Origin of the sequence: Citrobacter sp. XT1-2-2 (assembly GCF_023516235.1) — a bacterium.
In the GTDB taxonomy this organism is placed as follows: Bacteria; Pseudomonadota; Gammaproteobacteria; order Enterobacterales; family Enterobacteriaceae; genus Citrobacter; species Citrobacter werkmanii.
Genome location: NZ_CP097324.1, coordinates 288,034 through 345,704, shown reverse-complemented (window position 1 = coordinate 345,704; position 57,671 = coordinate 288,034). Strand labels below are relative to the sequence as shown.

50 protein-coding genes (2 of these 50 only partly in view) are annotated in these 57,671 nt (G+C 52.8%); 13 read left to right on the top strand and 37 right to left on the bottom strand.

What is annotated here, in order from left to right:
* Nucleotides 1-904, bottom strand: partial view of a 4-alpha-glucanotransferase gene (gene malQ, locus M4I31_RS01595; protein ID WP_085049014.1) — the start only. Its footprint begins 1,184 nt before the window's first position; 904 of the gene's 2,088 nt are visible here — the first part of the coding sequence; it begins with the start codon at nucleotides 902-904; its stop codon lies off the left edge, out of view.
* A gap of 9 nt (nucleotides 905-913) precedes the next feature.
* Entirely contained in the window at nucleotides 914-3,307 is a 2,394-nt protein-coding gene (gene malP / locus M4I31_RS01590; protein ID WP_085049015.1) for a maltodextrin phosphorylase, read from the bottom strand.
* A 630-nt stretch (nucleotides 3,308-3,937) separates the two neighbouring features.
* Here malP and malT point away from each other — a divergent pair.
* Complete coding sequence (gene malT, locus M4I31_RS01585; RefSeq protein ID WP_085049016.1) at nucleotides 3,938-6,643, top strand: HTH-type transcriptional regulator MalT; 2,706 nt, start codon at nucleotides 3,938-3,940, stop codon at nucleotides 6,641-6,643.
* Between the two features lie 41 nt (nucleotides 6,644-6,684).
* On the opposite strand, the gene M4I31_RS01580 is transcribed toward malT, so the two are convergent.
* The 3 genes from M4I31_RS01580 to glpE form a co-directional block, all read right to left on the bottom strand.
* On the bottom strand, nucleotides 6,685-7,443 hold the full coding sequence (locus tag M4I31_RS01580) for a DeoR/GlpR family transcriptional regulator (RefSeq protein ID WP_003023499.1): 759 nt from the start codon (nucleotides 7,441-7,443) through the stop codon (nucleotides 6,685-6,687).
* Nucleotides 7,444-7,538: 95 nt separating this feature from the next.
* Entirely contained in the window at nucleotides 7,539-8,369 is an 831-nt protein-coding gene (gene glpG / locus M4I31_RS01575; RefSeq protein ID WP_085049017.1) for a rhomboid family intramembrane serine protease GlpG, read from the bottom strand.
* Nucleotides 8,370-8,444: 75 nt separating this feature from the next.
* Nucleotides 8,445-8,771 carry a thiosulfate sulfurtransferase GlpE gene (gene glpE / locus M4I31_RS01570; protein ID WP_042311890.1) on the bottom strand — a complete coding sequence of 109 codons (327 nt, stop codon included), beginning with the start codon at nucleotides 8,769-8,771 and terminating at the stop codon, nucleotides 8,445-8,447.
* Nucleotides 8,772-8,973: 202 nt separating this feature from the next.
* Here glpE and glpD point away from each other — a divergent pair, with 202 nt between their 5' ends.
* Nucleotides 8,974-10,482 (top strand): glycerol-3-phosphate dehydrogenase, encoded by a 1,509-nt coding sequence (gene glpD, locus M4I31_RS01565; RefSeq protein ID WP_085049018.1) that lies wholly within the window; start codon nucleotides 8,974-8,976, stop codon nucleotides 10,480-10,482.
* 91 nt (nucleotides 10,483-10,573) lie between these two features.
* Here the strand turns inward: glpD and glgP are convergent, their stop codons facing one another.
* From glgP to asd, 6 genes are all read right to left on the bottom strand, one after another.
* Nucleotides 10,574-13,021, bottom strand: coding sequence for a glycogen phosphorylase (gene glgP, locus M4I31_RS01560; RefSeq protein WP_038634923.1), 2,448 nt, complete (start codon nucleotides 13,019-13,021; stop codon nucleotides 10,574-10,576).
* A 19-nt stretch (nucleotides 13,022-13,040) separates the two neighbouring features.
* A complete protein-coding gene (gene glgA / locus M4I31_RS01555) occupies nucleotides 13,041-14,474 on the bottom strand; it encodes a glycogen synthase GlgA (protein WP_038634926.1) in 1,434 nt (477 codons plus the stop codon).
* Nucleotides 14,474-15,769, bottom strand: coding sequence for a glucose-1-phosphate adenylyltransferase (gene glgC, locus M4I31_RS01550; protein ID WP_006687433.1), 1,296 nt, complete (start codon nucleotides 15,767-15,769; stop codon nucleotides 14,474-14,476). Before glgC ends, glgA begins: the two co-directional genes overlap by 1 nt.
* A 14-nt stretch (nucleotides 15,770-15,783) precedes the next feature.
* Nucleotides 15,784-17,760 carry a glycogen debranching protein GlgX gene (gene glgX / locus M4I31_RS01545; protein WP_085049019.1) on the bottom strand — a complete coding sequence of 659 codons (1,977 nt, stop codon included), beginning with the start codon at nucleotides 17,758-17,760 and terminating at the stop codon, nucleotides 15,784-15,786.
* Entirely contained in the window at nucleotides 17,757-19,943 is a 2,187-nt protein-coding gene (glgB, locus tag M4I31_RS01540; protein ID WP_085049020.1) for a 1,4-alpha-glucan branching enzyme, read from the bottom strand. Before glgB ends, glgX begins: the two co-directional genes overlap by 4 nt.
* 273 nt (nucleotides 19,944-20,216) lie before the next feature.
* Nucleotides 20,217-21,323, bottom strand: coding sequence for an aspartate-semialdehyde dehydrogenase (gene asd, locus M4I31_RS01535; protein WP_069323790.1), 1,107 nt, complete (start codon nucleotides 21,321-21,323; stop codon nucleotides 20,217-20,219).
* A gap of 191 nt (nucleotides 21,324-21,514) precedes the next feature.
* On the opposite strand from asd, the gene yhgN reads away from it, so the two are divergent.
* A complete protein-coding gene (yhgN, locus tag M4I31_RS01530; RefSeq protein ID WP_003023480.1) occupies nucleotides 21,515-22,108 on the top strand; it encodes an NAAT family transporter YhgN in 594 nt (197 codons plus the stop codon).
* Nucleotides 22,109-22,146: 38 nt separating this feature from the next.
* Here the strand turns inward: yhgN and M4I31_RS01525 are convergent, their stop codons facing one another.
* The 7 genes from M4I31_RS01525 to M4I31_RS01495 form a co-directional block, all read right to left on the bottom strand.
* Complete coding sequence (locus M4I31_RS01525; RefSeq protein ID WP_085049021.1) at nucleotides 22,147-23,352, bottom strand: DNA-processing protein DprA; 1,206 nt, start codon at nucleotides 23,350-23,352, stop codon at nucleotides 22,147-22,149.
* Nucleotides 23,349-25,448: a RecQ family ATP-dependent DNA helicase gene (locus tag M4I31_RS01520; RefSeq protein WP_085049022.1), complete on the bottom strand. Its 2,100-nt coding sequence runs from the start codon at nucleotides 25,446-25,448 to the stop codon at nucleotides 23,349-23,351. The genes M4I31_RS01525 and M4I31_RS01520 overlap by 4 nt, the downstream gene beginning before the upstream one ends.
* Nucleotides 25,449-25,589: 141 nt before the next feature.
* Nucleotides 25,590-26,930, bottom strand: coding sequence for a gluconate transporter (gntU, locus tag M4I31_RS01515; RefSeq protein WP_032940610.1), 1,341 nt, complete (start codon nucleotides 26,928-26,930; stop codon nucleotides 25,590-25,592).
* Entirely contained in the window at nucleotides 26,930-27,460 is a 531-nt protein-coding gene (gene gntK / locus M4I31_RS01510) for a gluconokinase (protein ID WP_038634945.1), read from the bottom strand. Before gntK ends, gntU begins: the two co-directional genes overlap by 1 nt.
* Before the next feature lie 141 nt (nucleotides 27,461-27,601).
* The gene (gene gntR, locus M4I31_RS01505; protein WP_038634949.1) at nucleotides 27,602-28,597 is read right to left on the bottom strand and encodes a gluconate operon transcriptional repressor GntR; all 996 of its coding nucleotides are present in this window, start codon (nucleotides 28,595-28,597) and stop codon (nucleotides 27,602-27,604) included.
* Between the two features lie 222 nt (nucleotides 28,598-28,819).
* Nucleotides 28,820-29,515 (bottom strand): quercetin 2,3-dioxygenase, encoded by a 696-nt coding sequence (gene yhhW / locus M4I31_RS01500; RefSeq protein ID WP_085049023.1) that lies wholly within the window; start codon nucleotides 29,513-29,515, stop codon nucleotides 28,820-28,822.
* A 123-nt stretch (nucleotides 29,516-29,638) separates the two neighbouring features.
* A complete protein-coding gene (locus tag M4I31_RS01495) occupies nucleotides 29,639-30,676 on the bottom strand; it encodes an oxidoreductase (protein WP_085049024.1) in 1,038 nt (345 codons plus the stop codon).
* A 330-nt stretch (nucleotides 30,677-31,006) separates the two neighbouring features.
* Between M4I31_RS01495 and yhhY the strand changes: the two genes are divergently transcribed.
* The 5 genes from yhhY (at nucleotide 31,007) to M4I31_RS01470 (ending at nucleotide 35,807) form a co-directional block, all read left to right on the top strand.
* Nucleotides 31,007-31,495 (top strand): N-acetyltransferase, encoded by a 489-nt coding sequence (gene yhhY, locus M4I31_RS01490; protein WP_085049025.1) that lies wholly within the window; start codon nucleotides 31,007-31,009, stop codon nucleotides 31,493-31,495.
* A gap of 264 nt (nucleotides 31,496-31,759) precedes the next feature.
* On the top strand, nucleotides 31,760-32,974 hold the full coding sequence (locus tag M4I31_RS01485) for a PfkB family carbohydrate kinase (RefSeq protein WP_069323785.1): 1,215 nt from the start codon (nucleotides 31,760-31,762) through the stop codon (nucleotides 32,972-32,974).
* Between the two features lie 15 nt (nucleotides 32,975-32,989).
* Nucleotides 32,990-33,751, top strand: coding sequence for a glutamine amidotransferase (locus M4I31_RS01480; protein ID WP_085049026.1), 762 nt, complete (start codon nucleotides 32,990-32,992; stop codon nucleotides 33,749-33,751).
* Nucleotides 33,752-33,804: 53 nt separating this feature from the next.
* Nucleotides 33,805-34,776: a DMT family transporter gene (locus M4I31_RS01475; protein WP_069323783.1), complete on the top strand. Its 972-nt coding sequence runs from the start codon at nucleotides 33,805-33,807 to the stop codon at nucleotides 34,774-34,776.
* Complete coding sequence (locus tag M4I31_RS01470) at nucleotides 34,773-35,807, top strand: phosphotriesterase (protein ID WP_069323782.1); 1,035 nt, start codon at nucleotides 34,773-34,775, stop codon at nucleotides 35,805-35,807. The genes M4I31_RS01475 and M4I31_RS01470 overlap by 4 nt, the downstream gene beginning before the upstream one ends.
* A gap of 44 nt (nucleotides 35,808-35,851) precedes the next feature.
* On the opposite strand, the gene ggt is transcribed toward M4I31_RS01470, so the two are convergent.
* On the bottom strand, nucleotides 35,852-37,597 hold the full coding sequence (gene ggt, locus M4I31_RS01465; protein WP_085049027.1) for a gamma-glutamyltransferase: 1,746 nt from the start codon (nucleotides 37,595-37,597) through the stop codon (nucleotides 35,852-35,854).
* Between the two features lie 117 nt (nucleotides 37,598-37,714).
* Here ggt and M4I31_RS01460 point away from each other — a divergent pair, with 117 nt between their 5' ends.
* Nucleotides 37,715-38,158, top strand: a complete 444-nt coding sequence (locus M4I31_RS01460; protein WP_038634965.1) for a DUF2756 family protein — start codon at nucleotides 37,715-37,717, stop codon at nucleotides 38,156-38,158.
* On the opposite strand, the gene ugpQ is transcribed toward M4I31_RS01460, so the two are convergent.
* From ugpQ to livK, 12 genes are all read right to left on the bottom strand, one after another.
* Nucleotides 38,155-38,898 (bottom strand): glycerophosphodiester phosphodiesterase, encoded by a 744-nt coding sequence (ugpQ, locus tag M4I31_RS01455; RefSeq protein WP_069323780.1) that lies wholly within the window; start codon nucleotides 38,896-38,898, stop codon nucleotides 38,155-38,157. The two genes, M4I31_RS01460 and ugpQ, sit on opposite strands and share 4 nt — an antisense overlap.
* Nucleotides 38,895-39,965 (bottom strand): sn-glycerol-3-phosphate import ATP-binding protein UgpC, encoded by a 1,071-nt coding sequence (locus tag M4I31_RS01450; protein WP_085049028.1) that lies wholly within the window; start codon nucleotides 39,963-39,965, stop codon nucleotides 38,895-38,897. Before M4I31_RS01450 ends, ugpQ begins: the two co-directional genes overlap by 4 nt.
* 1 nt (nucleotide 39,966) lies before the next feature.
* Nucleotides 39,967-40,812 (bottom strand): sn-glycerol-3-phosphate ABC transporter permease UgpE, encoded by an 846-nt coding sequence (ugpE, locus tag M4I31_RS01445; RefSeq protein ID WP_006687455.1) that lies wholly within the window; start codon nucleotides 40,810-40,812, stop codon nucleotides 39,967-39,969.
* The gene (gene ugpA, locus M4I31_RS01440) at nucleotides 40,809-41,696 is read right to left on the bottom strand and encodes a sn-glycerol-3-phosphate ABC transporter permease UgpA (RefSeq protein ID WP_085049029.1); all 888 of its coding nucleotides are present in this window, start codon (nucleotides 41,694-41,696) and stop codon (nucleotides 40,809-40,811) included. Before ugpA ends, ugpE begins: the two co-directional genes overlap by 4 nt.
* A gap of 100 nt (nucleotides 41,697-41,796) precedes the next feature.
* The gene (ugpB, locus tag M4I31_RS01435; RefSeq protein WP_016154831.1) at nucleotides 41,797-43,113 is read right to left on the bottom strand and encodes a sn-glycerol-3-phosphate ABC transporter substrate-binding protein UgpB; all 1,317 of its coding nucleotides are present in this window, start codon (nucleotides 43,111-43,113) and stop codon (nucleotides 41,797-41,799) included.
* A gap of 237 nt (nucleotides 43,114-43,350) precedes the next feature.
* A complete protein-coding gene (locus tag M4I31_RS01430; RefSeq protein ID WP_085049030.1) occupies nucleotides 43,351-43,758 on the bottom strand; it encodes a dTDP-glucose pyrophosphorylase in 408 nt (135 codons plus the stop codon).
* A gap of 140 nt (nucleotides 43,759-43,898) precedes the next feature.
* The gene (locus tag M4I31_RS01425) at nucleotides 43,899-44,180 is read right to left on the bottom strand and encodes a hypothetical protein (protein WP_085049031.1); all 282 of its coding nucleotides are present in this window, start codon (nucleotides 44,178-44,180) and stop codon (nucleotides 43,899-43,901) included.
* A gap of 98 nt (nucleotides 44,181-44,278) precedes the next feature.
* Nucleotides 44,279-44,992: a high-affinity branched-chain amino acid ABC transporter ATP-binding protein LivF gene (gene livF / locus M4I31_RS01420; protein WP_087856271.1), complete on the bottom strand. Its 714-nt coding sequence runs from the start codon at nucleotides 44,990-44,992 to the stop codon at nucleotides 44,279-44,281.
* 17 nt (nucleotides 44,993-45,009) lie between these two features.
* Complete coding sequence (livG, locus tag M4I31_RS01415; protein ID WP_003827578.1) at nucleotides 45,010-45,777, bottom strand: high-affinity branched-chain amino acid ABC transporter ATP-binding protein LivG; 768 nt, start codon at nucleotides 45,775-45,777, stop codon at nucleotides 45,010-45,012.
* A complete protein-coding gene (livM, locus tag M4I31_RS01410) occupies nucleotides 45,774-47,051 on the bottom strand; it encodes a branched chain amino acid ABC transporter permease LivM (protein ID WP_038634986.1) in 1,278 nt (425 codons plus the stop codon). The genes livG and livM overlap by 4 nt, the downstream gene beginning before the upstream one ends.
* The gene (gene livH / locus M4I31_RS01405) at nucleotides 47,048-47,974 is read right to left on the bottom strand and encodes a high-affinity branched-chain amino acid ABC transporter permease LivH (protein WP_003827575.1); all 927 of its coding nucleotides are present in this window, start codon (nucleotides 47,972-47,974) and stop codon (nucleotides 47,048-47,050) included. The genes livM and livH overlap by 4 nt, the downstream gene beginning before the upstream one ends.
* 61 nt (nucleotides 47,975-48,035) lie before the next feature.
* Nucleotides 48,036-49,145 carry a high-affinity branched-chain amino acid ABC transporter substrate-binding protein LivK gene (gene livK / locus M4I31_RS01400; RefSeq protein ID WP_085049032.1) on the bottom strand — a complete coding sequence of 370 codons (1,110 nt, stop codon included), beginning with the start codon at nucleotides 49,143-49,145 and terminating at the stop codon, nucleotides 48,036-48,038.
* Between the two features lie 423 nt (nucleotides 49,146-49,568).
* Here livK and panM point away from each other — a divergent pair, with 423 nt between their 5' ends.
* Nucleotides 49,569-49,952 (top strand): aspartate 1-decarboxylase autocleavage activator PanM, encoded by a 384-nt coding sequence (gene panM / locus M4I31_RS01395; protein WP_038634992.1) that lies wholly within the window; start codon nucleotides 49,569-49,571, stop codon nucleotides 49,950-49,952.
* Nucleotides 49,953-50,018: 66 nt separating this feature from the next.
* Here panM and livJ read toward each other — a convergent pair whose 3' ends face one another.
* From livJ to ftsY, 5 genes are all read right to left on the bottom strand, one after another.
* The gene (gene livJ / locus M4I31_RS01390; RefSeq protein ID WP_139815584.1) at nucleotides 50,019-51,122 is read right to left on the bottom strand and encodes a branched chain amino acid ABC transporter substrate-binding protein LivJ; all 1,104 of its coding nucleotides are present in this window, start codon (nucleotides 51,120-51,122) and stop codon (nucleotides 50,019-50,021) included.
* Nucleotides 51,123-51,447: 325 nt separating this feature from the next.
* Nucleotides 51,448-52,302, bottom strand: coding sequence for an RNA polymerase sigma factor RpoH (gene rpoH, locus M4I31_RS01385; RefSeq protein WP_038634997.1), 855 nt, complete (start codon nucleotides 52,300-52,302; stop codon nucleotides 51,448-51,450).
* Between the two features lie 269 nt (nucleotides 52,303-52,571).
* Nucleotides 52,572-53,630 (bottom strand): permease-like cell division protein FtsX, encoded by a 1,059-nt coding sequence (gene ftsX / locus M4I31_RS01380; RefSeq protein ID WP_038635001.1) that lies wholly within the window; start codon nucleotides 53,628-53,630, stop codon nucleotides 52,572-52,574.
* Nucleotides 53,623-54,291: a cell division ATP-binding protein FtsE gene (gene ftsE, locus M4I31_RS01375; protein ID WP_006687468.1), complete on the bottom strand. Its 669-nt coding sequence runs from the start codon at nucleotides 54,289-54,291 to the stop codon at nucleotides 53,623-53,625. Before ftsE ends, ftsX begins: the two co-directional genes overlap by 8 nt.
* Nucleotides 54,292-54,293: 2 nt before the next feature.
* Complete coding sequence (gene ftsY / locus M4I31_RS01370; protein ID WP_085049033.1) at nucleotides 54,294-55,820, bottom strand: signal recognition particle-docking protein FtsY; 1,527 nt, start codon at nucleotides 55,818-55,820, stop codon at nucleotides 54,294-54,296.
* 276 nt (nucleotides 55,821-56,096) lie between these two features.
* Here ftsY and rsmD point away from each other — a divergent pair, with 276 nt between their 5' ends.
* Both rsmD and M4I31_RS01360 read left to right on the top strand, forming a co-directional pair.
* Entirely contained in the window at nucleotides 56,097-56,693 is a 597-nt protein-coding gene (gene rsmD, locus M4I31_RS01365; RefSeq protein ID WP_038635007.1) for a 16S rRNA (guanine(966)-N(2))-methyltransferase, read from the top strand.
* The gene (locus tag M4I31_RS01360; RefSeq protein WP_042311836.1) at nucleotides 56,683-56,958 is read left to right on the top strand and encodes a DUF1145 family protein; all 276 of its coding nucleotides are present in this window, start codon (nucleotides 56,683-56,685) and stop codon (nucleotides 56,956-56,958) included. Before rsmD ends, M4I31_RS01360 begins: the two co-directional genes overlap by 11 nt.
* Before the next feature lie 99 nt (nucleotides 56,959-57,057).
* On the opposite strand, the gene M4I31_RS01355 is transcribed toward M4I31_RS01360, so the two are convergent.
* Nucleotides 57,058-57,417, bottom strand: a complete 360-nt coding sequence (locus tag M4I31_RS01355; protein ID WP_038635012.1) for a DUF2500 domain-containing protein — start codon at nucleotides 57,415-57,417, stop codon at nucleotides 57,058-57,060.
* A 141-nt stretch (nucleotides 57,418-57,558) separates the two neighbouring features.
* Between M4I31_RS01355 and M4I31_RS01350 the strand changes: the two genes are divergently transcribed.
* Nucleotides 57,559-57,671 carry the beginning of a lysoplasmalogenase gene (locus tag M4I31_RS01350; RefSeq protein ID WP_038635015.1) on the top strand. The gene runs 514 nt beyond the window's last position, so the window shows 113 of its 627 coding nt (coding positions 1-113); the start codon lies at nucleotides 57,559-57,561; its stop codon lies off the right edge, out of view.

The following is a 57,671-nucleotide window of genomic DNA, read 5'->3' as shown; positions in this document are numbered from 1 at the left end:
GGGCGTCAAAGGCTGCCTGCCAGTACAGGCTATCCCCTTCCTGAGCCACAAACTGGCGAAATGCCGCCATCTGCTCATCATCACGCGCAGAGAAGCTTTTCCACGCCATACGTAGAGCCGTCATCTTCAGTGCGGTAACGGTAGAGTAATCCACCCATACGGCATCTCGCGCCTTTTGCAGGGCTTGCTGAGTCGTGGGTTTCTGCCACCAGGCCTGTGCCTCTTTACTGTGGTGGAAATCGTCTACTGCGTTGACATCAATATAAATAATATTCAGCCAGCGACGTGACGACGGGCTGTATGGACTTGCACTTTCCGGGTTCGCCGGATACAGCGCATGAATAGGATTCAGGCCGATAAACGCGCCGCCGCGTTGTGCCACATCCACCAACATGGCGCGGAGATCGCCAAAGTCGCCAATCCCCCAGTTTTTTTCTGAACGTAGGGTGTAAAGCTGAACGCATGCCCCCCACAGCTTCTGCCCGGCCAACAACGCCTGCGGTTCGTAACAGCGCTTCGGCGCCACGATGATACGGCAATGTGTACGCAACTCCCCCTGAGTCAGGGTAAGCGTGTGATACCCCTCCGGCAGCTTCGCCGGAAGGTTGAAAGATTTACCGCCGACGGCATGCCCTTTGTGCTGCACACCCTCTTCGGTGGTTAGCAGCCAGGTAAACTCTCCACTTCCCTCAACCGCCAACGGCATTTTTTTGCCCGCGGTATAAACCATGACGTTCGGCACCGGGGTCACCGCCACCTTCGTGGCGGCGGTGGTGCGATGCATGGCGTCAAGCAAACGCCGCTTGGTTTCGGCGCCAATAGACTGCGGTTTACCGTGGGCATTAATGTAATGTGGGCTGATCCCCGCCGCCAGCGCGGCATTATCCAGACGTTTGCTTTCCATCGCGCTTCCTTAACGTTCCGCCTGCCAGATACGAGCCTGATAATCGCGAATAGAGCGATCTGAACTGAACATGCCGCAACGTGCGGTATTCAGAATTGCCGCCCGGGTCCAGGCGTCCTGGTCACGGTACAACACGTCAACCTGCTTCTGGGTTGCAACGTAGGCCGCGAAGTCCGCCATGACCAGATACGGATCACCGCCCTGCTTACCAATACTGTGCAGCATCTGGTCAAAGGCATGTTTATCGCCGTCGCTGAATTTTCCGCTTTCCAACTCCTTCAGAACAGCATCCAGCACCTTATCTTTCTTACGCCATTTCACCGGGTCATAGCCTTTCGCTTTCAGGGCTTTCACCTCTTCCACGGTATGACCAAAGATAAAGATATTTTCGTCGCCCACCTTCTCGGCAATTTCGACGTTGGCGCCATCCAGCGTACCGACGGTTAACGCGCCGTTCAGCGCCAGTTTCATGTTACCGGTGCCGGAAGCCTCTTTGCCCGCGGTTGAGATCTGCTCAGAGATATCCGCCGCCGGAATCAGCATTTCCGCTGCCGAGACACAATAATCCGGCAGGAAGACGACTTTCAGCTTGTCGCCGATTTTCGGGTCGTTATTGATGGTTTCCGCCACCTTGTTGATAGCGAAGATAATATTTTTCGCCAGGTAGTAACCCGGAGCGGCTTTCGCGCCAAACAGGAAGACGCGCGGCACGCGATCCGCCTGCGGGTTTTCACGAATTTCTTTGTACAGCGCCAGAATATGCAGCAAGTTCAGATGCTGACGCTTGTACTCATGCAGACGTTTGATCTGAATATCAAAGATTGCCTGCGGATTGATTTCAATACCTGTCCGTACTTTCACAAACTCTGCCAGGCGCTTTTTATTCGCCAGCTTAATGTCACGATAAGTCTGACGGAACTTCGCGTCGTCGGCGTATTTTTCCAGGTTAATCAACTGGTCGAGGTCGTTGGCCCACTCTTTTTTCAGCGATTTATCCAGCAGCGCGGCAAGCGCCGGATTGCACTGTTTGATCCAGCGACGCGGGGTAATCCCGTTGGTGACGTTATGGAATTTGTTAGGCCAGAGCTGGTGATATTCCGGGAACAGATCTTTCACCACCAGATCGGAGTGCAGCGCCGCCACGCCGTTAACTGCAAAACCGCTGACCACGCACATATTGGCCATACGTACCTGTTTATTATGCACCACCGCCAGTTTCGCCCACACTTCAGCATTACCCGGCCAGGTTTTATCGACCAGTTTCTTAAAGCGGTCGTTAATCTCTTTGATGATTTGCATATGGCGCGGCAGTAGCGCTTTCACCAACTTCTCATCCCAACACTCCAACGCCTCCGGCATCAGGGTATGGTTGGTGTACGCAAAGGTTTTGCTGGTAATGGCCCACGCATCGTCCCAGCTCATCTGATGCTCATCAATCAGCACACGCAGCAGCTCAGGGATCGCGATGGTCGGGTGAGTATCGTTCAGCTGAATCACTTCGAAATCGGCCAGCTCATGCAGTTTACGCCCTGCCAGATGATGGCGGCTCAGAATGTCGGCTACGGAGCAGGCGCACTGGAAGTACTGCTGCATCAGGCGCAGCTTTTTACCCGCGGTGTGGTTGTCGTTCGGGTACAGCACTTTGGTCAGTTTTTCGGCGTCGATGCCCTGCTGCTCTGCGCGCAGGAAATCACCGTCATTAAATTTAGTCAGGTTAAACGGATGCGCGTGGCTGGCCTGCCACAGACGCAGCGGTTGCGCCACGCCGTTACGGTAGCCGAGAACCGGCAGATCCCAGGCCTGACCGGTGATGATAAATCCCGGCTCCCAGTGTCCCTCTTTGGTGACTTTACCGCCAATGCCTACCTGCACATCTAACGCCTCGTTGTGACGGAACCACGGATAGCTACCGCGATGCCAGTCATCCGGGGCTTCCATCTGCTGACCGTCGGCAAAAGACTGGCGGAACAGGCCGTACTGGTAGTTGAGACCATAGCCCGTCGCCGACTGGCCGACCGTCGCCATCGAATCCAGGAAGCAGGCCGCCAGACGCCCCAATCCACCGTTACCTAACGCCGGATCGATCTCTTCTTCCAGCAGATCGGTCAGGTTGACGTCGTGCGCTTTCAGTTCATCGCTCACCGCCTGATACCAGCCCAGATTGAGTAAGTTGTTGCCGGTCAGACGACCAATCAAAAACTCCATCGAGATGTAGTTAACATGGCGCTGATTTTTTGCCGGTTTCACCGCTGGCTGGGCGCTGAGTAACTCAGCCAACGCCCCACTCACTGCCTGCCACCACTGGCGCGACGTCATTTCGTGAGCCGACAGTAAACCGAAACGCTGCCACTGACGCGTCAGGGCTGCCTGAAATTGATCTTTGTTGAAGGTTGGCTGTGACATAGGGATTCCAGGTCCTTAGGTAATAAAACAACGTTATCGCTAGTTTGCCAGGCTCGTTGTTGACCTTCCTCATCCTGGCACGGATTAGGGAGGGAGGAGGAGCGGGGATGAGCATAAAAGTGTGATCGCCGCCACTTAAAGCAGAGAGGCATTGCCGGTCAATACGTAGGTTTCCCCCGCATCCCCCTGAAATGCATCACGGTTTTCGCATTAACCTAAAGAGATTAGCCAGACAATATCAAACAGTAAGATGATATTTAGAAAAAATATGTAAACAGAGAAATAGTTTCTCACCTGAAATACGCATTCTGCTTGAGTTATTTCACATGAAAGTTTTAAGTCGAGCACAAAACTCATCGTCTTTTTATTAAACGTTACAGTAACAACATAAAAAAGTGGAATCTTTCCGCTGGGTGAAAGTCACGCTGGATCCAGTCGCCACGCCTGTTGCGACTCTTTAAAGAAATTATTGCAATAGATGTATAGATTTGTGACATAGTGCAAAATCAGACACACAAAAAGCCCGCTTAGCTTGCATAAAATACCAATCTGGCCGACCTTATATCTATTAATTACGAAGCGCAAAAAAAATCATTCTTCCCCATTTTCACACAGTGAAGTGACTAACTTATGTTGATTCCGTCTAAATTAAGTCGTCCGGTTCGTCTCGACCATACGGTGGTTCGTGAGCGCCTGTTGGCTAAACTTTCCGGCGCGAACAATTTCAGGCTCGCCCTGATCACAAGTCCTGCTGGTTATGGAAAAACAACGCTTGTTTCACAATGGGCGGCGGGGAAGACCGAGTTAGGTTGGTACTCTCTGGATGAAGGCGATAACCAGCAGGAGCGTTTTGCCAGCTATCTGATTGCCGCGATCCAGCAGGCGACCGGTGGTCATTGCACCACCAGCGAAGCGATGGTGCAAAAACGCCAGTATGCCAGCCTGACATCACTGTTTGCGCAGCTATTTATTGAACTGGCCGAGTGGCATCGTCCACTCTACCTGGTGGTGGATGATTATCACCTGATCTCCAATCCAGCCATTCACGAAGCAATGCGCTTTTTCCTGCGCCACCAGCCTGAAAATCTCACACTGGTCGTGCTGTCGCGTAATCTGCCGCAGTTGGGCATTGCCAACCTGCGGGTGCGCGATCAGTTGCTGGAAATCGGCAGCCAACAACTGGCCTTTAATCATCAGGAAGCGAAACAATTTTTCGATCGGCGTTTATCCTCCCCGATTGAAGCGGCTGAAAGCAGCCGGATGTGCGATGACGTTGCTGGCTGGGCCACAGCGTTACAACTGATTGCCCTTTCCGCCCGCCAGAACAATAACTCTGCGCACCAGTCTGCACGACGCCTCGCTGGGATCAACGCCAGCCATTTATCCGACTACCTGGTAGATGAAGTGCTGGATAGCGTTGACCTCGGCACCCGTCACTTTCTGCTAAAAAGCGCCATCCTGCGTTCGATGAACGATGCGCTGATCGTTCGGGTCACCGGCGAAGAAAACGGGCAAATGCGACTTGAGGAAATTGAGCGTCAGGGGTTATTTCTGCAGCGGATGGATGACGTCGGCGAGTGGTTCAGCTATCACCCGCTGTTTGGCAGCTTTTTACGCCAGCGTTGTCAGTGGGAACTGGCGAGCGAGCTGCCTGAAATACACCGCGCGGCCGCAGAAAGCTGGATGGCGCAGGGTTTCCCTAGCGAAGCTATCCACCACGCTCTGGCGGCAGGCGACGCCCATATGCTGCGCGATATCCTACTTAATCATGCGTGGGGCCTGTTTAACCACAGCGAACTGGCGCTATTGGAAGAGTCGCTGAAAGCCCTGCCGTGGGAAAGCCTACTGGAAAATCCGCGTCTGGTTCTGCTGCAAGCCTGGCTGATGCAAAGCCAGCACCGCTACAGCGAGGTTAATACCCTGCTGGCCCGTGCGGAACAAGAGATGAAAGGCGACATGGAGCCGACGCTGCACGCTGAATTTAACGCGCTGCGTGCGCAGGTAGCGATTAACGACGGTAACCCTGACGAAGCAGAACGTCTGGCAAAACTGGCGCTGGATGAATTACCCATCGCCTGGTTCTATAGCCGTATCGTTGCCACCTCGGTGCATGGTGAAGTCCTGCATTGTAAGGGTGATCTCACGCGTTCACTGGCGTTGATGCAGCAAACCGAGCAAATGGCGCGCCATCATGATGTCTGGCATTACGCGCTGTGGAGTCTGATCCAGCAAAGCGAAATTTTATTTGCCCAGGGCTTTTTGCAGGCCGCCTGGGAGACGCAGGAAAAAGCGTTCCAGCTGATCAAAGAGCAGCACCTGGAACAGCTGCCGATGCATGAGTTCCTGGTACGTATCCGCGCGCAGTTACTGTGGGCATGGGCACGTCTGGACGAAGCTGAAGCGTCTGCCCGCATGGGCATTGAGTTGCTTTCCACATTCCAGCCACAGCAACAGCTACAGTGCCTGGCGCTGCTAATTCAGTGTTCGCTGGCCCGGGGCGATTTAGACAACGCGCGTAGCCTGCTCAACCGTCTGGAAAACTTATTGGGCAACGGTCGCTATCACAGCGACTGGATCTCAAACGCCGATAAAGTCCGGGTGATTTACTGGCAAATGGTGGGTGACAAAAACTCGGCCGCCAACTGGCTACGCCACACGCCGAAGCCGGAGTTCGCTAATAACCACTTCCTGCAAAGTCAGTGGCGCAACATCGCCCGCGCGCAGATCCTGCTGGGTGAGTTTGAACCGGCGGAAATCGTACTGGAAGAGTTAAATGAAAATGCGCGTAACCTGCGCCTGATGAGCGATCTGAACCGTAACCTGTTGCTGCTTAATCAGTTGTACTGGCAGGCAGGACGCAAAAATGACGCGCAGCGCGTCTTACTCGAAGCGCTGCAACTGGCGAACCGTACCGGATTTATCAGCCACTTTGTTATCGAAGGTGAGGCGATGGCGCAGCAGTTGCGCCAACTGATTCAGCTCAATACGCTGCCAGAACTCGACCAGCACCGCGCCCAGCGCGTTTTGCGGGAGATTAACCAGCACCACCGCCACAAATTCGCCCACTTTGATGAAGGATTCGTTGAGCGACTGCTTACCCATCCGGAAGTGCCGGAGCTTATCCGCACCAGCCCGCTGACCCAGCGCGAATGGCAGGTTCTGGGACTGATTTATTCAGGTTACAGCAACGAGCAGATCGCCGGTGAGCTGGCCGTTGCAGCCACGACCATTAAGACGCACATCCGCAATTTGTACCAAAAGCTCGGCGTCGCCCACCGCCAGGATGCGGTGCAGCATGCGCAGAAACTGCTGAAGATGATGGGCTATGGGGTATAGTTAATGCCTGATGCGCTACGCTTATCAGGCCTGGAGTTAACTTAACACAGCTCTAACTGAATATGGTGGTCGGCAATAACCTGCATCACGCCAGCTGGCGGCAGCGTGTCGGTATAAACCGCATCCACCATGCTAATGCTGCCCATATTCACCATCGCGTTACGTCCGAACTTCGAGTGATCCACTACCAGCATGACGTGACGTGAATTCTCAATGATCGCGCGTTTGGTGCGCACTTCGTGATAATCAAACTCCAGCAGGGAGCCATCGCTGTCGATACCGCTGATCCCCAGGATGCCGAAGTCCAGACGGAACTGGGAAATAAAGTCGAGGGTCGCTTCGCCCATAATGCCGCCGTCACGGCTACGCAGTTCGCCCCCGGCCAGAATAATGCGGAAATCCTCTTTCGCCATCAGCGTGTTTGCCACATTGAGATTATTGGTCACAATGCGTAAGTTGCTGTGATTAAGCAGCGCATGCGCCACCGCTTCCGGTGTGGTGCCGATATCAATAAACAGCGTTGAACCGTTAGGGATCTGCGTGGCAACTTTGCGCGCAATGCGCTCTTTCTCCGCCGTCTGCGTCGCTTTACGGTCATGCCATGGGGTATTGACCGAGCTGGATGGCAACGCCGCGCCGCCGTGGTGACGCAAAATCATATTTTGATCGGCCAGGTCATTCAGATCCCGGCGAATCGTCTGCGGGCTGACGGAGAAATGCTCCACCAGCTCCTCGGTACTGACGTATCCCTGTTTTTTTACCAGCTCAATGATCGCGTCATGTCGTTGTGTTTGCTTCATTATTGTTCCCTGGAATTTTGCCGGATGCGCTGACGCTTACCCGGCCTACAAATTGGTCCAAACGCACACCGCCTTCCGGCACCACAAAACTTGAGTCAAGTTCGTTTTCGCACATGAATAGTATCGGCAAACGCCATTGCCAGACCCACGGCCAGCCCGGCGATATGTGCGCCGTTCGCCATCGACATGCCGAACAGATCAAACCAGCCGGCAACAATCCAGATCAAGGCAAAGATAATCAAACCACGCTGCAGGAAAATACCGCTTTGCGGATCGCGCTCACCGCGCAACCACACGTAGCCCATCAGCGCATATACCACGCCAGACAGCCCGCCAAACCACGGGCCGCTAAATTTCTGCTGAACATAACCGCTCAGCAAGGCGCTGATCACAGTAATGACAATCAGCTTTCCGCTGCCCAGGCGCTTTTCAACCGCGCCGCCGAGATACCACCACCACAGCAGGTTGAACAAAATGTGCATGAGCGAGAAATGCATAAACGCGTGGGTGAAATAACGCCAAAACTCAAATTTCAGCGAAGGATCGAACGGCCAGGCCAGCCAGAGCATTACCGCCTGGTCGCCCAGCACATTCATCGCGATAAACACCAACACACACGCCGCCATTACCGACCAGGTCACCGGGCCGGCACGTTCGCGCAATGTGGCCAGAAACGGATAACGTTGATAGCGCAGACCGCTGTCGGTATGACCTGACTGCCAACTGGCCGCGAGGTAACGCGGATCGCCCGGGTTATCGAGAAATCGCGCCAGTTCAGCACGCACGCGTTCAGCCTGGGACTCATCCGCCAGCCAGACATCCGTTTGCTGATGTTGTTGAATCGTCAGGATAACGCCCTGCGTCGCCATATAATCAACAAATGCCTGCGCCACGCGGGGGTTAGCAAAAGAGGTAATCATCAACATTATTGCTGTCGCTTATTCCACACAAAAGAGGACAGTATATATATCCTGTCCGTTTCAGGCTGCATCTTTGTTAGCTTACGAACCGTATGTCACTTCTGCAGGAAAATGTCGATGCCAGGCATCGAAGCCGCCATCAACGCTGTAAACCGCATCATAGCCCTGCTGAAGAAGATACTGCGCCGCGCCTTTACTGCTGTTGCCGTGGTAACACATCACCATCACGGCAGTATCAAAATCATGGTCACGCATAAACGTCCCCAACGTGTCGTTCGTCAGATGAAAGGCCTGCGGCGCGTGGCCCATCGCATAGCTTTGCGGATCGCGGATGTCCACCAGCACCGCCATTCCGTGCAGGAGTTTCTGATGGGCTTCTTCGACATTAATACACTCAAACTGATCCATGGCGTTCTCTTGTTAAGTTCTACTTATATTCTGGCAGGTAACCAATATTACCCTCCAGTGTACGTTGCCTGCGCAGGTAAACGCCATAATGTTATATGTATCACTGTAAATTGTTTATCCAATGTTACCAATGGCGCAATTCTTTGCTATTATGCTCGATAACGAACATTAATGAGCTATAACGAAAGTGCGAGAGGCCAGCATGGAAACCAAAGATCTGATTGTGATAGGTGGAGGCATCAACGGTGCCGGTATCGCGGCAGATGCCGCTGGACGCGGTTTATCCGTGCTGATGCTGGAGGCACAGGATTTAGCCTGCGCCACCTCCTCCGCCAGCTCCAAACTCATCCACGGTGGCCTGCGCTACCTGGAACACTACGAATTCCGCCTGGTGAGCGAGGCGCTGGCAGAACGTGAAGTGCTGTTGAAAATGGCACCGCATATCGCCTTCCCGATGCGCTTTCGTCTGCCCCATCGCCCGCACCTGCGTCCGGCATGGATGATCCGTATTGGTTTGTTTATGTACGATCATCTGGGCAAACGCACCAGTTTGCCGGGTTCTACTGGTTTGCGTTTTGGCGCGGATTCCGTAATGAAACCTGAGATTGTGCGCGGTTTCGAATATTCTGACTGCTGGGTAGACGATGCGCGTCTGGTTTTGGCAAACGCCCAAATGGTCGTGCGCAAAGGCGGTGAAGTATTAACCCGCACCCGTGCCACCTCCGCTCGCCGTGAAAACGGCCTGTGGATCGTTGAAGCCGAAGATATCGATACCGGTAAAAAACACACCTGGCAGGCGCGCGGTCTGGTCAATGCCACCGGTCCGTGGGTGAAAGAGTTCTTTGATGACGGCATGCATCTGCCTTCGCCGTACGGTATTCGTCTGATTAAAGGTAGCCACATCGTGGTGCCGCGCGTACATACCCAGAAGCAAGCGTATATTCTGCAAAATGAAGATAAACGTATTGTGTTTGTTATCCCATGGATGGACGAATTCTCGATCATCGGGACGACTGACGTCGAATACAAAGGCGACCCGAAAGCAGTGAAAATTGATGAAAGCGAAATCAATTACCTGCTGAAGGTCTACAACGCGCACTTTAAGAAACAGCTTGGCCGTGACGATATCGTCTGGACTTACTCGGGCGTGCGTCCACTATGTGATGACGAGTCCGACTCGCCGCAGGCTATTACCCGTGATTACACGCTGGATATCCACGACGAAAACGGCAAAGCGCCGCTGCTGTCGGTCTTTGGCGGTAAGCTGACAACCTACCGTAAGCTGGCCGAGCACGCGATGGAAAAACTGTCGTCGTACTATCAGGGCATTGGCCCGGCATGGACCAAAGAGTGCATCCTGCCTGGCGGTGATATTGGCGGCGATCGCGAAGATTACGCGGCAAAACTGCGCCGTCGCTATCCGTTCCTGACCGAATCGCTGGCACGCCACTATTCGCGTACCTATGGCAGCAATACTGAATGGATTATCGGCGACGCCACGTCAATCGCCGAGTTAGGCGAAGACTTCGGCCATGAGTTCTATGAGGCCGAGCTGAAGTATCTGGTTGAGCATGAGTGGGTGCGTCGCGCAGAAGATGCGCTGTGGCGTCGTACGAAAGAAGGCATGTGGCTGAATGCCGAACAGCAGTCCCGCATGACCCAATGGCTGGCGGAGTATGTCGAGAAGCACCAGCTGTCGCTGGCCTCCTGATAAAAATGCCGGATGGCGGCTAACGCCTTATCCGGCCTACAAGAGTGCATAAACATAGGCCGGGCAAGCGAAACGCCCCCGGCCTCGGATGTTACAACCGCACCGAATCAATATGCCAGATGTTCTCGGCATACTCTTTGATCGTCCTGTCCGAAGAGAAGTACCCCATATTGGCGATGTTTATCATCGACTTCGTGGTCCACTCTTCCGGATGGCGATACAGCTCATCAACCTTATCCTGGCAATCGACATAGCTGCGATAATCCGCCAGCACCTGATAGTGGTCGCCAAAGTTAATCAGCGAATCGACCAGATCACGATAACGTCCAGGCTCCTCAGGGCTGAACACGCCGCTGCCAATCTGCGTCAGCACCTGATGCAACTCTTCATCTTTCTCGTAATACTCACGCGGCTTGTAGCCCTGAATGCGTAAAGCCTCAACCTCTTCCGCCGTATTACCAAAGATAAAGATATTCTCCGCACCCACATGTTCCAGCATCTCAACGTTGGCGCCATCCAGCGTCCCGATGGTCAGCGCGCCGTTGAGCGCAAATTTCATATTACTGGTTCCGGAGGCTTCGGTCCCGGCCAGAGAAATCTGCTCAGATAAGTCGGCAGCAGGAATAATCACCTGCGCCAGACTGACGCTGTAGTTGGGGATAAACACGACCTTCAATTTATCGCCAATCTGCGGATCGTTGTTGATCACCTTCGCGACATCGTTGATCAAATGAATGATGTGCTTCGCCATGTAATAGGCTGAAGCCGCTTTACCCGCGAAGATATTCACGCGCGGCACCCACTCGGCGTCTGGATCGGCCTTGATACGGTTGTAGCGGGTGATCACATGCAGCACATTCATTAGCTGACGTTTGTACTCGTGAATACGCTTGATCTGCACATCAAACAGCGATTTCGGGTTCACTACCACGTTCAGCTGCTGGGCGATGAGCGTTGCCAGTCGCTTTTTGTTCTCCAGCTTCGCACGACGCACAGCCTGATTCACTAACGGGAAATCACAGTGCTGCTCAAGCTCGCTGAGCTGGCTGAGATCGGTACGCCAGGTGCGGCCAATGTTCTCATCCAGTACGTCAGAAAGCGATGGGTTCGCCAGCGCCAGCCAGCGACGCGGCGTCACACCGTTGGTCACGTTGCAGAAGCGGGTCGGGAAAATCTTCGCAAAGTCAGCAAACAGCGACTGCACCATCAGGTTGGAGTGCAGTTCAGACACACCGTTAACCTTGTGGCTCACCACCACCGCCAGCCATGCCATACGCACACGACGACCGTTAGATTCATCGATAATCGACGTCCGTCCCAGCAGAGCGGTATCGTTCGGATACTGCTCCTGCAGCGTCTTCAGGAAGTAGTCGTTAATCTCAAAAATGATTTGCAAATGGCGCGGCAGGATTTTGCCCAGCATATCCACCGGCCAGGTTTCCAGCGCTTCACTCATCAAGGTGTGGTTGGTATACGAGAAAACCTGACAGCACACCTCAAACGCGTCGTCCCAACTGAACTTGTGTTCATCGATCAGCAGGCGCATCAGCTCAGGGATCGACAGCACCGGGTGGGTGTCGTTAAGGTGAATGGCGATTTTATCGGCCAGGTTGTCGTAGGTTTTATGCAGTTGATAATGGCGGTTCAGGATGTCCTGCACCGTTGAGGAGACGAGGAAATACTCCTGGCGCAACCGCAGCTCGCGTCCCGAATAGGTAGAGTCATCCGGATACAGTACGCGGGAGACGTTCTCGGAGTGGTTTTTATCTTCCACCGCCGCAAAGTAGTCGCCCTGGTTAAATTTACCGAGGTTGATTTCGCTACTGGCCTGGGCATTCCACAGGCGCAGCGTGTTGGTGGCGTCAGTGTCATAACCGGGGATAATCTGGTCGTAGGCCACTGCGAGGATCTCTTCGGTCTCAATCCAACGCGTTTTCTTGCCTTCCATCTGCACGCGGCCGCCAAAGCGCACTTTGTAGCGCGTGTTGTGGCGTTTGAATTCCCACGGGTTACCGTATTCCAGCCAATAGTCCGGGGACTCTTTTTGTCGACCATCGACAATGTTCTGTTTAAACATGCCATAGTCATAACGGATACCGTAGCCACGTCCGGGCAGACCCAGCGTTGCCAGTGAGTCGAGGAAGCAGGCTGCCAGGCGTCCGAGGCCACCGTTACCGAGACCGGGATCATTCTCTTCGTCGATCAGATCTTCCAGATCTAATCCCATACCTTCCAGCGCACTTTTAACATCGTCGTAAATCCCCAACGATAACAGCGCATTGGAAAGCGTGCGCCCAATCAGAAACTCCATTGACAGATAATAAACCTGACGGGTTTCCTGGGATAATTGCGCACGGTTAGAACGCAGCCAGCGCTCCACGAGACGATCGCGCACCGCAAATAACGTGGCGTTCAGCCACTCATGTTTGTTGGCAATGACCGGGTCCTTACCAATCGTGAACATCAGTTTGTAGGCAATAGAATGCTTAAGTGCCTCGACGCTGAGTGTGGGCGATGCATAAGTAAATGGAGCGTTCATATAGGTGATTCCTGGATATCTATTTCAAGCGGTAGTAAAGCTCGCGGTAAGACTTCGCCGCGACTTGCCAGCTAAAATCCATGGTCATGGCCTGGCGTTGTACAAACCGCCAAAGCGAAGGCCGGGACCACAATACGAAAGCACGCCGGATCGCGCGTAGCAGCGACCAGGCATTACTGTCTTCAAAGACAAACCCACTGGCGATACCATCCGCCAGGTTTTCCAGCGAACTGTCAGAGACTGTATCCGCCAGCCCACCGGTACGCCGCACCAGCGGCAGCGTGCCATACTTCAGCCCATACAACTGCGTTAAGCCGCACGGTTCAAAACGGCTGGGTACCAGAATGACGTCGGCCCCACCCATGATGCGGTGCGAGAAGGCTTCGTGATAACCAATTTGCACCCCTACCTGTCCGGGATGTTCCGCCGCAGCGGCCAGGAAGCCTTCCTGTAATACTGGATCGCCCGCGCCAAGCAGCGCCAGTTGCCCCCCCTGCTCTAACAGACCCGGCAGAGCCTCCAACACCAGATCCAGCCCTTTCTGACTGGTCAGACGGCTCACGACAGCAAACAGCGGCACTTTATCGTTAACCTTAAGTCCCATCGCAATTTGTAGCTGACGTTTGTTCTCCGCCTTCTCATCCAGCGTGTCGCGCGTATAGCGCGAGGCCAGTAGCAGATCGGTTTCCGGGCTCCATATTTTTTCATCAACGCCGTTCAGCACGCCGGAAAGTCGCCCTTCCCGATGACGCTGTTGCAACAGACCTTCCATGCCGTAGGCAAACTGCGGCTCGGTAATCTCCCGCGCGTAGGTCGGACTCACCGCCGTGATGTGGTCGGCGTAGTACAACCCGGCCTTCAGGAACGAAATCTGCCCGTTAAACTCCAGCCCGTGCACATTAAAGAACGACCATGGCAATTGGATGTCATCCATATGCTTTGCATAAAACATGCCTTGATACGCCAGGTTGTGTACGGTGAACACCGATTTCGCCGGATGGCCGCGGGCCGCCAGATACGCCGGGGCCAGACCGGCATGCCAGTCGTGCGCATGCACCACATCCGGGCGCCAGAATGGGTCAAGGCCGCAGGCCATTTCACATCCGGCCCAGCCGAGCAACGCAAAACGCAGGACGTTATCGGTATAAGCGAACAGGTTGGTGTCATGATACGGACTACCCGGACGGTCATAGAGATGCGGCGCGTCCACGAGGTAAATGCCGACGCCGTTGTAATGTCCGAACAGCAGCGTAATTCTGCCTGCAAAGGTATCGCGACGCGTCACCACCTGAGCATCAGGAATGCCGCGACGGATATCCGGAAACGCCGGGAGCAGCACGCGGGCATCTACACCGTCCGCAATTTGCGCGGCCGGTAACGCCCCAAGAACATCCGCCAGTCCCCCGGTTTTTAGCAGGGGGAACATCTCTGAACATACGTGTAAAACCTGCATTATCGCTCCTGTTTGATTTGCAGTTTGCGCAGCATTTCACGCGTGACCAGCACAATGCCTTCTTCTGAGCGGTAGAAGCGACGAGCATCCTCTTCCGCATTTTCACCAATCACCATGCCTTCAGGGATAACGCAGGCGCGGTCAATGATACAACGACGTAACCGGCATGAACGTCCTACCCATACTTCAGGCAACAACACTGCCGAATCAATGTTACAGAATGAATTCACCCGCACTCGCGGGAACAGAACGGACTGCACCACCACCGAACCAGAAATAATACAGCCGCCGGAGACCAGCGAGTTCAGCGTCATTCCGTGGCTACCGGAACGGTCCTGCACAAATTTCGCCGGCGGCAGAGATTCCATATGCGTACGGATTGGCCAGTCCTGGTCGTACATATCCAGTTCAGGCGTTACCGAGGCCAGATCGAGGTTGGCCTTCCAGTAAGCTTCCAGCGTTCCCACATCGCGCCAGTACGGCTCGGATTCCGGGTCAGACTGTACGCAGGACAACGGGAAGGGATGTGCATACGCCATGCCAGCTTCGGTGATTTTTGGGATGATGTCTTTACCGAAATCGTGACTGGAGTTTTCATCGAGGTCATCTTCCGCCAGTAATTCATACAGGTAATCGGCGTTAAAAACGTAGATCCCCATGCTGGCAAGAGATTTGGTCGGGTCGCCCGGCATGGCTGGCGGGTTAGCAGGTTTTTCAACGAACTCGATAATTTTGTCGCTGTCGTCCACGTCCATCACACCAAACGCGCTGGCCTCTTCGATAGGCACCGGCATACAGGCCACGGTGCAACGTGCGCCTTTCTCGACGTGGTCGATCAGCATACGCGAGTAGTCCTGCTTATAAATATGATCGCCTGCGAGGATCACTACATATTCCGCTTTGTAGCGGCGAATGATGTCCAGGTTTTGGGTTACCGCATCCGCCGTGCCGCGATACCAGTTTTCACCCTGCATTCTCTGCTGCGCAGGCAGCAGATCGACAAACTCGTTCATCTCTTCGCTAAAGAACGACCAGCCGCGCTGAATATGCTGTACCAGCGTGTGCGACTGGTATTGCGTGATCACGCCGATACGGCGGATGCCGGAGTTAATACAGTTGGATAAAGCAAAATCGATAATGCGGAATTTACCGCCAAAGTGCACGGCCGGCTTGGCACGTTTATTGGTCAAATCTTTCAGGCGGGTACCGCGGCCACCGGCCAGGATCAGGGCAACAGATTTTAATGGCAGCTGGCGCGCCAACATAACACGATCGTTCTTCTCTAAACTCACCATGACTAACTCCTTTTTTATCCTCTATGGAACACACACAGTCCGTGCGCAGGTCCCTGCCAGACAGCCGTAAGCACCGGATTGTCCTCTCCGGCAAATGGGGGAATAGCTCGCCATTCCCCTTCAGGTAAAACGATATCTGTCACCTCAAGCGTGGCGTTTATTGCAATCAGGAAACGGTCGGAAAGCAGGATTTGCATCTGCCTCGGGCCGTTTTGCCACTCATCCGCACTTAAGGGTTGTGCGTACTTATTCAGCCAATGAACATTGCCATCGCCCTCTTCCCACCAGCAATCGCCCGTTAATGCGGGAATTTGCTGGCGAAGATGAATCAACGCGGCGGTAAAGGTGGTTAGCCCACCGTTTGCCTGCTGCCAGTCCAGCCAGGTTAAGGCGTTATCCTGACAGTAAGCGTTATTGTTGCCGTGCTGGCTATGGCCATGCTCGTCACCGGCCAGCAGCATCGGCGTCCCTTGAGAGAGCAACAGCGTACTCAACAGCGCATGAATGCTGTCGCGCCGCCGTTCAATCAGGTCCAGCGAGCCGCCTAACCCTTCTTTACCATGATTATCACTGTAGTTATTGCTAGTGCCGTCGCGATTTTCCTCACCATTCGCTTCATTGTGCTTATTTGTGAAGCACACACAGTCACGTAGGGTAAAACCGTCGTGCGCGGTCACCAGATTGACCGTGGCGCTGGGTTTGCGGCCATTGCGTTTAAACACGTCGCTGGATGCGGCAAAACGCCCGGCGAATTCTCCTAAAGAGAGATTACGCTGGAGCCAGAAACGTCGCGTCGCATCGCGAAAATGGTCATTCCACTCGGCAAACAGCGGTGGAAAGTTCCCCACCTGATACCCGCCTTCACCGATATCCCACGGTTCCGCAATCAGTTTGATGCGTGAGAGCAGCGGACAGTTTTGGATTGCAGTGAACAACGGCGCATCCTGACGAAACGTAGGCGTACGTCCCATAACCGACGCTAAATCAAAACGAAAACCATCCACGTGGCAAGTTTCAACCCAGTAACGCAGGCATTCACACGCATACTCGACAACGCCGGGATGGCTCAGATTGAGGGTGTTCCCACAACCGGTCCAGTTGTAGTAATCGCCATCATCCCTGATCCAATAATAGCTACGGTTATCAATTCCGCGCAGCGAGAAGACGGGGCCTTCAAGATCCAGCTCGGCGCTGTGGTTCAAAACGATGTCGAGAATGACCTCAATCCCCGCTTTGTGCAGCGCTTTCACCGCATCACGGAACTCATCCAACGCGCTCTCCGGCGAGCAGGCGTAAGCCGGATGCAACGCGAACATAGCGACCGGGTTGTAGCCCCAGTAGTTCGACAAGCCCAGCCGCTGCAGACGCGGTTCGCTGGCGAAATGCGCCACCGGTAGCAGCTCAAGCGCAGTAATGCCCAGGCGTTTGAAATAGTCGATCATCACCGGATGACCCAGCGCTTTATAGGTTCCGCGAAGCTCTTCCGGCAGCTCAGGGTGCAGATACGTCAGTCCTTTGACATGCGCTTCGTAAATCACGGTATTGCCCCACGGCGTGCGCGGCGGGGCATCGTCTTCCCAGTCATAATGGTCGGACACCACCACGCCCTTCAGCGCGATGGCGGCATTATCATGATGATCAGGTTCATTTAGCCCGCCGTGCAGCAGCGGGTTATCTTTTAACTCGCCATCCACCCGGCGCGCATAAGGATCGAGCAACAGTTTCGCCGGGTTAAACCGGTGGCCTTGCTCTGGTTGCCACGGACCATGTACGCGATAGCCATAGCGCAGGCCCGGACGGGCGTTGGCCAGATAACCGTGCCAAATATCGCCGCTACGCCCCGGCAGGTCATAGCGGAGTTCACAGCCTTGCTCATCGAAAACGCATAATTCAACGCGTTCGGCGTGGGCCGAGAAAAGCGTGAAATTGACGCCATGGCCGTCATACGTTGCACCATGGGGGGTGGCGTTGCCGGTTGCCAGATGCGTCATTCCCCCTCCCGAACCAGCCAGATCGTCGCCAACGGCGGCAACGTCAGGCTCAGTGAGTGCTGGCGGCCATGACTGGCGATTTCATCGCTATGCACCGCGCCGCCGTTACCGGTATTGCTACCGTGGTAATGCATCGAATCGGTATTGAGGATTTCACGCCATTTGCCCGGCTGATTGATACCGAAGCGATAGCCGTGGCGAGGTACTGGCGTAAAATTGCTGATAACGATAATTTCGTTGCCGGCCTTGTCACGACGAACAAAAATCAGCACCGAACGTTCTTTATCGTCAACCACCAGCCATTCAAAACCATAGCTGTCAAAGTCGAGCTCATGCAGCGCCTTGTGATGGCGATAAGTATGGTTCAGGTCACGCACCAGACGTTGCACCCCGTGGTGCCAGTTATCGCCGCCTTCCAGTAAGTGCCAGTCCAGACTGACGTCGTGATTCCATTCACGTCCCTGAGCAAACTCGTTGCCCATAAACAGCAGTTTCTTACCCGGGAAGGCCCACATCCAGCCGTAGTAAGCGCGCAGGTTGGCAAACTTCTGCCATGCGTCTCCCGGCATGCGGTCGAGAATGGATTTTTTACCGTGCACCACTTCATCGTGCGACAGCGGCAGAACAAAGTTTTCGGTGTAGTTGTACAGCATGCCGAAGGTCAGCTTGTCGTGATGATACTGACGATAAACCGGATCCAGTTTCATGTAGTCCAGCGTGTCGTGCATCCAGCCGAGGTTCCACTTATACCAGAACCCTAAACCGCCCATGTCCTGCGGTCTTGATACGCCGGCAAAGTCGGTTGACTCTTCCGCCATGCTGACGGCGCCGGGCACCTGCTCGCCAAGAATAAGATTGGTATTGCGTAAAAATTCAATCGCTTCGAGGTTCTCACGACCACCAAATTCATTCGGGACCCATTCCCCTTCTTTCCGACTGTAGTCGCGATAAATCATCGATGCCACGGCATCCACGCGCAGCGCGTCAATCCCAAAACGTTCAATCCAGTACAGGGCGTTACCCACCAGATAGTTGCTGACCTCACGGCGGCCGTAGTTGTAGATCAGCGTATTCCAGTCCTGGTGATACCCTTCACGCGGGTCACTGTGCTCATACAACCTGGTGCCATCAAACTCTGCCAGACCAAAATCATCTGACGGGAAATGGCCCGGCACCCAGTCCAGAATGACGTTCAGCCCCGCCTGATGCGCGGCATTCACAAAATAGCGGAAATCATCACGCGTCCCGAAACGACGGGTCGGCGCATACATGCCGGTTGGCTGGTAGCCCCAACTGCCGTCGAACGGATGCTCGTTAATCGGCAACAGCTCGAGATGAGTAAAGCCCATCCACTTGGCGTAAGGAATCAGTTGATCCGCCAGTTCGCGGTAGCTCAGCCAGAAGTTGTTATCAGTATGACGACGCCATGAACCCAGGTGCACCTCGTAGATAGAGATCGGCGCATCAAACTGGTTGGCTTTTTTGCGCTCCTCGCTTTGCACCACTTTTTCGGGCAGGCCGCAGATAAGCGACGCGGTTTCCGGGCGCATCTGCGCTTCGAAGGCGTAAGGGTCAGCTTTAATGCGCAGCTTACCGTTAGCATCGATCATCTCGTACTTATACAGCTGACCATGCTGTGCGCCGGGGATAAACAGCTCCCAGATACCGCTCTCTTTACGCAGACGCATCGGGTGGCGACGGCCATCCCAGTAGTTGAACTGCCCGACCACCGAAACACGTTGGGCGTTGGGCGCCCAGACTGAGAAACGCGTACCGGTTACGCCATCCATGGTATCCGCATGCGCGCCCAGCGTTTCGTAAGGACGCAGGTGCGTACCTTCAGATAACAGCCAGGCATCCATATCCTGGATTAGCGGACCAAAACGATAAGGGTCATCAATAAGATTCTGCTGGCCATGCCAGACAACGGCTAACTGATAACGAAAGAAATTTTTACGGCGGGGAAGTACAGCACAGAAAAAACCGCGAGAGTCGAGGCAGTCCAGCTTGCCGACTTTACGTCCGGTTTTGGGTTCGATCACCCACACTTCTGTGGCGTCTGGAAGTAAGGCGCGGACTTCAAGTCCCGCGTCAGTTTGATGCATACCGAGTACGGAAAAAGGATCCGCAAAATGGCCTGCAATTAGCGCATTAATCACGTCTCTATCGATACGAACGGACATGGTTGTCATCCTGTTTTATGGTGTCACGCCTTCCAACTGATTTTCGACATCAGGTAGTGACACTTTTTTTGACCTGAACGGCGCAGCACAATTGTGCATCCTCTCTGCGTCGTCCCACCTTCAGGCAACAACTTAATACCTCCGGTACTAAGTCACCCTTAAAGAATAGCCAATGCTTTATCTTACTCCTGGTAAAAAATGAAACATCTGCGCTTACTCCTGTATTACGCAAAAAAAGGGGTGATTCCTCACCCCTTGATCGTTAACAAATTATTACGCCAACTGGCGCAGCATACGGCGCAATGGCTCCGCAGCACCCCACAGCAACTGATCGCCCACGGTAAAGGCTGACAGGAACTCCGGTCCCATATTCAGCTTACGCAGACGGCCTACTGGCGTGGTCAGCGTACCGGTAACGGCCGCCGGGGTTAACTCACGCATGGTGATCTCCCGATCGTTTGGCACCACTTTGGCCCACGGATTGTGCGCCGCCAGCAGCTCTTCCACGGTCGGAATAGACACATCTTTTTTCAGTTTAATGGTGAACGCCTGGCTGTGGCAGCGCAGCGCGCCGACGCGCACACACAGACCATCTACCGGGATCACAGCAGACGTGTTGAGAATTTTGTTGGTTTCCGCCTGTCCCTTCCACTCTTCACGGCTCTGGCCGTTATCGAGCTGTTTGTCGATCCACGGAATCAGGCTCCCGGCCAGCGGTACGCCAAAGTTATCAACCGGCAGTTCGCCGCTGCGGGACAGGGTCGTCACTTTACGTTCGATATCGAGAATAGCAGAAGAAGGGGTCGCCAGTTCATCGGCCACATGGCCATACAGATGGCCCATCTGGGACAGCAGTTCACGCATGTGGCGCGCGCCGCCGCCGGAAGCCGCCTGATAGGTCGCCACGGAAACCCAGTCGACCAGGTCATTGGCAAACAGGCCGCCGAGGGACATCAGCATCAGGCTAACGGTACAGTTACCGCCGACAAAAGTCTTAATACCTTTGTTCAGACCGTCGGTAATCACATCCTGGTTAACCGGATCGAGAATGATGATGGCATCGTCTTTCATGCGCAGCGAGGAGGCCGCGTCAATCCAGTAACCCTGCCAGCCGCTTTCACGAAGCTTTGGATAGATTTCGTTGGTATAATCGCCGCCCTGACAGGTCACGATGATATCGAGCGCCTTCAGCGCGTCCAGATCAAAAGCGTCCTGAAGCGTGCCAGTCGCGGTTCCACCGAACGTCGGTGCCGCCTGCCCGAGCTGGGAAGTAGAAAAGAAAACAGGGCGAATGGCGTCGAAGTCACGCTCCTCAACCATGCGTTGCATGAGAACAGAGCCGACCATACCGCGCCAGCCGATAAAACCAACATTTTTCATAGCGTTTTTTTCCTGCGAAGATGTGTGCTGTGTATGTATGCCAGTGTCCTGGTGGCATATCCTTCACCATACAAAATGCAGCCAAAGTCGCAAGTGAAATTAATCAATGATAGCGAAGCCATCAGTAATGCGACTTATCCCGCTGCGCAAGCAAGCAGAAAGTCCGCGGTAATTATCAGGGAATTTGAGTTATGAATGAAATCATTTCAGCGGCAGTTTTATTGATCCTGATTATGGATCCGCTCGGAAATCTGCCCATTTTCATGTCCGTATTGAAACATACCGAACCAAAACGCCGCCGCGCGATTATGATTCGCGAGCTGTTCATTGCGCTGTTGGTGATGCTGATATTCCTGTTTGCGGGCGAGAAAATTCTGGCATTTCTTAACCTGCGTGCAGAAACCGTCTCGATCTCCGGGGGCATCATTTTGTTCCTGATCGCCATTAAGATGATTTTCCCCAGCGCCACCGGGAACAGCACCGGCCTTCCGGCAGGCGAAGAGCCATTTATCGTACCGTTGGCAATCCCGCTGGTAGCCGGGCCGACAATCCTGGCCTCGTTGATGCTGTTATCACATCAGTACCCAAATCAGATGGGGCATCTGGTGATTGCGCTGCTGATCGCCTGGGGCGGGACATTTGTGATTCTGCTGCAGTCGTCGCTGTTTTTACGCCTGCTGGGCGAGAAAGGGGTGAACGCGCTGGAGCGTCTGATGGGATTGATTCTGGTGATGATGGCAACCCAGATGTTCCTCGATGGCGTACGGATGTGGATGAAGGGGTAATTTTACACGCTGCGCTTTTTGAGCGCAGCGGACTTCTCTCATTGCGCCAGATAATAATCCGACTCAGGTAATTGCGTTACCACTCCCTCTTCCTTTGCTCGTTGCAGCCAAATCGTCAACTGTTCCAATGTAAGTCCCGTGACGTTTATCAAATTCTCCAGACTGATTGGCTCCGCCGCCAGAAAAGGAAGTTCGCTTATGAACAGTTGGTAGTAATCAACAGGAACCTGAGCCTGTTTTACTGCATACTCCACCACATTTTCTTGCAGAGCAAAGAGGTCGTGCTGAGACACCGAATTGATGTTACTGTCTGTTTTAGCCACAGTCAGAAGCTGCTGACAATCAATATCCTCGGCTCGTCCGGCACTCCATATCCCCCCCTTTTCAACTAATAACTCATTAGCTGATTCATCATCCTGAGTAGGTTTTATCCATACCGGCACCCACTGATTTTTTAAAGCTTCAAGAGCGCCAGTGACAGTTCCCCCCTTCAGACCCGCATGAACAACCATTGCGCTTTCCGAAAGGCAGTAAACATATTTATTTCGCGCCATTGCATTGGCGACACTAAAGCCAGCTTCGGGATAAAAAGGTGAGATCAGCACCAAATTGCCTGACATCAATCCGTTACGCCATTTTGGAGATGTTGTCGCTTTAAGCAAGCTATCGGTTAGTACGCCGATTGACCGTCCTCCACTCTCTAGCGCCGCTAGCATCGCGCCTTCATCGGTTCCTCTTGCCCCACCAGATATCACTGTAATGCCCTGATGCGCAAGATTTGACGCGAGCTGGCGAGTAAATACAAGGTCATCCTCCGCAACCTTTCTCGACCCCACAATGGCGATACCGCCAGTCTGCAGCAACGCCTTATTACCGCAGCCAAAAAGCACGGGTGGGGAGTCATTACGCAAAATATTTTTTAACCGGACAGGATAGTCAGCATCCGCTCGGGTCAAAATCCACAAGCCTGCTCTTTGCCATTTATCAACTGCCAGAGCCAGGCTGTTACCGCGCCCAAGTAGGTTTACTATGCGATTCAGAGGAATACGCGGATCGTTCCAGCCAGTCAGCAATTTTTCTGGATTGGGGATCAATAATTCAGCAGGCGCTACCCGTTGATGCTTCAGCCACAAAGCAAATCTTCCCCATTCAGTATTACTCAACGGCTTATGCTCATTTGTTTTTGAACTGGAGAAATAGCTGGTCAGCAAGAGTGTCGCTTGTGCAGTGGCTGTAAGATTCATCCATTTTTTACCGAAGTTGATGCCAGTGCTACAGGATAAACATCCGGACAGCCTGACTGTCTCAATAGTGCTGCCAGCACAGTTAACGTCCAGCCTGAATCCACTACATCGTCTACGAGTAAAGCAGGACCAGCTGGCAATGGCTGACTAATTCTAAAAATACCATCAAGATTTTTACATTGATGATAGCGATTTTGCTGTAATTTCTGCGGATAATTGTCCATGACCTTATCGATAACATCAACAAAGGGCAAAGCAAGTTTTTCCGCTAAACGTTGGGTAAAATTCGGCACGAGATGTGGATGAGCTATCGAAGGCACACAACACACCCACGTCGGAGCGGGGTCAGGTAGCCAACGTTCGAGAATCATTTCTGCACAAGCGTCGACCAACTCGTCATGAAACCAACCAGCGTGCTTGCCCTCGGCAACCATTTCCCCCCAACCAGCATCACCCCAGCGAGATAAAATCCGACCTTCATGTCCCCGCATGTTGAGAGGAAAGTTACCTCTGAAGCCATAGTGTTCAAATGCGCCGGGCGCAACTTGCTTATTCAGAATTAAAGGTAAATCCGCATGCCTGACAAAAACATTCGCGCCATTAACCAGCACAGGATCCAAAGATGTATTCATTAATGGCCGCCGCAGGCAAGAACTACATTTCCCACAGCGTTCGGTTGTAGGTTCATCAAGCGCACGCCGAAGAAATAACATTTTGCATTCATCCGTAGCAATATAGCGCTCAACTTCAGATAACTCGCTGACTCTTTGTTCGGTCAGGTGCGCAATGCGCTGATGATCCATTGAAAAATGAACAGCTGTTCTGCGCCACAGTTTATCTTCATAAACAACAGGGGCAGGATTCTCCGTCACGAGTAATTTCAAGATTTTTTCAATCTGCTTATTACGCAAATTAGTATGAGCTTCAATATCGCGCAGCGTTAATCCATCATTCCCTTCAAGCACCTGTAAAACTTCCACGACTTGCTCTTCAGAAGGAAATGCGCTTTCACGGAAAAAATGATGAATAGCGCGATCCTCGATACCACTGAGCAATATGCCAACAGCATAATTGATTCCACGCCCTGCACGCCCTACCTGCTGGTAATAGCCAATAATGGAGCCAGGCATTTGATAATGAATAACAAATCCTAAATCAGGTTTGTCATATCCCATACCCAGCGCCGTCGTCGCAACTAAAACCTTAATCTCATTAGTCAGCAATGATTGTTCGAGAAATTCTCGCGCAGAATTGGTGTCAGGGATTTCCGGTAGTGAAACGCCACTATAATAAGCATAGGCGGTAATATCATTTTTCCGTAGCCATGCAGCGACGAGTTCCGCATCTCGGGTTGTAAGCGTGTACACAATACCCGAGCCAGTTAGTTGCGGAATTACTGTGACAAGCCATGCGAGGCGTGCGGGTTGATCGGCCAGCGATATCGCATCCAGGGCCAGACTATCTCGCGCTAAAGTCCCCCTTTGAATGATGATATCCCCTAATTGTTGGCGAATATCGTCAACGACCCGATTATTTGCCGTCGCCGTCGTTCCCAATGCTGGCGTATTGGGCGGCAGTTGACGAAGAATATGCAGAATTTGGCGATAGTCCGGGCGGAAATCATGGCCCCAATCCGAGATACAATGGGCTTCGTCTACAACCAGCAAACCGATACGATCGGCTACAGGTCGCAAAACAGCCTCAATAAATTCCGAATTAGCCAGACGTTCAGGTGAGATAAGCAAGCAATCTAATTCATCACTCAGCAACCTTCCGGTAATTGAGTGCCACTCTTCCCGGTTAGCAGAATTAAGCGTTTCGGCTCTGATACCGAGTCGTTTTGCAGCAGCTACCTGATTACGCATTAAAGCCAGTAGTGGCGAAACGATAATTGTGGGTCCCAATCCTCTGTCGCGAAGAATTTTTGTACTGATAAAATATACGGCGCTTTTCCCCCACCCCGTCCGCTGCACAACCAGTAGTTTTCTGCGCTGATTAACCAGAACATCAATCGCTTCCCATTGCCCATCTCTGAAGCAAGCGTCCTCACTTCCAATCATCTGACGTAAAAGTAATTCAGCGCCGAGCCTATCCATAGCAATCTCCCTCAACAAAAGATGCTGGTATTTAGCCCAAAGGACGTACTGGAATTTGTGATAGAAATCAAAAAGTCAGGAAGGATTCAATTAATGAAATTATTGCTGCGAGGAAACTCGCAGCAATATGTAACAGCTTAACTAGCTCAGCAGTTGGAAGGCAATCATACCGACAATCGCGCCGACCGTACCGAGGATGGTTTCCATCATCGTCCAGGTCTTCAGCGTTTGCGCTTCGGTCGCGCCGGTGAATTTCCCGAACAGCCAGAAACCGGCGTCGTTAACGTGGCTGACGACGATTGAGCCGCCTGCGATACAGATAGACAGCGCCGCCATCTGCGCGCCGGAGTAGTTCAGTTGCTCAATCACCGGCATGACCAGACCGACCGCCGTTAAGCAGGCCACGGTCGCGGACCCCTGAATGATACGTACTGCCGCCGCCAGCACGAAGCAGGTAATGGCAATGGGCAGCCCCATACCGGTTAACGCTTCACCCAGGGCCGGGCCAACGCCGGAATCAACCAGCACCTGCTTGAACACGCCGCCCGCACCAATCACCAGCAGAATAATCCCCGCCGGTTGCAGCGCGTGACCACAAATCTCCATCACCCGATCTTTTGCCATGCCCTGGCGCACTGCCAGGCCGTAAATCGCCACCAGGCAGGCAACCAGAATCGCGGTAAACGGGTGACCGATAAACTCGAACCATTCGTAGGTTGAAGAACCGACCGGCACAAAGCGCGCGGCGATAGTTTTCAGGCCAACCAGTACTAACGGCAACAGGATCAGTGCCAGACTGAAGCCAAAGGAGGGCATTTTGCCTTCACCCAGATGCGGCTCGGTAATGTCTTCTGGCACATGCAGTTCAACGTAACGGCTGATGAAATTGCCCCACAGCGGCCCGGCAATAATCATGCCCGGAATGGCTGCGCACAGACCAATCAGGATCATCCAGCCAAAGTCAGCGTGCATTTGGGATGCCAGCAGCATCGGCGCAGGTCCCGGCAGCAGGAACGCCGCAGCGGCCGCCACCCCCGCAAACAGCGGAATAACCAGCTTCACCAGGTTTGTTCCGGTGTGACGCGCCATTGAGAACGCCACGCTTATCAGCAGCACAATCGCCACTTCAAAGAACAGCGGTAGCGCGCAAATCAGGCCGGCCAGACCAATCGCATAATGCGCGCGGCTGTGACCGAAAGATTTCAGCATCTTGACGGCAATCTGATCGACCGCGCCGGTCTCATGCAGAATCTTGCCAAACATCGCCCCCAGCGCCACGACAATCGCCAGGAAGCCGAGCGTGCCTCCCATCCCTTTTTCCATGGTCGCCGCGATTTTATCAAGCGGCATACCGGAAAAGAGACCTGCACCAATAGACACCACCATCAAAGCAACAAAGGCATGCATACGCGCCTTCATCACCAAAAACAGCAGTAATAAAACAGACCCTACTGCTGTTAAAACAAGCGTTAATGTAGTCACTACTTACTGCCCTGGTTAATCACTTCAATGGTGCTAGCTACCACACCGTCCAGCGGCTGATCGATATCAACCACCAGAACATCTTTTTCATTCGCATCCGGTTCTTCCAGCGCTTCGAACTGGGTTACCAGCATTTGCGTTTTGAAGAAGTGGCCTTTACGTGCCTTCAGGCGGCTTTCGATTACGTCAAAATCGCCCTTCAGGTAAATGAATGAGAGGTTCGGGTTACCGTCACGCAACTGATCGCGATAGACTTTCTTCAGCGCGGAACAGACGATCAGCGACACCTTATTGGTACGCTGCATCGCAAAGGCGGCGTCATTCAGCGCCTGTAACCACGGTTTACGGTCGTCATCGTTGAGTGGCTCACCGGAAGCCATTTTCATGATGTTGCTGCGCGGATGGAGAAAATCGCCATCAAGAAACGCGGCCTGCAGTTGATGCGCCACTTCACTTGCGACAGCAGATTTACCGCTGCCTGATACGCCCATCAGAACGTAAACGTGGTGATCATGATTAGTCGTGCTCAAAGCGTTGCCCCCACTGGTACAAGAATCAGGAAATTGTTACGGGTAACTGTTATCGGTAACATTGTCCAGCCGGATAAATAGAGAAGCAATATCCATTCGTGCCCGAAGTGTATAAGTGTGAGCTACTTCAAAGTTGTTGGCTTAAATAGATCCACCCGGTGACAAGGTGAAACCTAAATCTAACATTTTAGGTGTGACTGCTTCACCTCGGATGCGCGCCAGCAGGCGTTCTGCGCCAATGCTGCCCATTCGTTCACGCGGCGTGAGCACACTCGCCAGACGCGGCTCCATTACCTGACCGATATCATGGCCGTGGAAACCGGCAATCGCCATATCGTCAGGGATTCTCAGCCCTAAACGCTGACATTCAAATGCCGCCCCTACCGCCAGGTCATCGTTGGTACAAAACACACCATCCAGTTGCGGATATTCACGCCGCGCCTGACGGATAAGTTCAATGCCGGATGAGTAAGATGAAGACTGCTCCACCATCACGCTGTACGGCACCAGATTGGCATCGCGCATAGCCTGTTCGTAGCCCCTCTGTTTGATGATAGTACGTTCATCAAGACGCGCGCCAAGATAAGCAACATGACGGTGCCCACGGGCGATGATAGCGGCGGTCATCTGACGTGCGGCCTCGAAGTTATCAAAACCGACGGCGATATCCAGACACGGGGACTGACTGTCCATCAGCTCGACGACCGGGATACCCGCGACTTCGATCATTTTCAGCGTACGGGGTGTATGGCTACGTTCAGTGAGGATCAGACCATCGATATTCCACGACAGCATCGACTCCAGACGCTCTTGCTCCATTTCGGGCTTATAGCCGTAGTGCGCCAGCATGGTTTGATAACCATGCGCGTCGGTGACGGCCTCAATGCCACGTAACACTTCCGCAAAAACCTGGTTGGTGAGAGACGGTAACAGCACGCCGATAGCGCGACTGGTGGCGTTAGACAGGATATCAGGTGCGCGATTGGGAATATAACCCAGCTCATCAAGTGCAGCGGCAATTTTGCCCCGCAGCGCCACGGAGACCTGCTCCGGGTTACGCAAAAAGCGACTGACCGTCATTTTGGTCACGCCCACGCGGTCGGCTACATCCTGAAGTACGGGTCTTTTCTTTTTCATCGTCCTGAAGCGTTAAAAAGGGATAGATTTCCCCAGTTTACCACGGACGTGCGTGAACCTTCGCAGAGAAAAAAGGAGTTTTTGATTGTGAGAAATACACAAAATCATTCGAGTTGCATCAAGGCGGCGACGCAGTGAATCCCCGGGAGCGTACATTAAGTACGCTCCCGGGGTGAGCGAGGAAAGCCAACACAGATGCGGCTTGAAGGATGACGTGTATTTTTAGACTGGCGGCAGGTCAAACAGTAACACTTCGCTGTCGCTATCGGCATGAATCGAAATTGCCTGCTCATCCCAGATTGCCAGACCATCGCTGGTGGTGGCTTTAGTTCCGTTAATGGTGACATTGCCTTTTACCACCTGGATCCAGACGCGGCGCTCGGCGGCAATCTGATGCACCGACTGCTCATCTTTGAGCAGCGCCCAGCGGTACAACTCCATATCCTGGTACACTTTCAGCGAACCATCGCGGGCATCCGGCGACAGCACCAGTTGTTTGCCCTGCACCGCATCGAAACGGCGCTGTTCATAGCGTGGCGTAATCCCGTTTTCCTGCGGCATGATCCAGATTTGATACAGGTGTAGTTTCTCAGTATTGCTCGGGTTGTACTCCGAGTGTCGGATCCCCGTCCCGGCGCTCATAATTTGGAATTCACCGGCCGGAACCTGCTCTTTGTTGCCCATGCTGTCCTGATGCTCCACCACGCCTTCCAGTACGTAGGTCAGGATTTCCATGTCTTTATGGGGGTGAGTGCCAAAGCCCTGACCTGCGTCGATCACGTCATCGTTAATCACGCGCAGTGCCGAGAACCCCATAAAGTTCGGGTCATAGTAGTTAGCAAAAGAAAAGGTATGCCAGGAATCGAGCCAGCCATGATTCGCATGACCACGGTCGTTCGCTTTGCGTAAATAGATCATTATGTTCACCCCCAGATGTTTTCGATGGAGTAAGTGTGGACCTAATCCGTCTGGGATCATAGAGGGTGAAAATTGACTCCTCTGTTCAAAAAATATGAACAACCTCAGAGGAGTCGGTAAGGGCTATTTAGCGAGGGTTATCGTCGCGGGAGACGCCTGTTCGAAGGCCCGTTCGAGGATTTCCAGGTTGGTAAGAACTTCAGATTCCTTGACGTAATTAGGCGTACCGACGGTCAGCGTGTGGTACAGCGCATCATAGACGCGACCGTAGTCCCCCACTTCCGGTTTCACCTCTTCTTTCACCGTAATGCCATCATCATTGACATACTCCAGCACACCAACAGAATCGTCAGCGGCGAAACCGGGTTCGCCGGGCATAATATTGGCCTTCAGGCTGGTTTCCTGCTGGTCGATACCGTACTTCACAAACGAGCCTTTGGTGCCGTGAACAATAAACTTCGGATAGTCGATTTTCACCAGATGGCTGGTTTTCACAATGGCTTTGAGGTCACCGTAGAACAACTGCGCTTCAAAGGTATCATCCGGGTTCGCCTTGTTGCGCAGACTGCGAATGTCATAGGCTACATGGTCGGGACGCCCGAACAGCGAGATAATCTGATCCATGGTGTGTACGCCCAAACCATAGAATGCGCCGTCCTGCGGCAGGCCCGGTTTGGTTTCCGCCACGGGTCGGTAGTAGTCAAAATGGCTTTCAACTTCCACTATTTCACCCAGTTTGCCGCTCTCAATCGCTTTTTTAGCCGTGAGAAAACAGGAATCAAAACGACGATTCTGATACGGCGTGACGGTCAGTCCTTTGCTTCGCGCCAGTTCGAACAACACTTTTGCTTCCGCCAGCGTCGGCGTGAACGGTTTCTCAACCAGCACGCTTTTACCCGCCTCCAGCGCGCGTTTGGCATATTCAAAATGGCTATCAGCATGTGTACAGACGATCACCAGTTTTACCTGCGGATCGCCCAGCACCTCATCCAGATCGCTGGTGAAGTGAATGTGGGAATAGATCGGCGCCTGCTCTTCCGGTTTAGCGTGACGACGGAAAATATGCGCGACATGCCAGGTATCTTTACGATTCAGAACGTAAGGGAGATGGTAACGGGTGGTGCTTTTACCGAATCCAATAAATGCGCAGTGTAAGGTCATGAGACGATCCTTTTGAAGGTGATTGTTTACACCATAGCGCAAAGCGTGAGGAGACTGAATGTTGGATTCTTTGCCGGGGACAAAATGGCAAGTAAGCCAGGCTGAAACAAAACCCAAAAAAAAAGCCAGCAAAAGCTGGCTAAAATAATACTGGAAGCAATGTGAGCAATGTCGTGCTTTCAGGTTCTCCGTAGGGGTTCCCCTGAACGCAGAGCAATAATAATCATTCTCATTCGCACTTGTCTACTTCTTTTTGCAAAAAAATGCAGTTGACGGAATTTTCTTTCTCAGCGAGTGTAAATGCTCAATTAACCCTGCAGGAGATAAGGAATGAGTGAGATAGTGATACGCCACGCTGAACCGAAAGATTACGACGCCATTCGTCAGATTCACGCCCAGCCGGAGGTGTACCACAACACGCTACAGGTTCCTCATCCTTCCATGGAAATGTGGCAAACGCGACTTGCCGATCAGCCGGGGATCAAACAGTTGGTGGCCTGCATCGATGATATCGTCGTGGGACATCTTTCCATTGCAGTTGCCCAGCGCCCGCGCCGCAGCCACGTCGCTGATTTCGGTATTTGCGTTGACGCTCGTTGGCAAAACCGCGGCGTCGCCAGCGCGCTGATCTGCACCATGATCGACATGTGCGACAACTGGCTGCGCGTTGACCGCATTGAGCTAACGGTATTTGTTGATAATGAGCCCGCCGTGGCGGTCTATAAGAAGTACGGCTTTGAAATCGAAGGCACCGGTAAGAGATACGGCCTGCGCAACGGTGAGTATGTTGATGCGTACTTTATGGCGCGCGTGAAATAAAACTGCCCCGCCCCACCTTGTGGGGCGAAACGTCCCAAACCTTCAGATCATTCCAGTTATTGTGATCTACTTCTCCTCTATCAGAACAATAACCACCTGAGTTTTATGGTTATTATCATTTTAATCTTTATCACCGTTTTCTCCGTAATTTTAGCAATATTAATATTACATTTTTGTTTTTTTTTGGTTTCTGCCGTCACTTTATGGTGACAATCACAACAATATACTCCTCCCGGGACTAACTTAACCACGGTGAGGTAAAAAATGAAATTTGAACGCCATCATAGAATATTGAAGGAACTCAGTATTTCGGGAGCTGTAAAAGTTTCAAATCTGGCGAAATGTCTCAAGGTAACAAAGGAAACTATTCGTTCAGATCTCAATGAACTTGCCGGACAGGGATATCTTACTCGCTGTCATGGTGGTGCATTTATTACCCTTGATTCTCTTGATAACGTCGCAAAAAATGAAATTGCTTATGTGCTGGAAAAATATGAATCAGCACAGAAAATAAAAAAAGGTCTCTCTGCCATGAAAAATAATGTATGTGTTATTGGCTCGTTCAATGTTGATATTATCAGTTATCTACCGAGATTACCCTCAACGGGAGAATCATTGCTTGCCGATAAATTTATTTTTTCACCCGGCGGTAAGGGATGTAATCAGGCATTAGCCGCGAGCTATGCCGATTCTGATGTGCATTTTATTACTAAAGTAGGTTCAGACCATTTTAGTGATTACGCCATTAATTTTATAAACTCATCAAAAATCCATAAAAGTGTTATCTACCAGACCAAAGAAACACAAACAGGTACAGCAACCATCATGGTGAATGGAGATACCGGAGATAATGTCATCGCTATCTACCCTGGCGCCAACATGACAATTTCCCCTGATGAAATCACCATTCAGAAAGAAGCCATTGTTCATTCAGATATTGTTCTTGTACAACTGGAGACGAATTACGAAGCACTGCAGCAAACAATTCGTCTCGCACAAAAAAATGACATACCAGTCATTATCAATCCAGCGCCATACAATGACATGGTTAACACCATCATTGATAACATTGACTATATTACGCCGAATGAAACGGAAGCGGGCCTGCTGGCCAATATGGCGGTTAATGATATCGAATCAGCCAAATGCGCAGCCAAAATTATTCATCAGAAAGGCGTCAAAAATACCATTATTACGTTAGGTAGCAAAGGTTCTCTCGCTTATGACGGAACACAATTCATCTATTCCCCGGCATTTCCGGCAGTAGTAAAAAACACCGCTGGCGCTGGCGATGCTTTCAATGGTGCTCTCGCCTCTGGCCTTGCTAAAGGAAAATCACTGGCATCCGCATTGTGCTACGCCAGCGCATTTGCCTCGCTTGCGGTTGAAACGCCGAATGCGTCTGATATGCCGGAAAACGAATCCGTTCTTCATCGCATTCAGGGTTCACATTACAAACAAACTATCTCTACTCACTAAATCAAGGGGCAGACTATGAACAATACGCAGAAAAAACTAAATGTGCTCTTTATTGGAGAATCCTGGCATATTCACATGATTCATTCAAAAGGTTATGACAGCTTCACTTCCAGTAAATATGAAGAAGGCGCCACATGGTTACTGGAATGCTTGAGGAAAGGTGGCGTTGAAATTGATTACATGCCTGCCCACACGGTACAAATTGCATTTCCAGAGAACATTGATGAGTTAAACCGTTACGATGTTATTGTTATCAGCGACATTGGTAGCAATACCTTCCTGTTGCAAAATGAGACATTTTATCAGCTAAAAATAAAACCAAATGCCCTGGAATCAATTAAAGAGTACGTCAAAAATGGCGGTGGACTACTCATGATTGGCGGCTATCTGTCATTTATGGGTATTGAGGCAAAAGCCAATTATAAGAACACCGTTCTTGCTGAGGTTCTGCCAGTTATTATGCTTGATGGCGATGACCGGGTAGAAAAGCCAGAGGGTATCTATGCTGAGGCTGCCTCACCTGAACATCCTGTTGTTAACGGATTCTCAGATTATCCGGTATTTCTGGGATATAACCAGGTCGTCGCCAGAGACGATGCCGATGTTGTCTTAACAATAAATAATGACCCATTGTTAGTGTTCGGTGAATACCAACAGGGTAAAACCGCCTGCTTTATGAGTGACTGCTCCCCACACTGGGGAACCCAGCAGTTTATGTCATGGCCATTTTATACCGACCTGTGGGTCAACACGCTTCAATTCATCGCCAGAAAATAAAAAACAATGGAGTAACGAAAGTTACTCCTTTTATAAAATATAAGGATTGATGTATGAACAAGAATAAGTACTCAACCCCCTTACTGATGCTTGCCACCATCTTAGCCGGTATGCTTTCCCCGATGCAGTCTGCCGTTAATGGGCAGTTAGGACACTGGTTACAAGACGGTAATGCTTGCGCAGTAATCTCGTTTGCCAGCGGTCTGGTTGTCATGTTTTTTATTATTATTGCGCGCAAAGAAACACGCCAGCAATTCGCCTCAATACCCACTCTGATTAAAAAGAGAAAAATCCCGCTATGGAATTGGTTTGCAGGATTATGCGGGGCGATGGTCGTATTTTCTGAAGGCGCATCCGCCAGCGCGCTGGGCGTTGCCACCTTTCAAACGGCATTAATTTCCGCCCTGCTCCTTTCCGGCCTGCTGTGCGACCGTTTTGGCGTCGGTGTGGATGAGAAGAAATATTTTACGCCATGGCGCATTACTGGCGCATTGTTCGCAGTTATCGCCACAGTTTTTGTCGTGTCGCCACAGTGGCACTCCACCTCGTTTATCCTGCTCGCTATCCTTCCCTTTTTGGCAGGGTTACTCGCTGGCTGGCAGCCTGCGGGGAATGCTAAGGTCGCCGAGGCAACAGGTTCCATGCTGGTGTCCATTACATGGAACTTCATTGTCGGCTTTTGTGTCCTGGGCGCGGCGCTGGCGATCCGTATCGCATTAGGCCATGTCACCGTCCAGTTACCCGATACATGGTGGATGTATCTCGGTGGTCCTCTCGGTCTGCTGTCCATCGGGCTGATGGCGATTCTGGTGAGAGGCTTAGGGCTATTGATGCTGGGCGTAGCGTCAACAGCGGGCCAACTGCTTGGCTCTGTGCTAATTGATGAATTGATCCCTTCATTAGGCAATACGGTCTACCTGGTCACCATCATCGGTACGCTGTTCGCGTTAGTCGGTGCGATTGTTACCACCATACCTGAATACAGAGCATCCAAAATGGCGCAAAAAATGGAGGTGTCAGGATGAAAGGTTTCCTGCAAACCGTAACTGGCCCGGTGGCGAATACTGATATGGGTCTGACGCTACCGCATGAACATCTGTTTAACGATCTGTCATCGGTCGTTGACGAGCCACATTATGCTTTTTCACAGCAACTGGTGGGAAAGAAAGTCAGTGCTGACCTGCAGTGGGGGCTGAAACACGACCCCTACTGCTGCGCCGATAACATGGACCGAAAAGAGATTGATGATGTTATCTTTGAAATCAATAACTTTATGTCCCTGGGCGGCAGGACGATTGTCGACGCCACGGGATCAGAATCCATTGGGCGGGACGCCTCAGCGCTACGAGAAGTTGCCTTAAAAACGGGTTTGAATATCGTTGCGTCATCGGGGCCTTATCTGGAGAAATTTGAAAGCACCCGGATCCATAAACCTGTCGAGCTGTTAGCCTCACTCATTGATAAAGAACTGAATCAGGGTATTGGCGAGACGGATATTCGTGCTGGCATGATCGGTGAAATCGGCGTATCACCTGCTTTTACCCAAGCGGAGCGTAACAGCCTGCGAGCAGCGTCTCTGGCACAATGTAACAACCCCCACACGGCGATGAATATCCATATGCCGGGGTGGCTGAGACTGGGGGATGAGGTACTGGATATTGTGCTGGAAGAAATGAACGTCTCTCCGGCAAAAGTCTCGCTGGCGCATTCGGACCCTTCAGGAAAAGATGTCGTCTATCAACGTAAAATGCTCGACCGCGGCGTATGGCTTGAATTTGATATGATTGGTCTGGACATTACCTTCCCAAAAGAAGGTGTCGCGCCGGGCGTTCAGGAGACAGCTGATGCGGTAGCACATCTGATTGAGTTAGGTTATGCCGACCAAATCGTTTTAAGCCATGACGTTTTTCTCAAACAGATGTGGGCGAAAAATGGCGGAAATGGCTGGGGGTTTGTACCGAATGTCTTCCTCGCCTATCTGGCTGCCCGTGGAGTAGACAAAGATACTCTTCGCAAACTCTGTATTGATAATCCAGCTCGATTACTCACGGCATAATCTGCAAATAGCCCGGTGCCTGACACCGGGCCTGGTAGTAAAAATCAGTATCCCGCCGTTAAGTCATCCACGGAACGCGGGTCGGACGCGCCATACAGGGCGCCATCCGGCCCAACCATAATACTTTGCGTGCTGCCCATCGCCTCTTTCAGCGCCACTTTCTGTCCTTTTTGCTCCAGCAACTTAAGCGTGTCCGGGCTGAAGCCCTTCTCGACGCGAAGCTCATCCGGAAACCACTGATGATGGAAGCGCGGCGCGTTGGTCGCTTCGGCGACGTTCATTCCGAAATCAATGCTGTTCACTACCATTTGCAGCACGGTAGTGATGATTCGACTCCCGCCAGGGCTGCCGGTCACCAGCCAGGTTTTCCCGTCTTTTACCACGATAGTCGGCGACATCGACGACAGCGGACGCTTCTTCGGCCCGACCGCGTTGGCATCGCCGCCCACCAGTCCGTATACGTTCGGCACGCCCGGCTTGGCAGAGAAATCGTCCATTTCATTATTGAGCAGAATACCGGTATTACCCGCCACAATCCCGGTGCCGAAGGTAGTATTCAGGGTATAGGTCACCGCCACGGCATTGCCGTCTTTATCCACCACCGAGAAGTGGGTGGTCTGGTTGCTTTCATACGGGGCGAGCTTGCCCGGTTTTATCTGGCTGGAAGGTTTGGCCTTGTTGATATCAATTTGATCGGCCAGCGTTTTCGCATAGGCTTTGTTGGTCAGCGCCTGCCACGGCACTTTCACAAAGTCCGGGTCACCCAGATACTCTGAACGGTCGGCATAGGCGTATTTTTCCGCTTCCGCCATGATTTGCATGGCATCGGCGCTGCCAAAGCCGTACTTCTTCATGTCGAAGTTTTCAAGAATATTGAGAATTTGCACGATGTGAATACCGCCCGAGGATGGCGGCGGCATGGAGAAGACCTGATACCCGCGATAGTCACCACTGATGGGCGTACGCTCAACGGCTTTATAGCTGGCTAAATCCTCTTTGGTCATCAGACCGCCGTTCTTCTGCATTTCGCCGGCAATCTGGTCGGCAATCGCCCCTTTATAAAACGCATCCGGGCCATTTTCGGCAATCATTTCCAGGCTTTTCGCCAGATTCTTCTGGACCAGCTTATCGCCCTTCTTCAGCGGCTCGCCGTCTTTCCAGAAAATGGCTTTGCTGTTCTCATGATTAGGGATCACTTCGCTGCCGTAAGTTTTTAAGTCGTCGGCCAGCGCATCGTTAACCACAAAACCCTCTTCCGCCAGCTTCATCGCCGGACGCACTACTTTATTCAGCGGCATCGTGCCGTATTTCTCCAGCGCCAGCGAGAAACCCGCCACGGTACCCGGCGTACCGGATGCCAGATGCGACGTCAGCGACTTTTTCGCATCGGCGTTACCCTGATCGTCGAGGAACATATCACGGGTCGCGGCAGCAGGCGCCATTTCACGAAAATCAATCGCCGTAGTGTTACCGTCTTTGGTGCGCAGCAGCATAAAACCACCGCCGCCCAGGTTCCCCGCCTGAGGATGCGTCACCGCCAGCGCGTAACCAACGGCGACGGCGGCATCAACGGCATTGCCCCCCTGTTTGAGGATATCCACCCCGACCTGGGTGGCTAACGCATCCACCGAGGCCACCATTCCCTGCTGCGCACGCACGGGATGGAACACATCTTCCTCGACACCGTAGGATACCGGCGGTGGCGCTGCCGGCGCGGCAGCAACGCTAAAACAACTTCCTGAGAGCAGAGCAGCAATGGCTACCCGGCGTAAAAACGTCGGTTTTATCATCGTTATTCTCCAGATGTATGGGGTCGGCCCCCACTAAGCCTGGTGCATAACTCTGAAATAATCATCGTAACGGCGAGAAAGGAGTAAACTTAAGCGATCCCCGAGAGGAGAAAAGCGATGAAACGACTCTTACTTTTAGCCATGCTATTGCCGTTTGCAGGCTTTGCACAGCCCATCAACACCATGAATAACCCGAATCAACCGGGTTACCAGATCCCGAGCCAGCAGCGTATGCAAACCCAAATGCAAACGCAGCAAATTCAGCAAAAAGGGATGCTCAACCAGCAGTTGCAAACGCAAACCCGCATGCAGCAACAGCACATGGAAAACCAAATCAACACCAATTCCCAGCGAGTCCTTCAGTCCCAGCCTGGAGAGTTGAATTCGGGTCAACAGCAGATGCTGCCCAACAGCAACGGTGGCATGTTGAACGGAACCCGCAACCCGGACAGTTCGCTGAATAAACAGCAACATATGCTGTCAGAGAAAAAGAACGGCGACATGCTGAAGCCCTCCAGCACGCCGCAGCCTAACGTTCCGTTAAAAACGATTGGGCCTTAATAGGGTTGAAAATCCGGTCCTATCGTATCAATAGCATCGGTACAGATGCAGTCCACTCCCCAGCGCAGCAGCTCTGCCGCGCGCTGGGGTCGGTTGACGGTATAAACCAAAATACGTAGCCCCGCGTCGCGCAACGCATCCACGCGCGTTTCATCCAGCAGCTTATGATTAAGATGAATCGAGACGCAGCCGAGCCGGGTAGTGAGTTCGCGCCAGTCGTCACGCCATTCATCAAGCAGTAAACCGCGCGGCAGTTCTGGAACCGCCTGCTGCGCCGCTTCAAGCGCGTCAATTTCAAAAGACGACAACAGCGGCGGCGTCATTCCCGCCCACAGTTCACGCGCGGCCAGCGCCACGACTTTGCCGGTTAGCGTTCCGGTGCCGGTAGTGGGTTTAATTTCAATATTCGCCATCATGCCGTGCTGACGGCAGCGCGCGGCCACTTGCGAGAGCAGCGGCAGCGGTTCGCCTTTAAACTCGCCGCTAAACCAACCGCCTGCGTCCACGCGTAATAGATCCTGCCAGTTCAGTTCACCCGCCACGCCCCAGCCGTTACTGGTCCGTTCGAGATTGTCGTCGTGCAGCAAAAAGATCTCGCCGTCTTTCGACAACTTAGCGTCAAACTCAATCATGGTATGCCCGTATCGCGCCCCCACGTCGATCGCCGCCAGGGTGTTTTCCGGAGCCAGCTTACCGCCGCCGCGATGGGCGACAATGTGGGGATAAGGCCAGTTACTCATACGCGTTGTCCTGTTTCGCCATCAAAAAGATGCAAATGATTTTCTGGCAGATGCAGCCACAGCGTGCTGCCTGCCGTCGGGCGATGCTGATGCGCCAGTCGCACCACCAGCTTTTGCTCGCCCCAGCGCCCGTGCGCCAGGTTATCCGCGCCCAGCATTTCCAGCGTGTCGACAACCAACGGCACACCGCCATCGGCCTGCGAGCTTAACGCAATATGCTCCGGGCGGATACCCAGCGTCATGTTACGCCCAATACACTCCCGGACGCTCCTGGCGATGGGCAAAGTCATGCCGTCATCCAGTTCAAAATGCGTACCCGAAGCGCTAATACGCCCATCCAGCAGGTTCATCGCCGGGCTGCCGATAAAGCTCGCCACAAAGCGGCTGGCAGGTTTCTCGTACACTTCAACCGGCGTACCGATCTGCTCGGCAATGCCTTTGTTCATCACCATCACCCGCTGGGCAAGGGTCATCGCTTCAACCTGATCGTGCGTCACATACAGCGAGGTGGTTTTCAGTCGGCGATGCAGATGTTGTAACTCCAGACGCATCTGGACGCGCAGCTTGGCATCGAGGTTAGAAAGCGGCTCATCGAACAGGAATACCGCCGGATCGCGAACAATCGCCCGTCCCATCGCCACGCGCTGACGCTGGCCGCCGGAAAGTTCGCGTGGGCGACGTTTGAGCAGTTCACCCAGTTCGAGAATACGTGCCGCCTCTTTCACCCGCTCGGCAATATGCTCCTTACCCATTCCACGGATCTTCAGCCCCCAGGCCATGTTTTCTTCTACGCTCATATGTGGGTAGAGGGCATAGTTCTGGAACACCATCGCAATGCCGCGATCTTTCGGCTCCATCTCGGTGACGCGCTTATTATCGATCCAGATATCGCCGCCGCTGACCCGCTCCAGCCCGGCCACCATCCGCAACAGCGTAGACTTGCCGCAGCCGGATGGCCCGACCATCACAATAAACTCCCCGTCCGCAACGTCCAGCGTCAGCGGTTTAATCACCTGGGTTTTGCCATCCCAGCTTTTGGTTACTGCCTGTAGTTTGAGTCCTGCCATTTTATTTCTCACTGTCCACTAAACCACGCACAAAGGCACGCTGCATGGCTAACACGATGATTACCGGAGGGATGAGCGTCAGCAGCATGGCTGCCATCACCTGATTCCATTGGGTGGTACCTTCGCCGGTGGCGATCATGCCTTTGATGCCCGCTACCGCAGTGCCCAGGTTGACATCGGTAATAATTAACAACGGCCACAAATACTGGTTCCAGCCGTAAATAAAGGTGATCACGAACAGCGCCGCCAGATTGGTTTTTGACAGCGGTAGCACGATATCGCGGAAAAAGCGCATCGGTGACGCGCCGTCAATACGCGCCGCTTCAACCAGCTCATCCGGCAGGGTCATAAAGAACTGACGGAACAGGAAGGTCGCGGTAGCCGACGCCATCAGCGGCAGCGTCAGGCCCGCGTAGCTGTCGAGCATTTTCAGGTTGGCGATCACTTCTACCGTCGGGAAAATACGCACCTCAACCGGCAGCATCAGGGTGATAAAAATCATCCAGAAGAACAGATTGCGCAGCGGAAAGCGAAACCAGACGATGGCGAATGCGGAGAGCATAGAGACGGTGATTTTCCCCACCGTAATACTGAACGCCATGATGAAACTGTTGAGCATCATCAGCCAGAACGGAGCGCTGTTGACGCCCACGCCGTTGACCCAGATGTATTTCATGTTTTCCAGCAACTGCGTGCCGGGAATCAGCGTCATCGGCGTTTCAAATACCGCTTTGTTGTCCAGCGTCGCCGCGACAAACGCGACGTACAACGGGAACAGGATCACCATGATTCCCAGCATCAGCATGGTATGGCTGAATATTGTCAGCCCACGACGGTTCTCAATCATTGGTAACGCACCTTACTTTCCACATAGCGGAACTGCACCACCGTCAAAATAATGACCAGGAACATCAGCACCACCGACTGCGCGGCTGACGCAGAGAGATCCAGGCCGACAAAGCCTTCACGATAGATCTTATAAATCAACGTCGTGGTCGCCTGTACCGGCCCACCTGCCGTGGCGGCGTCGATCACCGGGAAGGTGTCAAAGAAGGCATACACCAGATTAACCACCAGCAAAAAGAAACTGACCGGCGCAATCAGCGGCAGCGCCAGTTTAAAGAAACGGCGAACCGGTCCTGCGCCATCAATCGCGGCGGCTTCGATCAACGACCGGGGAATAGATTGCAGTGCGGCAAAGAAGAACAGGAAGTTGTAACTAATCTGCTTCCAGACCGACGCGAACACCACCAGAAACATGGCCTGACCGCTGTTTTGCGCGTGATTCCAGTCATAGCCAAACTCAGCGAGCAAATGGGTGATCAGCCCGCGACCCGGGTTAAACAGGAAGATCCACAGTACGGCGGCAACGGCGGGCGCAACGGCGTAGGGCAACAGCATCAACGTCTGGTAAAAACGGCTACCGCGCACGACATAATTCACCAGCGCAGCAAAAAACAGCGACACCAGCAGGCCGCTTACCGTAACCAGCGTACTGAACTTTATCGTCGTCCAGAACGAATCAAGGTAGTACGGGTCATGGAACAGCGCGACAAAGTTTTCCAGTCCGACAAACTGGCTGGAAAGGCCAAAAGGATCAACGCTTTGTAGCGAGTACCACAGCGCTTCACCGGCGGGCCAGATAAAGAAAATAACGGTGATAACCAACTGCGGGGCCACCAGTAAATAGGGAAGCCAGCGCGAGCGAAACACCGGACGGGATGAGGACATTGAGGTTTGATTCCTGAACAGCGCCAGATGGCGCTACGCTTATCCGACCTACGCGCATTTGTAGGCCGGGTAAGGCGCAGCCGCCACCCGGCATTTCACATTACGATTTGGTCGATTGCTCAAAGCGGCGCAGTAACTGATTGCCACGCTCAACCGCGGCATCCAACGCCTGCTGTGGGGTTTTCTTTCCGGTCCACACGCTTTCCAGCTCTTCATCCACGATGGTACGGATCTGCGGCATGTTGCCCAGACGCAGCCCTTTAGTGAACGGCAACGGCGGTTTGTTCAGCATCTGACGGGTGGCGATATCGGCCCCGGGGTTCTTATCATAGAAGCCCTGCTCGCGAGTCAGATCGTACGCGGCGGTGGTGATCGGCAGATAGCCAGTTTTCTGGTGCCATTCGGCAGCAATCTCTGGTTTCGCGAGGAAGTTAAGGAATTGCGCCACACCTTCGTAGGTGGCTTTGTCTTTACCCTGCATCACCCACAGACTGGCTCCACCGATAATCGCGTTCTGCGGTGCGCCCTTCACATCGGCATCGTACGGCATCATGCCGACGCCATAGTTGAATTTGGCGTAGTGGCGGATGTCGGCCAGAGAACCTGAAGAAGCGGTAGTAATGGCGCAATCCCCGTTGTAGAACTTCTCGGTGGATTCATCTTTACGTCCAAAGTAGCTGAAGTCGCCCTTTTTATTCAGCTCTTCCAGTAGTGCAATGTGTTTCACCTGCTCCGGTTTATTGAACTCCAGCACCGCATCAGTACCGTCAAAACCGTTGTTTTTGGTGGCGACCGGCAGACCGTTCCAGGCGCTGAAGTTTTCAATCTGGATCCAGCCCTGCCAACCGCTGGCATAGCCACACTTCATACCTGCGGCTTTCAGCTTCGCGGTGTATTCCGCCAGATCCTGCCAGGTTTTTGGCGGCTGCTCAGGATCTAAACCGGCTTTTTTGAAGGCATCTTTGTTGTAATACAGCACCGGCGTGGAGCTGTTAAACGGCTGGGAGAGTAAATGTCCGCTTTTCGAGTCAGTGTAATAACCGGAAACCGTCGGCACGAACTGAGATTCATCAAAGTTAATACCGGCCTCTTTGAATACTTCATAGACCGGTTTAATGGCTTTCGAGGCCATCATCGTTGCCGTCCCCACTTCATAAACCTGCAGCAGCGCAGGCGCGTTTCCGGTACGGAAGGCGGCAATACCTGCGCTCAGGCTTTGCTCATAGTTGCCTTTATACTGTGGAACAATTTTGTAGTCGGGATTGGCGGCATTAAAACGTTGCGCCAGTGAATCAACTTCTTTACCCAGTTCGCCTTCCATTGAGTGCCAGAACGGGATGGTGGTGACTGCCAGCGCCTGACCTGCAAATGCCAGGCTAAGTGCCAGTCCTAAAGCTGTATGTCGTAACGATATCATCGGTTATCTCTCTTGTTGTGCCGGATGCGCGATATCACGCGTTTTATGCTCGCGGGGGTAACATGACATGCTCGAATGACAGAAAAATAACTTTTTTATTACAAAAAAAAGATAGTAAGGCGACAAACAGATGGCAAGGCGGTGAAAGCGGAGTGACAGGAAAATGCGGGGTGGAGCACAACAAAGCCGGGGAGGTGCCTTACCCGGCCCATAAAAAGATTTGCCGTACAGATGAGATCACTCAGGCTGTGCGAACGTAAACTCCAGCGCCAGTCCCAGGACCTGCATACCGTGGATATTATCTTCCGGCGATATCGCCGCCAGACTTTCCAGAAACTTGAGCCGTCGCGACTGGGCGTTAATGATGAGCTTTCCTCGTAACGCAGGAAGCTTCAGCGAAGTGATGGGATAAACCACACGGCCAACGACTTCAACCGGCAGCTTGCGTAAGTCGACCTGCTGCAGCACACCAACAGAAGAGTACAGCAATGCAACAGGCGTAACGGCAAGCAACGGCGCGCTACTGATACTCACGAAATCCAGAAGTAGCTCGGGGCGCAGATAGTGCAGTCCATTAAAAGAGACCGTAACACCGTCTATTGCGGGCATGGGCAGCACGTCAGTTTGACGCGGTAAATCATTCATTCAATTACCATTGACTCAAGATATACATCAAGCCGTTGATTATGCAGCAAATAACCTATACTTGCTGGGACAAGGCTCGCAATACCTGCAGATTTAGCTAGCGACGTTACCTGACACGCTGCCCATTTACTCCGGTAACGTTAATCCCGACGCCAGCGTCGCTCAAATTCATTCTGTAAACGCTGCTGTTCCCCCCGCTCACGTTCACGTTGGATATCTGATTTTTCATCTTCCCAGCCAGGGCATACCGAGCTGGTGAATACTTCGCAGGGCGAGCTGGATTGTGCCAACGGGTTGGCCGGTTTCTCTTCCCAGATAGATGGATCGCGCGGGTCGAACGTTTGCGGTTCCAGTGCCTGAACACCAGATGCAAACGCCAATAACAGAGTTCCAATCATCATGCAGGTACCTGAACGTATCATCCCTTCTCCATGTTCATGTTATTATTGATAACCATTCTCAATAATAACATAACGCGATAAAAAGGGGCCATCAGGCCCCTTAGCTCTTAAGAGAAATCTTAACCGCCCAGATAAGCGCTACGCACCGCTTCATTCGCCAGTAGCGCATCGCCGGTGTCTTCCAGTACCACATGACCGTTTTCCAGCACGTAGCCGCGGTCGGCGAGTTTCAGCGCCTGGTTGGCGTTCTGCTCGACGAGGAAGATGGTCATCCCCTGCTCGCGCAACTGCTCGATGGTATTAAAGATCTGCTGGATGATAATCGGCGCCAGACCCAGCGACGGCTCATCAAGCAACAATAGCCGGGGCTGGCTCATCAGCGCACGGCCTATCGCCAGCATCTGCTGTTCACCGCCGGACATGGTACCCGCACGCTGAATGCGACGCTCATGCAGGCGCGGAAACAGGTCATACACCCATTTGATACGTTCCTGAAACTGGTCCTTCTCGGCAAAGAAACCGCCCATCGCCAGGTTCTCTTCCACCGTCATGCGCGAAAACACACGACGCCCTTCTGGGACGATCGCCACCGCTTCACGCATGATTTTAGCCGTTTGCCAGTCGGTAATGTCTTTACCATCAAAGACAATGCGTCCGCTGGTCGCGCGTGGGTCGCCGCATAACGTACCGAGCAGGGTGGTTTTCCCCGCGCCGTTGGCACCGATAAGCGTTACGATTTCACCCTGATTGATATACAGGCTCACCTCGTGCAGCGCCTGAATTTTGCCGTAGTGGGCGCTGACTTTATCGAACGATAACATCGCCTTATCCATATTATGCCTCGCCCCCATTATGCTTCACCTAAGTAGGCGCGGATCACGTCCGGGTTATTACGAATCTGTTCCGGCGTCCCGTTCGCCAGCGGCGTGCCCTGGTTCACCACGTAAATACGGTCGGAAATGCCCATCACCAGTTTCATATCGTGCTCAATCAACAGAATGGTGGTGTTGTGATGGTTGCGCAGCTCGGCAATCAGCTCGTCCAGCTCTTTGGTCTCTTTCGGGTTGAGGCCAGCGGCAGGCTCGTCAAGCATCAGGATCTCCGGTTGCGTCACCATGCAGCGGGCGATCTCCAGACGACGCTGGTCACCGTAGGCGAGGTTACTGGCCTGGCGGTTGGCATGCTCCAGCAAACCAATACGCGCAAGCCAGGTGGCGGCGCGATCCAGGGCTTCACTCTGCGCGCGACGGAACGACGGTGTTTTTAACAAACCGGAAAAGACACCGGTTTTCAATTGCTGATGTTGCGCCACCAGCAGGTTTTCAATCACCGTCATTTCGCGAAACAGGCGTACGTGCTGGAAAGTACGCACCACGCCCATACGCGCAATTTGCTGACCCGGCAGCCCTTCCAGATGCTGGTCGCGCAGCTTAATCGTCCCACCCGTCGGTTTATAAAAACCGGTCAGGCAGTTAAAGACCGTGGTTTTTCCCGCGCCGTTCGGCCCGATTAACGAGACGATTTCCTGCGGTCTCAGTTCCAGCTCAACGTTGTTCACCGCCAGCAGACCGCCGAAGCGCATCATCAGGCCGTTAACGGATAATAATGGCTGACTCATGCCTGCTCTCCTTTTGCTTCCCCGTTTTTCAGCTTCAACTGCGGACGGGTCATCGGTAACAAGCCCTGCGGACGCCAGATCATCATCAGTACCATCAAACCACCCAGCATTAACATGCTGTATTCATTGAAATCACGCATCAGTTCGCGTGACACCACCAGCAGGATAGCTGCGAGAATGACCGCAAACTGCGAGCCCATTCCACCCAGTACCACAATCGCCAACACAAAGGCCGACTCGGCAAAGGTGAACGATTCCGGGCTGACAAAACCCTGCCGCGCGGCAAACAGCGTGCCGGCAAAACCCGCGAACGCGGCGCTGATGGTAAAGGCGGTCAGCTTGATGCGTGTAGGATTTAAGCCCAGCGAACGGCAGGCGATTTCATCTTCACGCAGCGCTTCCCACGCACGTCCCAGCGGCATGCGCAGCAGACGGTTGATGACAAACAGCGAGAACACCACCAGCAGCAGCGCCACCAGATAGAGGAAAATCACGCGATCGGACGGGTCATACTTCACGTTAAAGAAGTTGCTGAAGGTATCCCAGCCGCCTTCACGCGCGCTGCGGCTGAACTCAAGACCGAAAAAGGTGGGTTTCGGGATCTGGCTAATACCGTTCGGGCCGCCGGTGATTTCGGTGTTGTTGAGCAGCAGGATACGGACGATTTCGCCGAAGCCTAAGGTCACAATAGCCAGATAATCACCGCGCAGACGCAGGACCGGGAAGCCGAGCAGGAACCCCGCAGCGGCAGAAACCAGCCCCGCCAGCGGCAGACAGGTCCAGAAACCGAGGCCGTAATAGTGGTTCAGCAGCGCAAAGGTATAAGCGCCGATGGCATAGAAGCCGCCGTAGCCCAGCACCAGCAGGCCGGAAAGCCCCACCACCACGTTTAAGCCGAGGCCGAGGATGATATAAATCATCGTCAGCGTGGCGATATCGACCGTACCGCGCGAGACCATAAACGGCCATGCCACGGCAATCACCAGCAGCGCCACCAGAAACAGTTTCTGTTTAACAGTGGAGCCGTCAATCGCTGGCAGAATAAACTTCGGCCCGGAGACGCTCTTCAGACCTTTCTGGAACGCCGGACGCAACAGTTGGAAAAGAAACACGACGCCAGTGCCGATAAACACCCACTGCCAGCGGATATCCGCAGCGGTGTCCACCACCAGTTTGGTGCCGTCCAGCTCTAACTGGACGCCCATGAAGACGCCCGCCAGGATGAAGAACATGGCGGCAGAGAGCAGCGCCATTGCAAAATGCATCGGTTTCATACTTTCTCTACCTCCGGACGACCCAGGATACCGGTCGGCATCACCAGCAGTACCAGAATCAGCAACGCGAACGACACCACGTCTTTGTATTCCGTACTCAGATAAGCAGAGGAAAGCGCTTCGGCAACGCCCAAAATCAGGCCGCCAATCATCGCGCCAGGAATGCTGCCAATGCCGCCCAGTACCGCCGCGGTAAAGGCTTTCATCCCGGCCATAAAGCCGATGTAAGGGTTAATTACGCCATAGAACTGACCGAGCAGCACGCCCGCAACCGCCGCCATTGCCGCACCGATCACAAAGGTCAGCGCAATCACGCGGTCGGTGTTAATGCCGAGCAGGCTGGCCATTTTCAGATCTTCCGCACAGGCGCGGCAGGCGCGTCCCATACGCGAATAACGGATAAACAGCGTCAGCGCCAGCATCGCGAGGAAGGTTACAATCCAGATAACCAACTGCATAGTGGTGATAGATGCAGAGAAGTTATCACTACTGCCGACAGTCCACTGGCCGTTAAACAGGCTGGGCAGCGCCACGTCGCGCGAACCTTCCGTCAGGCTGACGTAGTTTTGCAGGAAGATGGACATCCCGATAGCGGAAATTAGCGCGATCAAGCGCTTGGAGCTGCGCACGGGCCGATACGCCACCCGTTCAATACTCCAGCCGTAGGCGCTGGCAATCACAATCGCGCCGACGAAACCCGCCGCGACCAGTAGCCAACTGGAATCAATCCCCATCATCATTAGCGCAGCGATGATCATAAAGGAGACATAGCTGCCGATCATATACACCTCGCCATGGGCGAAGTTGATCATGCCAATAATGCCGTACACCATCGTATAACCGATGGCGATCAGCGCGTAGGTGCTTCCCAGCGTGACGCCGTTAAACATCTGCTGCAAGAAATAGAGGAACTGCTCGGACATAAGGTAACCTTTCTTAACCCGCCCGTTTTGCACGGGCGGTGGGATAACTCGTCTTCAGGTATTACTTCGCGACGGTTGATGAACCATCTGCGTGCCACTGAAAGACACCAAACTCAAATCCCTTCAAATCGCCTTTTTCGTCCCATTTCAGCGGCCCAATCACGGTATCAGCCCCGTGTGCTTTCAGATCTTTCACCAGATCCAGCGGCTCTTTGCTTCCGCTGCGATCCATTGCGCTCGCCAGTGACTGGACGGCTGCATAAGTGATCCACACGTATGGTCCACTTGGATCTTTCTTGTCAGCTTTAAGCGCATCGACAATCGCTTTATTCGCCGGATCCTGGTCATAACGTTTTGGCATCGTCACCAGCATGCCTTCTGCGGCATCACCGGCGATGTTAGACAGAGAGGCATTACCCACACCCTCTGGCCCCATAAACTGCGTTTTCAGGCCAACGGATCGCGCCTGGCGCAGCATTTGCCCCATTTCCGGGTAGTAGCCGCCGTAATAGACGAAGTCGATATTTTCTTTCTTCAGACGGGCAATCAGCGCAGAGAAATCTTTTTCCCCGGCGGTGATCCCATCAAAGAAGACGATGTTGGCTTTGCCCGCTTTCAGGCTGTCCTGCACCGAACGCGCCAGGCCTTCGCCGTATTGCTGTTTATCATGGATGATGGCGATGCGCTGCGGCTTCACCTTCTCCAGAATGTATTTTGCGGCGGTTGGTCCCTGAGAGGAGTCCAGACCCGCAGTACGCATAATGTGTGCGTAACCGCGCTGGGTCAGTTCCGGGTTAGTGGCGCCCGGGGAAATCATCAGGATCCCTTCGTCTTCATAGATGTCTGACGCTGGCTGAGTCGAAGATGAGCACAGGTGGCCAATAACATACTGAATACCGTCATTGACGATTTTGTTTGCTACGGCAACGGCCTGTTTTGGATCGCAAGCATCGTCATATTCCACGGCCACCAGCTTGTCGCCTTTGATCCCGCCTTTGGCATTGATATCTTTAATGGCCTGACGTGCGCCATTAAATTCCATATCACCCCACTGCGCGACCGGACCCGACATCGCCCCGACAACAGCCACCTTGATATCTTCTGCCATGACAGCATGCGACATTGCCAGTGCTATCACCCCTGCGATGATTGTTTTCGCATTCCGTTTCATTAACTGAATCCCCATTCGTGACGTAATTAATATTTTGTATTTATGTGGTTAAAAAGCAGACTGTGCTTTTTTTGAACTGCACTATTTTTACCAGTCTCATTAATGGGTTAGCGCAGTTTTTTAAGCAAAATCAGACTAAAATCTCTATATTTCAGTCGATTAAGAAAAGATAATATTCTGCTTTTCACTATAGATAAACAAAAAAAAGCACATTTGTCAGCATAAAATAACGGTACAAAGAGCGGAATAAAATGCTGCATTCCAGGGTATTATCCTGCCTGTTTTTCAATCTCTAATGTTTCAAACTGTCATTACCGTTGTCGCAAAACTATTAACCTGGTTAATCGCATAAAAAAGAGAAAGCATCCGGGCGAATTATTTCGGTACACTGATCTCATCTTTTGTGATTTGGACATGCTGCTAATGAAGCTGACCATCGTACGTTTAAACAACTTTAGCGCTCAGGATCTGATTGATCTGGGCAAAATCTGGCCGGAATATTCCGCCTCATCATTAAGCGTAGATGAAACGCACCGGATCTACGCCGCGCGTTTTAACGAGCGTCTGTTAGGCGCAGTACGTGTCACCCTGAGCGGCACACAAGGTGCCCTGGATTCGTTGCGCGTACGTGAAATCACCCGTCGTCGCGGCGTCGGGCAGTATTTGATCGAAGAGGTGATCCGTGAAAACCCAAGTGTGAGTTCATGGTGGATGGCAGATGTAGGCGTTGAAGACCGCAGCGTGATGGCCGCGTTTATGCAGGCGTTAGGCTTTACAGCCCAGGCAGATGGCTGGGAAAAAAGATAAAAAAACCACCTCGCAATTTTCCAGGTATGTAGGCCGGGTAAGGCGAAGCCGCCACCCGGCACTCAATTACTTGGCGTCGGTCGCCGTACCATTAGCATGCCAGTCAAACACGCCGAATTCGAAGCCTTTCAGATCGCCCTTCTCGTCCCAGGACAGCGGCCCCATTACGGTTTCTACTGAGTTTGCTTTCAGGTACTTGGCAATTTCAGCCGGATCGTCAGACTGGTTCAGACCGGCCTGCAAGGATTGCAGCGCGGCGTAAGTGGTCCACACGAATGCACCACTCGGATCCTGTTTCTTGGCCTTGATAGCATCCACAATCGGTTTGTTCGCTGGCACCTGGTCGTAGTTCTTCGGCTTGGTTACCAGTAAGCCTTCCGCAGACTCACCCGCAATGTTAGACAGCGACACGTTCGCTACCCCTTCCGGACCCATAAACTGGGTTTTCAGACCTGCGGCACGAGACTGACGCAGGATCTGCCCCATTTCCGGGTGATAACCACCGTAGTAAACGAAATCGATATTCTCTTTCTTCAGGCGCGCCACCAGCGTCGAGAAGTCTTTTTCACCGGCGGTAATTCCGTCAAAGAACACCACGTTGGCGTTGCCTTTCTTCAGGCCGTCCTGCACCGCACGCGCCAGACCTTCACCGTACTGCTGCTTATCGTGAATGATGGCGATGCGTTGCGGCTTCACTTTTTCCAGAATGTATTTGGCGGCAGTTGGCCCCTGATCGGAATCCAGGCCGGTGGTGCGCATCACCAGCTTATAACCACGCGCGGTCAGCTCCGGCGCCGTCGCTGCCGGGGTGATCATCAGAATGCCTTCATCTTCATAGATATCTGACGCGGGCTGGGTAGAAGATGAGCACAGATGGCCGATAACGTATTTAATCCCGTCGTTGACCACTTTGTTCGCGACCGCTACCGCTTGTTTCGGGTCACAGGCATCGTCATATTTCACCACGACCAGTTTGTCACCTTTCACCCCGCCCTTGGCGTTGATATCCGCAATCGCCTGCTCTGCGCCAGTAAACTCCTGATCGCCATACTGCGCTACCGGACCGGACATTGCGCCGACAACGGCCACTTTAATATCCTTAGCAAACGCCATATTGCTCAAAGACAGGGCGATACATCCTGCCAATAACGCTTTACCCTTCATATTCATCCTGACAATCCCCATTATTGTGGTTATTACGTGTGTTGTGATGTTGTTGTTCAGCACTTTATTTCGATTATTGGATAGCCACCCGTGCTTTAGCAGCATACTCTGCTAAAACATACCCGATTTTTATTATTTTGGAATAGCTAAATTTACATCCAGATAACAAATTCGTGTCTGTGGAGGGGAGGAAAGGAAAGGTCGTAGGCCCGATAAGCAAAGCGCCATCGGGCAAAGGTGTTGCCGGATGGCAGCGTAAACGCCTTATCCGGCCTACAAAAAACAAAACCCCCGAATTCACATTCGAGGGTTCATTGGCAATGCGCGAAGATTACGCTTCGATCGCCGCGCGCAGTTTTTTCATGGCGTTCTTTTCAAGCTGACGAACACGTTCAGCGGAAACGCCGTAGCGATCGGCCAGTTCCTGCAACGTCGACTTGTTGTCTTCGTCCAGCCAACGGGCGCGGATGATATCCTGGCTACGTTCGTCCAGACCTTCCATTGCGTGAGTCAGTTTGTTCGCGGCCTGATCTTCCCAGTTATCTTCTTCAATGCCATCGGCAAAGTTAGAGGATTTATCCTGCAGATACAGAACCGGCGCCATCGGCTGGCTGTCGGACTCGTCGTCTGAAGACATATCAAACGTCATGTCCTGCGCCGCCATACGGGATTCCATTTCGCGCACGTCTTTGCTGGAAACACCCAGCTCACGAGCCACCATTTCAACTTCGTCCTGGTTGAACCAACCCAGACGCTGCTTGGTCTTACGCAGGTTAAAGAACAGCTTACGCTGTGCTTTAGTGGTCGCGACTTTCACGATACGCCAGTTACGCAGAACGTATTCATGGATCTCAGCTTTGATCCAGTGCACGGCGAAAGAAACCAGGCGCACACCCACTTCCGGGTTGAAGCGGCGCACGGCTTTCATCAGGCCGATATTACCTTCCTGAATCAGATCCGCCTGCGGCAGGCCATAGCCCGCGTAGTTACGAGCAATATGAACAACAAAGCGCAGGTGAGACAGGATCAGCGTTTTAGCTGCTTCCAGATCGCCCTGGTAATGCAGCTTTTCAGCCAGCGCCCGCTCCTCGTCAGCCGACAACATCGGCCACGCGTTCGCAGCCCGGATGTAAGACTCCAGGTTACCAACAGGGGCTAAAGCTAAATTTTGCATTTCTTTGGTCATTCAAATCCTCTCAATCTTTTCATCTGGCGCGTTGGCAAAAACTAATTAACAAAAACCAGTAGCAACAACCATGCCAGAGCTTATGAGCAACGAGAATATCATTCAATCTTTTATCAGACAGTGATTTTATCCACAAGTTCCATGTCGTAATGTGTATAGATTACGCACAAAATGTGACATCACAATGAATACGCCGGGAAGAGATAACAGGGACTCTTTCCCTGCAGAGCGAACTACTCAGTGCAGGGAAAGATTATACCAGAGATTTTTTAATCGGGGGTAAAGTGGCGTAAATGTTGAACCGTGGCAAGCCAGGCTGCCACCCAGCCGATCATTGAGCACACCAGCAGTAACAACAGGCACTCGTCGAATGATAAGCCATTGATATCAAACTTAGTTCCAAAGACCTGCGCCACTTCAGTCACCGCTGACGACAGACGCATCACCAAAATTTCTGACAAAATCAGTGAAAGAAATGCGCCGGAGAAACCGAGCAGCGCGCCGCCGTAAAGGAATGGGCGCAGGATAAATCCGTCCGTTGCGCCAATCAGCTTCTGCACGTTAATGGTATCGCGACGCGCAAAAATACTCAGACGCACGCTGTTACCAATGACGAGGAAGACCGCCGCCACCATCAGCACGCCAATCATCGCGGATACACGCCCCACGAGTCCCGTCAGAGCAGCCAGACGAGCAAACCAGCTGTCATCCATCCGCACTTCATCAATACCGTTGATTTGTGCAATGCGGTCGCGCAGGGTGTTCAGCGACTCCGTCCCCTGGAAGTCCAGTTTCGGGATAACTACCGCTACGGCAGGAAGCGGGTTCTCTTCCAGCATGTCCAGCGCGCCGCCAAAACCGGACCAGTTACGGAATTCGCCCAGCGCATCTTCGCGGGAAAGATAATTTACTTTCTCAACGCCCTGTTCGGCCTGCAACTGACCAACCACCCGCGCCGCCGCGTCATCATCCAGCGTTTTTTGCAGATAGACGGTGATTTGCGGCGAAGGATAATACTGGCTTGCCGCCTGGTTTACGTTTTTATAAACCATGTAGCACACGCTTGGCAGCGTCAGGGAGATGGCGATCACCATTACCGTGAGGAACGTCGCCAACGGCTTACTTTTCAAGTCCTGCAACGCGCCATGGAACGCATAGCGCACCTGCTCGTTAAAAACGTTGGTTTTACGTGAGTTCGGTTTTGGCGCGGCTTTCGCTCGTTTTGGCGCATTGCGACCACCGTCACCCGGCGCGCCGCCTGATTTACGAAAACGATCCAGTCGGCCACCGAACTGTTTAATTTGATTGATAGCGTCACGTCTATTCATGCGCCAGGCCTCCATGCAGGTGTCCATCACTCAGGACCAGCTGGCGGTAGGAGCGACGGGAGATCAGTCCAATGTCATGCGTGGCCATTAATACCGTGACCCCGACGCGGTTAAACTCTTCGAACAGGCGCAGGATCCCTTCCGACAGCGCGTCATCCAGGTTCCCCGTCGGTTCATCCGCCAGCAGTACCGCAGGTTTATTCACCACCGCGCGGGCGATACCCACGCGCTGTTGTTCACCGCCAGAGAGCTGAATCGGGAAGTTTTTCGCTTTGTCCAACAGCCCGACCTTATCCAGTGCCGCTGACACGCGACGACGAATATCGTCCCCGCTGGCGCCCGCGATGATCAGCGGGATTGCCACGTTGTCAAATACGGTTCTGTCCATCAACAGGTGGTGATCCTGAAAAATCATGCCGATCTGACGACGCAGAAACGGCACTTCACGGTTTTTCAAACGGCTGATGTCATGCCCGCTGAAGTAGATTTTCCCGGCGCTGGGCCGTTCAATTCCACAGATCAGCTTCAGCAGGGTACTTTTACCCGCACCAGAGTGGCCGGTCAGAAACGCCATCTCGCCAGGCTGCATATGGAAGGTCACTCCCTGCAGCGCTTGTCTCCCACCGAGATAGGCCTTGCTGACATGTTCAAAGCGAATCATTGTTAATCCTCTCGGGCAAAAAGTGCCTCTATAAAATCGTCCGCTTTAAACGGACGTAAATCCTCGATACGTTCGCCCACACCAATATAGCGGATAGGGATGCCAAACTGATCGGCAACCGAGAAGATGACCCCACCCTTCGCCGTACCGTCCAGCTTGGTCAGGGTGATACCGGTTAAGCCCACCGCTTCATGGAACAGTTTGGCCTGGCTTATCGCATTCTGCCCGGTACTGGCGTCGATAGTCAGCATAACTTCATGCGGCGCCTCTTCGTCGAGCTTCTTCATGACGCGAACGATTTTTTTCAGTTCTTCCATCAGGTGCGATTTGTTCTGCAAACGGCCTGCGGTATCAGCGATCAGCACGTCTACGTTACGTGCCTTCGCGGCCTGGATGGCATCAAAGATAACGGAGGCGGAATCCGCACCGGTATGCTGCGCAATCACCGGGATATTGTTACGCTGACCCCAGACCTGCAACTGCTCTACCGCTGCCGCACGGAAGGTATCGCCCGCCGCCAGCATCACCGTTTTACCCTGCTGCTCAAACTGACGCGCCAGCTTACCAATGGTAGTCGTTTTACCCACGCCGTTTACGCCAACCATTAAGATAACAAATGGCGTTTTACCCTCGACGTTCAGCGGCTCATCAACCTTCGCCAGGATCTCGCCCATCTCATCTTTCAGCAGGCCATACAGCGCTTCTGCATCTTTGAGCTGCTTGCGGCTAGCGCCTTCCGTCAGATTCGCAATAATCTTACGGGTCGTTTCTACGCCCACATCCGCAATCAGCAACTGCTCTTCCAGCTCTTCAAACAGATCATCGTCGATCTTTTTACCGCGGAACAGACTGATAAATCCGGAACCGAGGTTTTCTTTTGTTTTCAGCAGACTGCGTTTCAGACGCGCAAAGAAACCTTCTTTAGTTGGTTTTTCCTGCTCCTGGACCGCCTCTTCTTCTACCGGTTTTTCAACGGCAGGTTCTTCAACCGGCACCACCATGACGGCTTCTTCCGCCGCCTCGGCAGCCAGGGCCTGCGCTTCCAGTTCTTCGTCAGTCAGTTGCGGTTCGTTTTCGGCTTCTTCTTCAACCGCCTCGACGATTTCGACAGTTTCCGCTTCAGCCTGCCACTCTTCGGCAGAAACATCTGCGGTTTTCACCTCTTCCGGCAGCGGCAATTCTTCGCGTTCGATAACCGCCGCCGCAGGGGTTTCCACTTCAGGTTCAACAGTGGATTCAGCAACCGCCTCAGCCTCCGGCTGCGGTTGCCCGGCAACAGGCGCTGCTTCCGGCTGCAGTTTTTCGATTTCAGCAACTTGTTCCGTGACTTCAACAACTTCAGCAGCAAAGGCTTGTGTTTGTGCCTCGCTACGGGTTTCCTCGGCGCGCGGCTGTTCGTCAACGACGGTAGTTTCTTCAGCAACCGGTTGTTGTTCTTCGTTTTTTAGTTCTGTCTCGTTTTCCGGTGCCTGCTCTTTTTGACCAAAGCCCAGCCAGGAAAAAAAGCCACGTTTTTTCTCTTTCGCCATTTGCGACTACACTCCCCCGCTGTTGCTTCATGGCACAGCGTCAACGCTATGTACATAGCAGCTAAAAAAATGATGAAATAGTCTATCACTTATACCCAATGAATTTCGAGTTACGTCAAGGCGGCAAGCGCACGAATCCCGATGAGCTTACTTTTAGTAAGTGATTCGGGTGAGTAAGTGCAGCCAACGAAGAGGTAACTTGAAAGGCGAAGGGTTAACTTAACTCACATCACCGCCTGGAATGACATGCTATAGGCGGATTGAGCAATAATAGAAATGAAAAAACCGAATCACTCTGGTAGCGGCCAGATCCGCATTATTGGCGGGCAATGGCGTGGCCGTAAACTCCCGGTTCCGGACAGCCCCGGCCTGCGCCCGACCACTGACCGCGTACGCGAAACCTTATTTAACTGGTTGGCCCCGGTAATGGTCGATGCACATTGCCTGGACTGCTTCGCCGGCAGCGGCGCGTTGGGGCTGGAAGCTCTCTCTCGCTATGCGGCAAATGCGACGCTTCTGGAGATGGATCGCGCGGTATCGCAGCAGTTGCAAAAGAATCTTGCTACGCTGAAGGCAAATCATGCCCGCGTCGTCAACACCAATACGCTGGCGTTTCTGGCCCAACCTGGTACGCCGCATAACGTGGTGTTCGTTGATCCGCCGTTTCGCAAAGGATTACTGGAAGAAACTTTAACGCTTCTGGAAACCCATGGTTGGCTGGCAGATGAAGCGTATATTTACGTTGAGAGCGAAGTCGAAAACGGCCTGCCGCCGGTTCCGGTAAACTGGTCGCTATACCGTGAAAAAGTGGCAGGACAGGTCGCCTACCGCCTGTATCAACGTGAAGCACAAGGAGAGCACGATGCTAATTAATCTGGGACGTCTGTTGATGCTCTGCGTCTGGGCATTTTTATTACTGAATATTTTCCAACCCTTCCCACGCCCGCTTAACATCTTCGTTAACGTCGCGCTGATCTTTATGGTGCTGATGCACGGCATGCAATTGGCGCTGCTAAAAAGCACCATGCCAAAAGATGGCCCGCAGATGACCAGCGGGGAGAAAATCCGCATTTTCCTGTTCGGCGTCTTTGAGCTGCTGGTCTGGCAGAAGAAGATTAAGGACCAGTTGAAGAAGTAACTGGGATGTTTTCGCCCGGCGGCGCGTTGCGAGCCGGGGCGACAAAATTTGTAGGCCGGATAAGGCGTAACCGCCATCCGGCATCAGTCAGATGAAACCTTAGCGTTCAGCCGTAAAATCAATAAAACGCGAACCTTTATAACTCAGCGTGCCCTTGTCTCCGACCGTTAGCGCATGGTACTGCCGGGCATCCAGGCGAAACGTCTGCTCCAGACCGCCGCTTTGCGGCTTAAAGCTGGCTTCATAGCGCATGCTGGTTCCTGCCGGGCTCACTTCCTGTTGACGGGATCGCCGATCGTTAAGTGGTTTTTCCCGCTTATTACTCACTACCACCTGCTTTTGCACCAGCGGTGCTGCATCGTTATCCGCTTTTTCACGCCGCTGCTGGACAAAGCGAAACGACGCGGCGACAACAATTAAGACAATGATAACAATGAAAAAAAGCGGCGGTTTGCTCATAGTATTAACCCATCAGAAAATGCGGAAATAAGCATACATTGCCTGTTATGGTGTTGTCATCTGGCAGTGTCGACCTCTACACTGAACAATAGAGCCGTAAGCACCCCGCTTACGAAAAAATAACGAATTCAAGGAACTAAGATGCTTTGGTCGTTTATCGCTGTCTGCCTTTCCGCATGGTTGTTCGTGGATGCTTCCTATCGTGGGCCCGCCTGGCAACGCTGGGTCTTTAAACCCCTCACTTTACTCCTGCT

Bases quoted from the DNA above. Each gene is read 5' to 3' on its own strand.
- M4I31_RS01480 (WP_085049026.1), top strand. From the start codon at position 32,990: ATGAACAATACGCAGAAAAAACTAAATGTGCTCTTTATTGGAGAATCC.
- ggt (WP_085049027.1), bottom strand. From the start codon at position 37,597: ATGATAAAACCGACGTTTTTACGCCGGGTAGCCATTGCTGCTCTGCTC.
- yhhY (WP_085049025.1), top strand. From the start codon at position 31,007: ATGAGTGAGATAGTGATACGCCACGCTGAACCGAAAGATTACGACGCC.
- M4I31_RS01450 (WP_085049028.1), bottom strand. From the start codon at position 39,965: ATGGCAGGACTCAAACTACAGGCAGTAACCAAAAGCTGGGATGGCAAA.
- livF (WP_087856271.1), bottom strand. From the start codon at position 44,992: ATGGATAAGGCGATGTTATCGTTCGATAAAGTCAGCGCCCACTACGGC.
- glgX (WP_085049019.1), bottom strand. From the start codon at position 17,760: ATGACGCATCTGGCAACCGGCAACGCCACCCCCCATGGTGCAACGTAT.
- rpoH (WP_038634997.1), bottom strand. From the start codon at position 52,302: ATGACCAAAGAAATGCAAAATTTAGCTTTAGCCCCTGTTGGTAACCTG.
- glgA (WP_038634926.1), bottom strand. From the start codon at position 14,474: ATGCAGGTTTTACACGTATGTTCAGAGATGTTCCCCCTGCTAAAAACC.
- yhgN (WP_003023480.1), top strand. From the start codon at position 21,515: ATGAATGAAATCATTTCAGCGGCAGTTTTATTGATCCTGATTATGGAT.
- glpE (WP_042311890.1), bottom strand. From the start codon at position 8,771: ATGGATCAGTTTGAGTGTATTAATGTCGAAGAAGCCCATCAGAAACTC.
- M4I31_RS01360 (WP_042311836.1), top strand. From the start codon at position 56,683: ATGCTAATTAATCTGGGACGTCTGTTGATGCTCTGCGTCTGGGCATTT.
- M4I31_RS01460 (WP_038634965.1), top strand. From the start codon at position 37,715: ATGAAACGACTCTTACTTTTAGCCATGCTATTGCCGTTTGCAGGCTTT.
- glgB (WP_085049020.1), bottom strand. From the start codon at position 19,943: ATGTCCGTTCGTATCGATAGAGACGTGATTAATGCGCTAATTGCAGGC.
- livH (WP_003827575.1), bottom strand. From the start codon at position 47,974: ATGTCCGAGCAGTTCCTCTATTTCTTGCAGCAGATGTTTAACGGCGTC.
- M4I31_RS01425 (WP_085049031.1), bottom strand. From the start codon at position 44,180: ATGATACGTTCAGGTACCTGCATGATGATTGGAACTCTGTTATTGGCG.
- malP (WP_085049015.1), bottom strand. From the start codon at position 3,307: ATGTCACAGCCAACCTTCAACAAAGATCAATTTCAGGCAGCCCTGACG.
- ftsX (WP_038635001.1), bottom strand. From the start codon at position 53,630: ATGAATAGACGTGACGCTATCAATCAAATTAAACAGTTCGGTGGCCGA.
- ftsY (WP_085049033.1), bottom strand. From the start codon at position 55,820: ATGGCGAAAGAGAAAAAACGTGGCTTTTTTTCCTGGCTGGGCTTTGGT.
- yhhW (WP_085049023.1), bottom strand. From the start codon at position 29,515: ATGATCTATTTACGCAAAGCGAACGACCGTGGTCATGCGAATCATGGC.
- livJ (WP_139815584.1), bottom strand. From the start codon at position 51,122: ATGAATATGAAGGGTAAAGCGTTATTGGCAGGATGTATCGCCCTGTCT.
- ugpB (WP_016154831.1), bottom strand. From the start codon at position 43,113: ATGATATCGTTACGACATACAGCTTTAGGACTGGCACTTAGCCTGGCA.
- M4I31_RS01520 (WP_085049022.1), bottom strand. From the start codon at position 25,448: ATGGATAGGCTCGGCGCTGAATTACTTTTACGTCAGATGATTGGAAGT.
- livG (WP_003827578.1), bottom strand. From the start codon at position 45,777: ATGAGTCAGCCATTATTATCCGTTAACGGCCTGATGATGCGCTTCGGC.
- panM (WP_038634992.1), top strand. From the start codon at position 49,569: ATGAAGCTGACCATCGTACGTTTAAACAACTTTAGCGCTCAGGATCTG.
- glpD (WP_085049018.1), top strand. From the start codon at position 8,974: ATGGAAACCAAAGATCTGATTGTGATAGGTGGAGGCATCAACGGTGCC.
- M4I31_RS01355 (WP_038635012.1), bottom strand. From the start codon at position 57,417: ATGAGCAAACCGCCGCTTTTTTTCATTGTTATCATTGTCTTAATTGTT.
- glgC (WP_006687433.1), bottom strand. From the start codon at position 15,769: ATGGTGAGTTTAGAGAAGAACGATCGTGTTATGTTGGCGCGCCAGCTG.
- gntR (WP_038634949.1), bottom strand. From the start codon at position 28,597: ATGAAAAAGAAAAGACCCGTACTTCAGGATGTAGCCGACCGCGTGGGC.
- asd (WP_069323790.1), bottom strand. From the start codon at position 21,323: ATGAAAAATGTTGGTTTTATCGGCTGGCGCGGTATGGTCGGCTCTGTT.
- ugpQ (WP_069323780.1), bottom strand. From the start codon at position 38,898: ATGAGTAACTGGCCTTATCCCCACATTGTCGCCCATCGCGGCGGCGGT.
- ugpA (WP_085049029.1), bottom strand. From the start codon at position 41,696: ATGTCCTCATCCCGTCCGGTGTTTCGCTCGCGCTGGCTTCCCTATTTA.
- M4I31_RS01580 (WP_003023499.1), bottom strand. From the start codon at position 7,443: ATGAAGCAAACACAACGACATGACGCGATCATTGAGCTGGTAAAAAAA.
- M4I31_RS01495 (WP_085049024.1), bottom strand. From the start codon at position 30,676: ATGACCTTACACTGCGCATTTATTGGATTCGGTAAAAGCACCACCCGT.
- livK (WP_085049032.1), bottom strand. From the start codon at position 49,145: ATGAAACGGAATGCGAAAACAATCATCGCAGGGGTGATAGCACTGGCA.
- rsmD (WP_038635007.1), top strand. From the start codon at position 56,097: ATGAAAAAACCGAATCACTCTGGTAGCGGCCAGATCCGCATTATTGGC.
- M4I31_RS01525 (WP_085049021.1), bottom strand. From the start codon at position 23,352: ATGAATCTTACAGCCACTGCACAAGCGACACTCTTGCTGACCAGCTAT.
- livM (WP_038634986.1), bottom strand. From the start codon at position 47,051: ATGAAACCGATGCATTTTGCAATGGCGCTGCTCTCTGCCGCCATGTTC.
- M4I31_RS01475 (WP_069323783.1), top strand. From the start codon at position 33,805: ATGAACAAGAATAAGTACTCAACCCCCTTACTGATGCTTGCCACCATC.
- ugpE (WP_006687455.1), bottom strand. From the start codon at position 40,812: ATGATTGAGAACCGTCGTGGGCTGACAATATTCAGCCATACCATGCTG.
- M4I31_RS01485 (WP_069323785.1), top strand. From the start codon at position 31,760: ATGAAATTTGAACGCCATCATAGAATATTGAAGGAACTCAGTATTTCG.
- glgP (WP_038634923.1), bottom strand. From the start codon at position 13,021: ATGAACGCTCCATTTACTTATGCATCGCCCACACTCAGCGTCGAGGCA.
- M4I31_RS01470 (WP_069323782.1), top strand. From the start codon at position 34,773: ATGAAAGGTTTCCTGCAAACCGTAACTGGCCCGGTGGCGAATACTGAT.
- malT (WP_085049016.1), top strand. From the start codon at position 3,938: ATGTTGATTCCGTCTAAATTAAGTCGTCCGGTTCGTCTCGACCATACG.
- ftsE (WP_006687468.1), bottom strand. From the start codon at position 54,291: ATGATTCGCTTTGAACATGTCAGCAAGGCCTATCTCGGTGGGAGACAA.
- glpG (WP_085049017.1), bottom strand. From the start codon at position 8,369: ATGTTGATGATTACCTCTTTTGCTAACCCCCGCGTGGCGCAGGCATTT.
- M4I31_RS01430 (WP_085049030.1), bottom strand. From the start codon at position 43,758: ATGAATGATTTACCGCGTCAAACTGACGTGCTGCCCATGCCCGCAATA.